Here is a 54751-nt window from a genome sequence, read left to right on the forward strand (position 1 = left end):
CAGACGGTTTCCATCTTCATCATTGCCCTGGTGATCGTCTCCCCGTTGCTGCTTCTGGTCGTGGCGAGCCTCAAGGACGACCGGTTCCAGATCCTTGCCGACATGGGCAGCTTCCGGGCCTTCTGGGTTTCGAACCCGACGCTCTCCAACTATGCGGAGGTCGGCCACCTCTCGGGCGAACTCGCCTTCGGCCGTTACCTCGTCAACTCGCTGATCATTCTGGTCACCACGGTCTGCTCCGGCCTGATCGTCAATTCGATGGCCGGCTTCGTCCTGGCCTGGGGGTCGCTCCGGGGCCGGGCGGTCATCCTGTCGGTGGTGATCGCGCTCTATGTGATCCCGCAGGAAAGCATCATCATGCCCCTCGTGATCATGGTTTCCAGGGCGGGAATGTCCGACACCTTCGCGGTGCAAATCGTGCCTTGGGTCGCGAGCCCTCTCTACATCTTCCTGTTCTACCAGTTCTTCACGCAGTTGCCGAAGGAACTGCTGGAAGCCGCCGAGATGGACGGCGCTTCCTTTTTTCGGGCCTACCGCTCCATTTTCCTGCCGCTCAGCCTACCCGCCCTTGCCACCGTATCGATCCTGATGGGCATCGAGACCTGGAACCAGTATCTCTGGCCGATCCTGGTGACGCAGACGGATTATGCCCGGCCGATCGCTGTCGCCATTGCCACTTTCTTCGGACAGGACAGCATCTACTGGGATCGTGCGATGGCCGCCTCCGTTTTGATGATGATCCCGATCCTGGGGCTCTACCTCGTTTTCCAGCGCTGGTTCGTGAGTTCCTTTATCGGCTCTGCCGTGAAAGGTTGAATTGATGACAAGCCAAGCGATGTCTCCGTCCGATGAAGGCGGGCTGGAGACGATCAGCGCCGTCCTGCCGGCAGGGAGCACGATCCATGCCTGGATAAAGGCTTCGCATGGCGCCGCCCCGGGAAGGCTGACCGCACATGTCGACGGCGATCAGGCCGGTGCCGTCGAAACATCAAATCCACATGAATTCGAGTTTCGCCTGCTGACGCTGGAGCGCGGCGGAGAAACCGCCTTCTCCTACGATCCCGCTACGACCGACGTCTCGGTCCTCTATGCCCTCCGTCAGCCCTGCGTTCTCGAAGAGGGCGTCCGGCTGCTGCATGTCAGGCCGTCCAATGCCGCGCCCGAGATTCCCGGCGGCTATCATTTCCGCCCGCCTTTCGGCTGGATGAACGATCCCAACGGGTTTGGAAGATTCGGCGGCAGGGTGCACCTGTTCTACCAGCACTATCCGCATAAGCTTCGGTGGAACAACATGCATTGGGGGCATGCGGTCTCGGACGATTACCTCCGCTGGACGCATCTTCCGATCTTTCTTCCGCCTTCGGATGCCCTCGCCGCGCGGGCCGATGGGCGCGGCGGCGCATTTTCCGGCTCGGCGATCCCCCTCGATGGCGCCGGAATTCGCATCTTTTTCACCGAGCATATGAAGGACCGGCAGCCGGAGGAGCAAATTCAGTTCACCGCCACCAGTGGCGATCTCGTCAACGTCGAACCGCCAAACCTGATCCTGCCCGCGCGTCCTGAGGGGCTCGGCCTGACGACTGACTTCCGCGATCCCTATGTCTTTATTGGCCCCGACGACAAATGGAAGATGCTGCTCGGCACGCGGGACCGCGAGGGCGGCATCATCCTGCTTTACGAAACGGACGATCCGGGCGCGGCGACGGGATGGACCTTCCTCGGCATGCTTCACCGCGAGAACCGCTTCGGGATGACGGCGGCGGAGTGCCCTTGCCTGGTGCCTCTCGATGATCCCGCGAACGATCCGTCGACGCGATGGGCCCTGATCTTCGGTCTTCTCACCAGCCGCGACCCGGCAACGGGCCGGCGCAATATCACTCTTGCCACCATCGGCCGCTTCGATGGTCACAGCTTCTCTGTGGAGTTCGAGCAGGAGCTGGACTTCGGCACCGATGCCTACGCGTTCCAGGCCTTCGTCGACGAGACCGGCCCGGTTGGCATCGCATGGCTCGCGAACTGGACGGATGTTTCAAAGGAAGTCGACATGCCGACGGCGATGACACTGCCGCGGCGGCTGGCATTGCGCGGCGGCGCGCTGACCACGCCACCGATCGCCGATGTCGAAAGTCTGCGGCAGCGCCCATTGGATGCTCAGGGCCTTCTGGACGGCCATCCGGTCGATCTTGCCAACGGCTCTGTCGAGATCCTCCTCACGCTCAAGGAAGCGGGCAATGCCTTCCATCTCGCGTTCGAACATCCCGACGCGACGGTGGCGGTTCAGTTGAATGACGACGGACTGAGCATTCTCTTTTCGGTAGCGGGCGCCAAGACGTCGCCCCGTTACATCGCTGCCGGCGCACGCCCGTCAACTATCCGCATATTCCTCGACGCAGGTTCCATCGAGGTCTTCGGTGATGACGGCCGCTGGACGGGAACCAAGCGGCTGCCGGGATTCAAGGGGATAAACGCCATGAGTCTCGCCGCGCCGGAGGGACATGTGCTCACCGCCGAAATCTGGCAGCTTGGTCTCTGATCACAGGGAGCCCGGGCAAAAGCACGGCCGCCGAGGCGGCGGCCGTTACGAAGGAGCATAGCGCACAGAGCGGCTTAGGCCGCCTTACCCTTGCCCTTGATGTTGGCTGAAGACTCCGCGAGCCGCGTGAGCTTCTTGTCGGTTGCCTCTTCTTCGGCCAGTGTAGCCTGCAGCAGCGGCACGGCATCCTTGAGGCCGAGCTGTTTTGCCCATGCGATCAACGTGCCGTAGCGGGCGATCTCATAATGCTCGACGGATTGGGCGGACGAAATCAGGCCGGCATCCAGGGCAACGGTGCCCTTGAATTCGTCCATGATCTCCTCGGCTTCGGCGATAATGCCCTGGATGGCCTCGCAGGTCTTGCCGCGTGCGGGTTTGCCAATCATTTCGAAAACCTGTTCGAGGCGTTCGACCTGCGCCTGGGTCTCGTCGCGATGCTGCAGAAAACCGGCCTTGCCCTCTTCCGATTGCGCGGCGCGGGCCATCTTCGGCAGAGCCTTCAGGATCTGCTTTTCGGCGTAATAGATGTCCTTGAGAGTATCGAGAAACAGGTCGTTCAGAGTCTTCTCGGTTGCCATTTAGTCCTCCTATGGCGTGTCGTGACGACAATCAACTCTCGCATCGGTCGGATGTTCCGATCGGAAATATGACGCCCCCTCGGCTGGCGGCGCCACCTCTATCCAGCCAAGGAAGAGACCGCTCGACAGCATCGAGACGGCGATCACCGAACGATTGCGAGACGCCGTTGTTCCCACTCTCCAGCCGACGAGCAACTGCCATTTAAGCTGAGACTTTTGTCCGGTATCGTACGGCAACGAATAGGGAGCCAGCGACTTTCCTTCTCATCCCAGGAGAGAAAAATGGCTTCCCCGTCTTCAGTACGTCCCGCGTCGCATTGTAAAGAAAAGTCCGCACTCGAGCGCGAGATCGTCGAACTGACGCCGGCATTGCGCGCCTTTGCCCGAAGGTTCCTGCGCAGCGATGATGACATCGATGACCTCGTTCAGGAAACCTTGCTGAAGGCGCTGAATTCGCTTCATCTCTACCAACCCGGCACCTCGCTCAAATCCTGGCTTTTCACCATCCTGCGAAATACGTTTTGCACCAATTACCGCCGGCAGAAACGCGAGCCGGCCGGAATGGACGCGGCGATGGAACAGGTGGCGATCGCTCCGACCCAGGAGTGGGTGCTGCGCGAGCACGAATTGCAGCGGGCATTGACGCGTCTTTCCGACGACAGGCGCCGGGCTCTGACATTGGTGGCTGCCGGAACGAGCTATGAGGACGCCGCCAAAATGTGCGGGTGCCGGATCGGCACCTTGAAAAGCCGTGTGAGCCGCGCCCGCGAGTGCCTGATTGCGATGCTCGGAAACCATCTCGTCGATTGAGCGCCCTGCGCCGGTCCGCTTCGCCTCGAGCGGAACAAACGGTCGTGGTCCTGGTTCCAAACCCATATCGATAGGATCGGCCGATCGAACCGATATGGGCCAACCGCCGGGCCCAGGCTGAAGAGTCATGAACGCGCGAAGCCACGCCATCTTTCCCAGAGTTAACCGCGCCGGATGGTTCGATACGCTTCGCGTGTTGACGGCGGTCGTGGCCCCGACGGTTGCCAAGGGCATCATCATTCGCCGCCCGACAATGGAGCGTCTGGCGGAGCGGCAGCGCTTCGACACAAACGCCGTGAAACAGATGCAGCGGCTGAAACACAAGTACGGGCCGGCGCCTCTTCTGCTGCCGATCCCATTGCGACCACAGCTGCTGATCCTCGATCCGGCCGATGTCGCCACGGTGCTTCAATCTTCGCCCGAACCGTTTGCCGCGGCGACGGCGGAAAAGCATGCGGCCCTTGTTCACTTCGAGCCGGAGAACGTGCTTATCTCATCGGGCTCTCGGCGGGCCGAGCTTCGGCCGGCCCATGAGCACGCCTTGGCAACCGCAGACCGGCTGCATCCATTTACGGTGCATTTCAAGAATATCGTCGACGCCGAATTCCTGCAGCTCCTGAACATACCCCGTGAGCTCGATTGGCCGGCCTTTTCGCAGGCCTGGTTCCGGATCGTCCGGCGAGTCGTCCTCGGCGAACGAGCGCGCAACGACGTCACATTGACCGAGACCTTGAACGAACTTCGAGGGAGGGCCAACTGGGCATTTGCCGCCCCGGTCGATCAGCACAAGCTTGCCCAGTTTCATGAGCAGGTCGGCCGCTATCTGAGGGACCCGGAAAAGCACAGTCTTGTCAACCGGTTTCCGAGAGGCGATGAGCTTGCTCCGGAAAACCAGGTGGCCCAGTGGCTGTTCGCCTTCGATGCAGCCGGAATTGCCGTTATGAGGACGCTCGCCTTGCTGGCCTGCCATGTGAGCTACTGGGGCAAAGCCGTGGAAGAGGCCATGGGCGGGAATCTCGATCGGCCCTTCACACGCAGTTGTCTGCTGGAGGTCTTGCGTCTCTGGCCGACGACGCCCGCCATCCTCAGGCAGCTGACCAAGGATATCCAGTCAGGCGACAGGGTCATTGCCCGCGGCACAGGCGTCATCATCTTCGTCCCCTTCTTCCATCGAGACCCTGCGCTCCTCTATGCCAATCGGATGGAGCCGAGCATCTGGGGACAGAACGACGCGTTGCCGGCCGCCGGGCTCGTGCCCTTCAGCGCCGGTCCCGTCATTTGCCCGGCACATAATCTCGTGCCGGCGATTGCAAGCCTTGCCGTGGGCTCGTTCTTGTCGGCCGCCGATATTGTGCTGCTGCACCCGTCTTTAACCGTCGCCAACCTGCCTGGCACCCTCAATCACTTCGACATTCGGCTAAAACTGACGGCGCGGCGCAGGGAGAAATAGCTGATGCCACAACGGTGGCCACAGGGGCAGAACGCCCAGTTCGCGTCGGCTCACAGCCTTTGCATCACGCCGTAGACGAGGATCGAGACGTAAAGCAGAAAGGCGACAGCGACCGTCGTCGCGATCACGGCAATGACCAGCCACAGGGTTTTCAGGCCGTTCGGCTGCCGTTCGGCGCTCCGCCGGTGCAACCGGATCGGGTCGACTTTCGGCCATTTCATGAAGGATTGGCTTCCCTTGAAAATTGGGTGGACTGATCGCTTCTGCTGGTCGAGTTCCATGAGAGCGTAGCGCCGAATACGATCACGAGCCCGACCAGCAGGATGGCTCCTAAATAGATCATAAAAGCGCGACGATCCGATTCGTGGTTCATCTTCCTCTCCTTCGACCCTCGAACCAGGCGAAAGCCGGAATGTTCCGGATCAACGAATCGAGAGGGGGCTACCAGCGCAGCAGGCGAGGTCCGGTCACGGCGCCGACAGCACCGATGAGCAGGATGCCGAGCGTATACCAGATCAACACGAAAGGCATGCCGTTTTCGGTGCAGAACCAGGAATAAACCCAGGCGCCGGCTCCTCCCGCGGCAATGCCGGCGACGAAGCCGGTCAGCCGCAGATCCACCGGCGCCGCGCGGCGCAGTGCCCAGACCGTGCCGGCATAGACCGGGATCGCAAAGCCTGCGATGAGCGGCGGGCAATGCAGCGCCGAGGAGCCGAGGATCAGCAATCGATAGCTCTCGCTCGGCGCCGTCAGGAGTTGGATGGCCGCGACGGCCGCCATGGCGGCGAAGATCAAGGCAAGCAAACCGAAAAAGCGTCCCTCGGACCCGTCGGGTCGGGAAAGCCGAAAAACCGTGGCAAAGGCGGCCGCCGCAATCAGGGCGTTATAGGCCGATTTGATCCAGAAGACCGGCAGCGTCAGCACGTCTGAGATATCGACCCGGGGACCAAGAATGATCAGCATCAGCAGCAGAGAGAGTCCGAGAGCCGGCAGTATGCCGAGCGCAAAGCGGCGCCATAGCGCGTTGCGCGGCACCGGTTTCAGGTCGCTTGCCAATCGTTCGATGATATCGTCCGTCTTTGTCACGATGTGCCTCGCAATCTCTCTCCGAGCGCCTTGAGCGCCCGATGGATGCTGACTTTCACCGCCGATTCGGACTGGCCGGTGCGGGTTGCGGTGTCGGCGACCGAGCTGCCCTCGAGCTTCACCTGCCGGATCAGTTCCTGCTGTCTCGGCGGCAAGCCGTCGAGCAACCGCTCGACATCCATGCGGGCAGTCAGCCTATCCTCGCTGAAGTCGCTTTCGATCTCGTCATCAAGCTCGGTCTCAGCCAGCCTGCGTCCGCCACGGCCGCGGTGATGGTCTATCAGCTTGTAGCGGGCGATCGAGAAAAACCATGCGGTAAAAGGTCTGTTCCGGTCGTAGGTGGATCGCCGGGAATGCAGCGCCAGCAACGTCTCCTGGACCAGATCTTCCATGTCCGCTCTCGTCGCCGCAGCCATCCTGCGGCTGTAATAGCCGACAAGCAGCACGCGCAAAGCCGTCAGCAAACGCCGATAGGCAGCCTCGTCCCCGTCAAGGGACAGAAGCATCAATGCTTTCAGGGCTTCTTCCGAATGGGCGGTGGTCATGCTGTCAAAGAGCTCATTCGCAAAAGCAGCCAATCGGTTACAGCGAAAACCAAAGATTTTTGCACGACAGCTCTATCACATGCACGTGAAACTGTAACGCATTGCGACGTGCCGCTGAAAGCGAGGCAGTCGAGCACGCAGATCACCCGACACGCTTGCGTCCAAGGCTGGAGTGCCACCGGCAAGTGGACGGGCTGCGATGGTGATTTTAACGCGTGGATTTTCTGAGAGGTCCGATCAGCCGCTCATATTCCTCCTCCGCCTTGCCGTAGGCATCGGAGGCGAAATCCTCCAGGCCGGCGCGATCCCTGACGATCACCAGGCCGCGGACAGAGCGGATGAACCGGTTTCCCTCGAGGACATGCAGCGCCGTGGTGACGCTCGGCCGCCGCACCGCCAGCATCAAGGCGATGAAATCATGCGTCAGGGCGAGCTCATTTCCGTCGATCCTGTCGTGGCACATCAAAATCCAGCGTGCCAGCCGTTCATCGATCGCATGAACGGCGTTGGAGAGTGCGGTGAATCCGGCCTGGATCGCGAGAACATGCAGACTTTTGTGGAGCAGGTTGGCAAACATCGGCTGCGTCTGCATCAGATCGAGCAGCCTGCTTTGTGGCAGGCGGTAGGCAGAGCCCGGCACCTGGACTGCAACTTCCAGGATACTGACAGGCGCTTCTATCGCCGCCGCCGTTGGTGCAAATCCATCCCGACCGAACAAACCTGCTTCGACCCGATTGCCTTCCGGGGAGATATTGATCACCGATCCTATCCCCGAACAGGGAAAATAGGCATGCTCGATCGTCGCACCGGCCTCGACGATGATGAAACCGCGGGGGATGTCGCAGGGCTCGAGATGTGCGACAACGGCCGAATACTCGTTCTCCGGCAGGAGCGCGAGCAGACGATTCTCCTTGGGTCGCATGTGCGTTTCTGCCAATTCTCGCTCTCCCGCATGCGCGGGGGCCAGGCCCCGCGTATCAGACCGCGCTTGCCTCCTTATTTACGCAAGCCCTAACCGGAATGCTTCGTCGCGGTTCCCTCGAGCGTGCGAGAGTGCCGGAGGCCCCGCAGGGCAAAGGGCTGATCCGGTCCACGCGGCGCCAGATCGTCATCCTCAACCGGCGGGGATTGATCGAAGAGGCGCATGGATCCAACGGCGCTGCCGAGGAGGAATATCGGCGGCTGATCGGCAAGGAACTCGCACGCTGACGAGATCGCCGTGCGTCCTTTCGGACGCACAAAGGACGCTCTAACACTCTGAATCTATCCATCGTGGATGAGATTCTAGGCCCAGAGTGTTTTCCAGCCAAGTCGGCGGTGGATCAGCCTGATCCCGGCGTGATGCTCTGCTCGTCCTTCTCGGACAGCGAGCCGGCGCCGGGCGTTTTGCTTTCGTCTATGAGATGATCCTTGGCGTGAGGACCGGCGGGCGGGTTTTTCCTCGCATCGGCGGTTTCCTTTTCGGTTCCTTCGACGTCGGCCCGCGCTTTTTCACCGTCATTCATGAACTGCTCCTCGTCAGATTGAGATGACCGACCGGCCGTTTCGATCTCCGCCCCGCCGTGATCGCAGCAGTTCGGGAGAGCCCCTTTTTCGCCGACGCCAAACGCCCGACCGACAGCAGCTTGTCCTCGTCGGTCAAGCCGTGCCGATAAAGGCGAATGAGCAGCGCGGCGACCTCCTGCATATCAGGCGAGCGCAAGGGCATTTCGGCCCCGCGGCAGATCACGTTCAAAATGGTCTGCAGACGCTGAAGATCGGCTGAATCGAGCGCTTTCAGATGGATGGACTGAGAATCGAGCATGACCCTGGTCCCGAAGCTTTTCACCGTGCGCTTTGAATAATGGGACTCAATCGGGGCCGAAACAACTCTTCGTCCCCAATTGTACGGAACTGAACAATCCACCGTATCGCGCTACATCGGCCCGAAAATCGAAATCGATTTTCGGCAAGTCCGATGCGTAGATTTAAAGAGTGAGAGCGTCCTTTGTGCATCCGAACGGACGCACGGCGCTCTAGAGCTTTTCCGGGTTAGATTGAAGCATTCTGTTGACTCAAACGGAGTCGGATGGTCGACCGGCCGGCGCGCGTCGTAGCCCAGCTCTACGGCCAAGCCGGCCGGTCGATCAGCCGGCCCGTTTCAGCCAACCCGAAGGGCCGGGCATGTTTCCGCCAGGATCAGAGGCGATCGGCTCGGACGTACCTGGAGGTATGCCCATCGCCAATCGCCTCTGCCCTGACGAAACCCTGCTCCGGCAGAATGCTTCAAGCTAACCCGGAAAAGCTCTAGTGATAATAAGACGGGTCTCCCCCGAACAGAGCGGCGATCATCGCGTCGATATCGGAAGGACGCCCGCTGACGACAAAGCCGCCGGGCGGAGTTTCGGACCGCTCGTCATGGGCAAAGATGAAAGGAATTCGGCGCGTCTCCAGCCATTCGTTCATCCACAGCATGGCTTCGTCGGAAATCGTCACGTCGATGATCACGGCATCGAACACGAGGCCCTCGCTCAAACACTCCATCGCGCTGGAAATGACGACAGGACCGGCAAGCACCGCCTTTAGCGCGACAAATGCCTTTCGCGCATCGTCCGAAAGGAAGCCGGCCTCACCGATGATAAGGATCGTCTTGCCGGCAATCGGGCTGAGCGATTTCATGGCGAACTGCCTAATGTAATCCTGGCTTTAGGGTGATCATGCTGTTCAACAGCGGTTCGAAGCATCAGGCGGTCCGCGCCTGCACCGTGCCTACCAGATTCGAGCCTATCAGGCGACGTTCATTCGTCGTGATCGCCGAACCGCGGCCGGGTCGCCTTGTTCCCCCTGGCGGACCGGATCAAGCCCCGATCGTCCTGTCCGTACGCTTCCGCACCGGCGGTTGAAATCGAAGATCCGAAGTTTAGGATCGTCGCATATAATGGGGAGGAAGCCGATGATCCAGCACTCGGGAATCACGAAGCCGGCGCTACAGCCTGATGACGTGGCAATGCTGACCACGGTCCTTGAGGGATGGTGTCAGGAGAAATCATGCGTGATCGCCAGCCCGGCCGCCGAACATGTTGCCAGGGAACTCGTATCCTGGTTCGAATGCGGCATCCGGGACAAGCACAAGCTCGCCGGCCTAATGCGGCATGTGCATCTGGATCCGGAGGACCTGCTGATCACACCGGATGCGCCGCTCGGCGCAACGGCATATGAGGACGCCGGACAGGCGGAATGTCACCATGAATAGAAGCCGGCAAAGCGCTCCTATCACGGCGGATCCCTCTGATCTCGGTTTTGTCGACCGGCAGATCGCCTTGCGACAAATCGTCGACGATCTCCGAAAACTGCGCGGCGGCGCGCCGGACGACTTCGGTCGATCTCCGGCTCTCGATCGCCTGCTTTGCGTGATCAGCGCTTCGGTCATACCGATTGCCAAAGCGGATGACGTGGATTGGGAAATTATTCTAATGGAGCTCCTCGAGCTTCGCGCGACGATGACGCGTCTTGCTACCGGCGTCGCCGAAACCTCCCATTGATTTCGATAGCCCGATTTAAGACAAGGATAATGTTGCTGTTTTGAATGACAGCCCGGTTCTTTTCCGCGGAACCTTACCCCACGTTCTGGCATTGATTCTGCAACGATGGGGCGGCCGATGCCAAGATTTTATTTTAACGTCGTTTCAGACACCGGCATGATCGTCGATCCCGAAGGTTCGGAACTGGCGACCGTCGAAGACGCCAGGCGCGAAGCCGTTCAGGATGCGAGAGCCCTCATGAGCCAAGCGGTTCTTTCGGGGAAAGACATCTCAGCGAGAAAGATCTACATCTGCGACGAACAAGGGACCCTGCTTCTGATCGTACGTTTCGCCGATACGATCAGGACTGCCGATTAGCGGGGCGCCGGATCGGCAAGCCGGTCAAACGTTCATATTCCCGTTCCGGAACGCCGTAGCTACCGGCCGCGATCTCTTCCAGCCGCTCCCTGTCGAAGATCCTGACATTGGCGCGGGTCGATTTGATGACCCGCAGCCCTTCGATGACATGCAGCTCATTCGTCACTCCCGAGCGGCGCACGCCGAAGCATGAGCGCCAGAAATTCACGGGTCAGTCAGCGGCAGATCGCTACCCTCGCGTCCTCTTCTCCCCAGCGGGGGAGGTGCCGGCAGGCGGATGAGGGCCGCACGGCACATTCTTCAAGGACAGAAGCCTTTCACCCTTCCCTCGGCAAGCGGATCACGAACCCCGTACCGGGCGCCCGGTCCTCGATATGCATCTCCGCCTTCAGCTGCTGCACGAGTGCGCGCACGATCTTCATTCCCAGGCTTTTCCCATCGTTCTCGAAGGACAGCACTTCCGGGGGCAGACCTCGTCCGTCGTCGGCGATCTCGAGGCAGATCTCATCGGCAATGCTGCGGGCGCTGACCGTGACAGCGCCGGAGACGTCGGGATAGGCGTGTTTGAAGGCATTGGTCACCAGCTCGTTGACGAGGAGGGCGATCTGGATCGCCCGGTCGGCATCGACCATGCACGGATCAGCGTTGACGGATACCGCGTGGCGGGAGGCCGATTGCTGCAGGCGCTGGCAGAGGCTCGACAGGAAATCCGCCAGATCTACCGTTTCGATATCCGGTTGACGCCATAATTGATCGTGCACCTGGGCGATGGTTCCGACACGCGCTTCCGCATCGCGAAGCGCCTGTCCGACCTCCTCCTGTTTGGTCGAACGGGCCTGCATGGCAAGCATGGCCGCGACGAGGGCCAGGCTGTTCTTGACGCGATGGCTCATCTCCCGCAGCATGATCTGCTGGTGTTCTTCGGCAAAATGACGCTCCGTATCGTCCCGGAGCACCTTGAGGTAGCCGGCACGCTGGGCACGAAGCGGCATGGTCAAGCCGCTGCCCCAGAATGTCGAGCCGTCTTTGCGTAAGTGAAACCGCTCGTTCTCGGCGCGGCCGCGCTCGGCGGCCGTCTTCATCTCGCGTTCCAGGGCGCCGTCGTTGCGGTCCTCGGGAACGAAGAGAATGCGGGCGTCGCGACCGAGGATCTCGTCTTCCTCATAACCGAAGATACGGCAGGCGCCGGTGTTCCAGCTGATGATCCGCCCAGCCCGATCAAAAGCGAAGATTGCATAGTCGATCGCGCTTTTGAGAATAAGCTGGAGACGCTCTTCGCTGGCGCGCCGAGTTTCGTCCTCATGAAGCATCTGCGTTTGGTCGCGGACGATTTTTAGAAGGCCGTAGGTCTCGCCGGCATCGTTGCGAAGCGGCATCATCAGTCCCGAAGCCCAGAACGAACTGCCGTCCTTTCTCACATGCCAGCGATTGTCGTCGGCGCTTCCGGTCGTCAACGCCAGCCTGATCTCCTTGAGCATCGCCCCTGCAAGCTGATCCTCGAACGTAAAGATGGCGGCACCGCTCTGTCCGATGATTTCGGGCGGCGAATAGCCGAAGAGTCTTTCCGCGCCGGCACTCCACGTCACGACGGTGCCGTCGCGATTCATCGCAAAAATTGCATAATCCCGGGCGCTCTCGACGATGTGCCGATAAATTTCAGTCTCGTCACTCGGGAGGGGATATTGATCCATGCCAGCTGCCCCGCAATTGCCCGCCCACTACATTAGCACTTGCTACAGCAATTTCTCGCCGCGTGCGGTTGCGTACAAAACTCCACCAAGGAACCTTCTGCCGATCATGCGAGTTAAGGCTCAGCGCCTTGCAATCGGCCATTCCGGAGTTCATAATTTTAAGTGCGGCTGAGCTGATCTTGTGGTGCTGACGGCCGGGAGACGGTGTCCTCTTGCCAAACAAAGGGCAGAGCGATGCGAGTATTCGAAAGCGAAAATCTCATTCTGTCGCAGTTGGCGGATCCGGAGCTTCTGGCTCTGGAGCGCATACTGGAACCACTTGTTCTTCCACGCGATTTCGAGCTTGTCCATTTGGGCATGCCGGTCAGCCATTATTATTTCCTGGAAACCGGCATTGCTTCCATGGTGGCGACGAGTCCCGAGGGCAGGAAAGCCGAGATCGGCGTGCTCGGTAGGGACGGGATGTCGCCGCCGGCTCTGACGGCGGACGCGGAGCGGTTTTCATTCGACGTCATGATGCAGGTTGGCGGTCATGGGCGCCGTGTGGAAGCCAGCGCTCTGGCATGCTTCCTCGCCGACCGGCCCGCCGTCCGCCGGCTGCTCTCGCGTTTTCTCCATAGCTTTTTCGCGCAGGTCGCCAACACCGCGCTGTCCAACGCCGTTCACAAGATCGACGTTCGGCTGGCGAAATGGCTTCTGATGTGCCATGACCGCCTCGATGGCGAAGGGATTGAAATCACGCATGAATATATGGCCACGATGCTGGGAGTCCGCCGCTCCAGCGTCACTGATGCCTTACACATCCTGGAGGGCGAGCATCTCATTTATTCCACCCGCGGCCTGGTAATCATCCGCAACCGCGCATCCCTCGAAGCCTTCGCAGCAGACGCCTACGACCTCCCTGGCATCACAGGACGCGGCTGGCCGGTGATCGACCGCCCGTCTCTGGCACTGAGCCGCTAAGCACGCCGCGCACCGGGATCGACGATCTCTCAAGCGTCGCTTTCCCAGCAGGTCTTTTTCGGTCATCGCAGCCGGGAATGATGCTCGCTAGAATTTCGCGCATTGACGCACAACCGACGCAGTGGTATGCACAAAATTGGTCAGGCCAGTTGACCAGCTGCGTGTTTGAGGAGAAGCCGCCGGGGAGGCCAGAATGTTTTCGCCCGTTGAATCGCGCCGCCTCTACAGGCAGGTCGCGGATCAGATTCGTTCGATGATTGCCGGCGGCGAGCTTGTCGTCGGCCAGAAGCTGCCGGCCGAGCGCGATCTGGCGGAGCAACTGTCGGTCTCACGCCCGACCGTGCGCGAGGCGCTGATCGTTCTCGAGGTAGAAGGTCTCGTCAACATCCGCATGGGCTCCGGCATCTATGTGGTGCGTCGGCAGGGCATCAGCATGGCGACAAGCGAAAGCGAGCCGGTGGAGGGACCTTTCGAATTGCTGCAGGCGCGCGCCATCATCGAATGCGCCATCGCCGAGGAAGCGGCAACCCGCGCGAAGCCGGAAGATATCGCCGTGCTCGACGAGGCGCTGATGCGCATGAGCGGCGGCCTCAACGATGCGGCGACGGTGCTCGCCGCCGACCGCGCCTTCCATACCGGCATTGCCGCCATTATCGGCAATGCCACCCTGATCCGTGTGACGGGCGAGATGTTCGACATGCGCATGACCCCCTATTTCGCCAAGCTCGCCAGCCATTTCGAGGGGCCGACGACATGGCGCAGCGCCGTCGACGAGCACCGGGCGATCCGCGATGCAATCGCCGCCGGCGATACGGCCGGCGCGAAGGCTGCGATGCGCAGCCATCTCACCCTATCGCAGAAGAGATTTTCCGAGAGCTTCGGGGAGGAGTTCTCGGGAGAAGAGGAGCGCGGCCGCAACAAGGCGCGCGCGAAAGGAACCACCAAGACTTAAACCCGAGCTCGGGAGGAGAGAGCAATGAAAATGAGACTGGCAACGATACTGTGCACTGCAGCCGCGATCATGGCGACGACGGCGGTCGCGCAGGCTCAGACCGTCCTGAAATGGGCGCATGTCTATGAAACCTCGGAGCCGTTCCACACGGATTCCGTCTGGGCTGCGGAAGAGATCGCCAAACGCACCGACGGACGCTACAAGATCGAGGTCTATCCGGCCTCGCAGCTCGGCAAGGAAGCCGACATCAACCAGGGCCTCAAGCTCGGCACGGTCGACATCATCATTTCCGGATCGAGCTTTGCCGCGCGCGACTACAAGCCGATCGGCGTCACCTACTTTCCCTATATCTTCCGCAATCCCGATCATCTGATCGCCTATACCCAGAGCGATGTCTTCAAGCGTCTCGCCAAGGGTTATGAGGACAAGACCGGCAACCACATCGCCGCCGTCAGCTATTACGGCACGCGCCACACGACCTCGAACAAGCCGATCGCCAAATGCGCCGACATGCAGGGCCTGAAGATCCGCGTCCCGGACGTCCCGGCCTATCTGGCGATGCCGCGCGCCTGCGGCGCCAACACGACGCCGATCGCCTTCGCCGAGGTCTATCTCGCTTTGCAGAACGGCACCGTCGAGGCGCAGGAAAACCCGCTGACGACGATCGAAGCAAAGAAGTTCTTCGAAGTCCAGAAGAACATCATTCTCACCGGCCACATCGTCGACCACCTGAACACGGTAATCTCCAAGCAGCTGTGGGCGAAGCTCTCCGACGAGGACAAGAAGATCTTCGGCGAAGTGATGCAGCAGGCCGCCGAGCGCACGACCAAGACGATCGCCGGCAAGGAAAATAGCCTCGTCGCCACCTTCAAGGAAAAGGGCATCAACGTCACCGAGGTCGACAAGGCCGACTTCGAGAAGAACGTGATGGAAAAGGTGAAGTTTGAGGACTTCGGCTATGAGAAGGCCGATTGGGAAGCGATCCGGGCGATCCAGTAAGCGCCTTGGCGCGACGTCCGCCAACTCTTCCTTCGTCATGCTCGGGCTTGTCCCGAGCATCTGCCTCAGATCGATGGGGCAGCAGATCCTCGGCACAAGGCCGAGGATGACGTCGAGCGAGGAACGAGCCCAGCAGCCTCAAGCCGGGTGCCATCTGCGTCGTGCGCTCTCCTTCTCCAACCGAAACAAGGCCGATCATGTCGAAAGAAATTCACACGCCAATTACGGCCGAGGAAATCGGCCACGAATTCGAAGGCCATGCGCCGACCGCGAACGTCTCGGACTACGCCATCGAAGACTGGATCACGTTGATCGTTTTCTGGCTGATGGCCGGCTGCGTCTTCCTGCAGTTCTTCACGCGGTATGTGCTGAACGACAGCTATGCCTGGACCGAGGAGATCGCCATCAACTGCCTGATCGGCGTCGTCTTTCTCGGCGCCGTCATGTGCGTGCGCACCTCGCGACATATCCAGGTGGACGTGTTCTATCATTATATGCCGGCGGGCCTGGCGCGCGTGCTCGCGACCTTCGTTGATATCGTCCGCATCGGCTTCTTCGCCTATGGCTGCACTCTGATGTGGCGTTACGTCGACATCGTCGCCGACGAGCAGATGGTCACCATCGACCTGCCGCGCAACATCGTCTTCTACTCGGTGCTTGTCGCTTTCGTGCTGATGCTGATCCGCGCGGTCATCGTCTTCATCGCCAATATGCGCCGCGGCTACTCCGTCCTGGAGCGCCCGGAAGAATTCCAATCCGTCGAAGGATGACCCGATGCTGCTGCTTCTTGGCTCGTTTCTGCTGCTGATGCTGGTCGGCGTGCCCGTTGCCATCTCGATGGCCGTCGCCTCCGTGCTTTACATCGTCCTTTACGGCGTGGCGCCCGACATCATCGTCGCCCAGCGCATGATCGCCGGCGTCGAGAGTTTTCCGCTGCTCGCCGTGCCCTTCTTCATCCTGGCCGGCAATCTGATGAATTCCGCCGGCGTCACCGGCCGTATCTACTCCTTCGCGGTCGCGCTGGTCGGCTGGATGAAGGGCGGGCTGGCGCAGGTCAACATCATCGGCTCCGTCATTTTCTCGGGCATGTCGGGCACCGCGCTCGCCGATGCGGCCGGCATCGGCACGATCGAAATCAAGGCGATGAAGGACCATGGCTATCCGGTCGAAGCGGCGGTCGGTGTGACGGCCGCCTCCGCCACGCTCGGGCCGATCTTCCCGCCGTCGCTGCCCTTCGTCATCTACGGCATGATGGCGAACGTCTCGATCGGCGCTCTCTTCATGGCCGGCATCCTGCCCGGCGTCGTCATGACGCTGCTGATGATGATCACCGTCGCCGCCTTCGCCTATCGCAAACGCTGGGGTTCCGACGCGCCGTTCAATGTGCGCGAGCTCCTGTCGGCCGGCATGGAAATCCTCGTCGTCCTGATGGTGCCTGTGGCGATCTATCTGATGATGCGCGCCGGCCTCTCGATGAACGCCGCGGCGGGTATTGCCCTCCTCGTGCTCCTGGCGCTCGACTGGTATTTCGGCTTCTCCGCCGTCATGGCCCTGATGACTCCCGTCATCCTGATCGGCGGCATGACGATGGGCTGGTTCACGCCGACGGAGGCAGCGGTCGCGGCTGTGCTCTGGTCGCTCTTCCTCGGCCTCGTGCGCTACCGCACGATGACGCTCTCGACGCTCGCCAAGGCGAGCTTCGATACGATCGAAACGACGGCGTCGGTGCTCTTCATCGTCACCGCCGCATCGGTCTTCGCGTGGCTCTTGACGGTCAGCCAGGCCGCGCAGCTACTCTCGGATGCGATCCTGTCGATCACCGACAATAAATGGGTGTTCCTGATCCTGGTGAACCTGCTGATGCTCTTCGTCGGCTGCTTCCTGGATACGATCGCCGCGATCACCATCCTCGTGCCGATCCTTCTGCCGATTGTCGCCAAGTTCGGCATCGATCCCGTTCAGTTCGGCCTGATCATGACCTTGAACCTGATGATCGGCTTGCTTCACCCGCCACTCGGCATGGTGTTGTTCGTGCTCTCACGGGTGGCGAAGCTTTCGGTCGAACGCACGACAATGGCGATCGTACCATGGCTGGTGCCGCTGTTCCTGGCGCTGATCCTGATCACCTTCATTCCCGCCGTATCGCTCTGGCTGCCGCAGCAGCTCGGACTGTTGAGATAGGAGGGTAGGATGCAGACGCGTCTGGCGCGGCTTTACCAAAAAGGCGATCTCAGGGTCGAAATGGACACAGTCCCGGCTCCCGGTCCAGGCGAGGTGCTTCTCAAGATGGCGGCCGCCGGCATCTGCGGCTCCGACCTGCATTATTATCAGGACGGCGGCTTCGGGCCTGTCAGGGTGCGCGAGCCGATCATCCCCGGCCACGAGGCCTCGGGGAGGGTGAGTCAAGCGGGCGAGGGGGTCGAGCTCAAAGCCGGCACGCTGGTCGCAGTCAATCCAAGTCAGCCCTGCGGCCATTGCGAATATTGCGTGAAGGGACTGCCGATCCATTGCCTCGATATGCGCTTCATGGGCAGCGCGATGCGCCTGCCGCACGAGCAGGGCATGTTCCGGGAGTGGCTGGTAGTACCGGCCGGGCAATGCTTCGAAATGGGAGCCGAGACGACCGCCGCGGAAGCGGCCTGCAGCGAGCCGCTCGCCGTCTGCCTGCATGCCGCATCGCGCGCCGGCGAGATATCGGGCAAACGCGTCCTCGTCACCGGCGCCGGCCCGATCGGCTGCCTGATGGTTGCCGCCGCCCGGCATCACGGCGCGGCCGAGATCGTGGTGACCGATCTTGCCGATGCGGCGCTCGCAAGGGCCAAAGCGATCGGCGCCAGCCGCGCGATCAATGTTTCCGAAGGGGCTGCGGCACTTGCCGAATTCGAGGCGGGAAAGGGCTATTTCGATCTTGTCTTCGAATGCTCGGCCGCCGCACCCGCGATCCGCAGCGCAATCGCCGCCGTCCGGCCGCGCGGCACGATTGTGCAGGTCGGCGTCACGGGCGAGATCCCGGTCCCGCTCAACGCCATCGTCGGCAAGGAGCTGCATATCCACGGAACGCAGCGGTTCCACGAGGAATTCGCCACTGCCGCCAAGCTGATCGCAAGCCGCAAGATCGATGTGCGGCCGATCATCAGCCACAGCTTACCCTTGGAAGAAGCCGCCGCCGCCTTCACCCTTGCCGGCGATCGTACGGCCGCCTGTAAGGTACAGCTTACATTTTAGCGGCTTACTCGCCGCAGAGATTCCTTATGGGGCGCCGACCGGTCGCGCCCGGCGTGTGAACTGCCTTACCAGCCATAGCTGAAGGTAGCACCACTGCCGTTATCCCCATCCTGCACGACGTCCGTTTCAGTATTTCGCCCATACTGGAAAATGCCATAGGCATTGTTGTTGCCGTTCTGCCGCAAGGTCGCGGAATGACCATTGCCCCGTTGCCTGACGAAGCCGAGATTGCCGCGGCCGGCCTGAGCGATACCAGCCGCGTTACCCCGACCCAGCTGCCGGATGTCAGCATCTTTCAGACCGCGGTAGAGGGAATAGACGCGCAGCCCGGTTGAAAAAAGTCCGGCATCCTGGGCATTGTCCGGTGCGAGGTTGAACGAGATCCGACCGCCGGCATAGGCTGGCGCAGACAAGGCTACTTGGCCCAGGCTCCCGGCAAGAAGGGTGACGGCAAGGATCTTAAACACGTTGCGGGTCATTCTGATCTCCATTTCCGGCTGCCTCAGCCGATGATCAGCTTTCGCATCTTGCAGCTGAACCCAGCCGGAATTGCCCGTTCAGTTGTCGTTCAGTCGTTTCGGCCTGATTGAATGCAAAAGGACGCCGGAAACGGCGCCCTTTTGGAAAACTGTAGAATGTGGAGGCCGATCAGTTGCCGCCGATCTGCTTCACGCAGCTGAAACTCTCATCCCCGACGACGACGTCCAGGGTGGCTTTGTATTTGGCTCCTTTCGAGTCGAGCGAGACCGAACCAAGCATTGCCGCATGTCCCTCGACTGCATCAAAATCGCCACTCTGGTTGATCGTGGAGCGTCCGCCGTTTCCCACCTTTTCGACATGGAAGGTGTAAGTCCCGCCGACATGCTTGTCGGCGTGGACGAGCGCGTCCAGTCTCACCATACCTGCCCCAGGGGTTGCTTTGATTTCGCAAAGCTGCACCCGGTCAGATTGGTTGGCTGTCGTCATGGCGGAAACCGCGCCGACGGGAAGCAGGACCAGCGCGAGAATCGTCATCGCGCGGCGCGGATGTTTGATGCTATTTGGCATGGTCGATTCCCCTGGTGGTCTGCTGTTGCGATCCTGACCTGTTTCACGGCATCCTGCAGCCGCTTACGGGCAGGCTTGGACGAAAGCGGCGACATTGCCGTTGCCGCCCTGGCTGACATTGGCGCTGCAGCCATGGCCGACCTGGACGCCGGCCGCGATGTTGCCATTACCATCCTGGGTAAGGATGGTCGTATGGCTGGAGCCGAATTGGCCAATGCCCGCTACGTTGCGGTTGCCGTGCTGATAGGTGGCGCCATAGTTGTCGTTGCCTTCCTGACCGACAGCTGAAAGATTATGATGACCATATTGACGGCCGAGAATTCGGTTGTAGCCACCGTTCTGGTAGGTTCTGATCCGGTTTCCGTATCCTTCCTGTGCCCCACCGGCAGAGTTCGACCAGCCATATTGTTCGATACGAACATCATTGGCCATGGCGGGGGCTGCGGCGGTAATGCCGACGAGAGCGACGAGTGCGGTTGCAATGACAGACGTGCGGATCATGAATATGTCTCCTCAGGCGGAAAAGACCGCGGTTGAACGTCTTTCTTCTAGACGCTCCCTTCGGAACGGAAGCTGAAGGCGCCATTCAGTCGGGGTTCATTCGCGGAGATCGGCGCGGTGTCAGCCATGGGTGATGAACGGCCGCAGCGTCTTTCAGAGAGATTGTGCGCCGCATCCCGCTCGAGAGTTGAGGCGAGGGATAGGAGAGCCCACTCACGCGACACCAGCCAAATGCTGCCGCTTAGAAGATTGCTGTACTCGCTCCCTCATAAGGTCGCTCAGCATCTGTCGGGCTACGGCTGGCACAACATGATGTGGAAGGTGGCCGACGCCCTCGATCACCCTGATCATCGGCCTCGGATGTTTCTGCCGAAGGCCATCGATATGCCAGGCCGGCTGAACTATGCGATCCTCCGAACCGAACAGGACGTGCAGTGGCAGATTGCCGGGCAGCTTCGGCAGCAGTTCCATGTCTTTGTTGAAGGCCCGCAGCTCGTTAGCCATCGTTTCAATTGCGCCCGGATTGACCATATGAGCGGCCGGCAACACCGACAGCTGGGGAGGCAACGTGTTTGGAAAGGATGACGATCGCAGACCACGGTCGAGAAAAAACGCTGCCCATCGGCTGATTACATGCTGGCGGATCAAGGATCCCACCACCGGGGCGACGGACGCCCGGAGGATGGGCAGCGGTTTCGGTGGGACGGGCCTGCAGCACGGCGAAATCAGAAGCAACCCGTTCACCAGCTCCGGCCGGCGCGCTGCCAGATGAAGTGCCGGCGCGCTGCCGATGGAGTGGGCTACGATCGAGACGCAATGCAGGTCCATTGCATCGATTAGGCGCTCGAGCCAAAAGGATTGGCCTATCGGTCCTCGTTCAGCGAGAGGAAGAGGGCTGCTGAAACCGTAGCCCGGGCGATCGGGGGCCACCATGCGGAACGTGCTCTGAGCAAACGGAAGCAGAACCTCTTCAGCCAGGCTCCCACAGCCATGGAGGACAAGGATCGGTCTTGCGTTCAAGTCGCCGCTCTCCAGAACATGCACCTGCTGCTTGTCGAACTGGTAAATCGTGCCGATCCGGGGGCAAAATGCCTGCTGCTTCAACATGAACCAACAAACGCCCGCAGTTGGTTCTCGGTTCCGTGATGCTTTTGGCTTAGTTCAACCAACTTGTTCTACCCGGAGCGTGCCTGCGGAAGCCGCCGTAACAAGTTCCACTGACACGTGCCATCCGGATTAACCTGCTTCGCCCGTCGGCAATGTTGTTCTAGTGTCGTCTCGCTGCCCGGCAATATTTCTATTCTAATATTGATAACAGGGCTGGTGCTCCAAAGATCCTCTGATGTGCTCGTTCTCAGAAGCTTGAAAACATGCTAAGTTTCGTCGGCAACAGAGGGGGAAAACCAATGCCACGCATCGCAAATCTTTACTTCAAGACCGCCATCATTTTTCTGATCGCCGGCATCTCGGTCGGCCTTCACATGTCGATCTCAGGTAATCACGCACCGACCGGGGCCCATGCCCACGCCAACCTGCTCGGCTGGGTCACCATGGCGCTCTTCGGCGTTTACCACGCGCTCAATCCACACAAGGCCGAGAAGCGCCTGGCGATGATCCAGTACGTCGTCTACACCTTCGGTGTCGCGGTGCTGATCCCGTCCCTTTATCTGCTGCTTTCCGGAAACACGGCGATGGAACCGATTGTCGCCATTTCCTCGCTCATCGCCTTCGCCGGCGTGCTGATGTTCGCCGTCATCATCTTCTCGGGCAGCGAGGCTTCGAGTCCGGCCGGCGTCTCCCGGGCGCGCTGATCCAATCGGGAAATAGACTATCTCGATTGCCACGTCGCATGTTCGAATTCTCTTCGTGCATCTCGTGCTTTTGCATTTGAGAATGACGAGGAGTTTTCGGCCGGCCAACGCGGATCGCGCCAAGGTGCGAGGTCTTGGATTCAGCCGATCGCCGTCACATCGGCTCCGCGAGAGCGGAGAACTCCTAGAATGCTCTGAGGCCCGTTCAGAAATCCGATCGGCAGGACGATGAACGCGTTCGTGCCTGCCGGCAGGCTTGCGATCCGTTCGATCGGATGTGCGCGCAGTTTGTTCATATCGATAAGCCCGGTTGGTGAGACGATGCCTTTGGCGGTGATTTCCTCGCCAAGCTTGGCTATCTCTGTGCTTTTTCGAACCTTGTGGAGCTCATCGAAGTAGGCGCCGATCGGTCCGACGCGGCGGGAGAAGATAGGTTATTGCAGCGGCGTCGACAGAATTGACCATCTCCAGATCACCGGTTCTTGCATGGCCTGCACGTCGCCGTCGGCGGCGGGCTCCTTCACGTTCTCGCTAATCAGCCACGGCGACGCTTTTGGCACCGGGCTCATCTCGTATGCCGTCCGTCGCCTGCTTGAGCACAAACGCAATCTGCGCTTCAGAAAAACTTCGATGCTCTCACGGAGTTCTCCTCCTCGTCCCCACAGGGTCATAAGTGGGAAATTCCAGTTCCAGATAGCCTAACTTGACTGGAGCACATCAGGCCCGGGCCAAGGCCCCATTATTTCATGGGAGGCAATAAATTCGAAACTATTCTCGCAATTGTGGATGTGAGGGTCCGACGGCAATATCACCCTTGTCAGACGAACACTGTGTCGCCTGAACTTTTCAATAACGAAATCGCAGGACGGAGATGACCCAGCCTCGCTATTCCATAACGCGCCGAGACGCGCTGTTGTCCATAGGCGCCGCAGCAGCGGCCATGGCCATTTCGCCCTCTCTCAGCTTCGCAGCCAATGCTGCTCCCACCATTAACCCAATCGAAGGAACCAAGACGATGGCCTATGTAAGCACCGAAGACGGCGTTGAAATCTTCTACAAGGACTGGGGCCCTAAGGATGCCCAGCCGATCATGTTCCACCACGGATGGCCGCTGTCGTCCGACGACTGGGACGCGCAGATGCTGTTTTTCCTGTCGAAAGGTTTTCGCGTCGTCGCCCATGACCGCCGCGGCCATGGCCGATCCGCCCAGGTGGCCGACGGTCACGATATGGACCATTACGCAGCCGATGCCTTTGCCGTCGTCGAGGCGCTCGGCCTGAAGAATGTCGTGCATGTCGGCCATTCCACCGGTGGCGGTGAGGTCGCCCGTTATGTGGCCAAACATGGCGAGCCTGCCGGCCGCGTCGCCAAGGCCGTCCTCGTTTCGGCCGTGCCGCCGCTGATGCTCAAGACCGAGGCCAATCCCGAAGGCCTGCCGATGGAAGTGTTCGACGGTTTCCGTTCCGCACTTGCCGCTAACCGCGCGCAGTTCTTCCGCGACGTTCCGGCCGGTCCGTTCTACGGTTTCAATCGAGATGGCGCCAAGGTTCAGGAAGGCGTGATCCAGAACTGGTGGCGTCAGGGCATGATGGGCGGCGCCAAGGCCCATTACGACGGTATCAAGGCCTTCTCCGAAACCGACCAGACGGAGGACCTGAAGGCGATCAGCGTTCCCACTCTCGTCTTGCATGGTGAAGACGACCAGATCGTTCCGATTGCGGACTCTGCGCTGAAGTCGGTGAAGCTTCTGAAGAACGGTTCGCTCAAGACCTACCCCGGCTTCTCGCATGGCATGCTGACCGTCAATGCCGATGTGCTGAACGCCGACCTTCTCGCCTTCGTGAAGGCTTGAGCGGTCCTGGCGACGAGTGCGGCCTCCCACGCACCCGTCGCCTCACGAAGCACCAGATTCACAAGCGCTCGGCGCGGTGGTCTCCCGGCTGCTATCTCGTTGAAACGGTTTCCCACATGCGAAAAACACCCATCGCCAAGACACGGGTACCGGTTGCCATGCACCTGACCCCCGACCTCGTAGCCAAAACCTTCAAGCTAGTCGAGGACGAGGGCCCAGAGCCTAACTGGACGCCGATCTCGGGTCAGCAACTCGATCAACTCGTCAGCAGAGTCGAGCAGGAGGCTGGCGACGAGCAGATATGGGTGTTCGCTTATGGATCCTTGATGTGGAACCCGGGCTTTGAAGCGGCAGCAAGCGAAGAGGCCGTTGCGTACGGATGGCATCGTGCGTTCTCGTTGAGGATAGAACGGCTGAGGGCCACCTCCGATGCGCCAGGTCTGATGCTGGCGCTTCGGCCGGGAGGAAGTTGCTCTGGCCTCGTCCTGAAGCTCCCCTGCGTGACGAAATGGCAGGATCTGCGTACGCTTCTGGCGCGCGAAATCCGATATGCCGAGGTGTGCGACATGGTGCGATGGGTTTCGGTCAAGACACCGACGGGTACACGCCGCGCGCTCACATTCTGGGCGAGTGCGAAGCGATCAGGGCTCACGGAGAAGATACCGCTCGATGACGCCGCAGTGTTGATCGCTCAGGCATGCGGACCGGCGGGATCCTGCGCGGAATACCTGCATCGGACGGTCTTGGATCTGGCGGAGCGAAATATCTTCGATCGAAACCTGTGGCAGCTGCAGCAAATGGTCGCCGCAAGACTACGGGCACTTTCACAGGACGGTTTGATGTGAGAGAAGGTGCACGTCTCCTGAAGATCAGTGATGATGTGCGCGGCGTATGTCAATCCAGCATGACCATCTGCGCCGCGACTTGCTCTTCGAAGAATTTCGAGAATGAGGCGATGCGTGGTGGAAGCGCTTGGTACGGCGGATAGAACAGCGTCAGCCACAGGTCAGGCGGTGCCCATCCCTTGAAGACGTGGACGAGACGACCGCTCCTGATGTGATCGGCGATGTTGAATCCTGGGAGCAGTGCGACACCTGCACCGTCGGCGGCCATGTCCGCCAGTACCTCGCCACTGTTGGCGCTGAAGGCTCGACCTGCCGAGATTGTGATGCTTGAGCCGCCGTCGGACAAAACCCAGTTCTCGCGCCGGCTCTCGCCGCTATAGGCGAGGCAGTCGTCTGGCTTTAGCTCGTTGGGGTGTTGCATATCGGCGAAACGGCTCCCTGGGGCCGCGACCAGGATGCGTGGCACCACCCGGATTTTTCTCCAGATCGTGTACTTGTCTGAAGGCTGTGATGAGATGCGGATCGCCAGATCGTAGTCGTCATCGACGATATTCACCAAACCGTCGGACAAGGAGACCTCGAAGCTCATCTTCGGATAACGTTCCTTGAAACCTGACAGGATCGGCGGCAGCACGGTCTTGCCGAACCACATGGGCGCGCTGATCCGGAGGCGCCCTTCGTCCGCCTTGTGCGCGTTCATCACATCCCGTCGCGCTTCTTCCAACGTCTTCATCGCTGGCTGGATCTGCGCGGCGAAGATTGCGCCGTCAGTCGTCAGCGAGACCTGCCTCGTCGTGCGCACGAAAAGCTGCACGCCGAGTTCCGCCTCGAGTGCTGCGATCGCGCGTGTAACAGCCGCCGGCGTCATGTCCAACTCGCGGGCGACCTGCGCGAAATTTCGCTTCTCGGCTGCGAGCAGGAAGGTTCTGAGGGCCTTGTAATCGTTCATGTCATTGTTTCAGGATTTGCAATTCAATCGAGAGGAATATTGCAACACCGGGTGGCGATCAACGGCCGTAGTTTTGAGACGATCGCTGCCTTTATTGGGGGACCAGTCATGGACCCGCAGCGCTATCGAGTGACTAAGCCACCACTCATTCGGCCCCCGCACGCCATTCGCGATAGGCGAGATGGATCTTCGCGCCGATCGTCGTCAGCGGCTGCGGCGGCAGTGATACCGGCGCCGCCAGACGACTGTAGACGCGGCCGAGTTCGGAGTCGTGCCCCAGCAGGCGTTCGGCCGCGGCGATGCCGGCGGCGGTGGAGTTGGATGCGCCGAGGCCGTTGCAGCCGCAGGCGGCGAAAACGCCGCGCTCGATTTCTCCGAAAGCCGGCACATGATTGTGCGTCAGCGCCATCGCGCCGCCCCAGCGGTACTGCATGCCGAGACCGGCAAGATCGGGAAAGCGGTGGGCGAATTTGTCGTCATGCATGCGGCCGGCGCTGCGGATGGCGGCATCGCTGATTGCAATGCGGGGATTGTAGCTGTAGCGCGACCGCACCAGGATGCGGTCGCCGCCGGCAGTGTTGATGCGCCGCACCGTCGTCCCCATCGGCAGGGCAGGGGTCGCCGCCCATTTCCTTTCGCCGCCGAGCCTTGCCGGATCGAATTCCTGCGTCATGGACGCGTAGGTGAAGACATGGAGGAGGCGTCCGCGGAAGAAGCCGAAGCTTTCGGCGTGGCCGTTATTGGCCATGATGATCTTCGCAGCCCGCACCGATCCCTTCGGCGTCTTCACCAGCCATCCGTCGCCGGAGCGCTCGAAGGAGAGAGCAGGCGTCTGCTCGAAGAGCCGCACCGGCTCCTTCAGGCAGTCGGCCACGCCGCTTATATAGGCGGCCGGCTGGATGATGATCGTCCCCGGCGAGAACAGGCCGGAGGTAAAGGATTTCGATCCGGTCACAGCCTCGATTTCTTCGCGTTTGAGCAGTCGATGCGCTTCGCCCATCTTCGAAAGCTGCCGCGAGTAAGCGGCCAGATGTTTGTCGCCTTTCGCGCTCATCGCAATACTGTAGCGGCCGCACGGATCGAACAGATCCTTTCCCCAGCCGTTTTCGGCAGCCACTTCGGTGGCAAGAGCAATCGCCGAACGCTGCAGGAGCACGGAATCGCGGAACCTGCCTTCCGACTCGCCGCTGAAATCGTCCGAGGAGACCTCATGCGGCAGGTCGATGATGAAGCCGGAATTGGCGCCGGCTGGACCTTCGCCGACGATGCCGGCTTCGAGAATGGCGACCCGGACTGTCGGATCGAGCCGCGAGAGGCGGTGGCCCGCCGAAAGACCGGCAAAACCGCCGCCGATGATCGCGACATCGACGCTGATCGCTTCGCTCAAGACCGGCCGCGGCGTGCGCGGGGCAAGTGTGGCCACCCATCCCGACACGCCCGCACGTTTGGGAAGCCTGGATGCGACGAAGACGTTCTTAGCGGTCCCGCTCACGGTCAAATCGCCTCCCGCTTTATGAGCGCTTCGAGGGAGCGGCGCAGCGCGGGAACCTTCTCGGGAGCCAGCGCGCGCAACGGCTTGCGCGGAACGCCGGCACCGTAACCGGTGAGATCGGCGGCAGCGTAGACGGACTGCACGTAATCGCCTTCCCAGATCAGCCCCATTGCCGGCTCCAGGATCTTCCAGAGCGCGCGCACCTCATCCCACTTGCGCTCGGCCGCCGCCGCGACGAGAGCGACGCAGGTTTTCGGAGCGAAATTCGCGCCACCCCAGATCAGGCCGTCGCATCCGGCATAGAGCGCGTAGGGAACGAGCGGATCGGCGCCGTTCATCACGAAGCGGCCGGTGCGAATGAGCGCCGCCTGCTTGCTCAGGTCCCCGCCGCTGTCCTTGACGGCGCAGAAGCCGGGAATCTCGTTCAGCCTGTCGAGGAGCTCCGGCGTGATGGCGACGCCCACCGCCTGGGGCACGTTGTAGCCGATGACGGGAAGGCCTGATCCGGCGACCTCGGCGTAGAAATCGAGAATGCCCTGATCGTCGGTCGGGCCTTCGAAGAAGGGCGGAAGCACCATGACGCCTTCGGCGCCGGCATCGCGGGCTCGTGCCGTCCGCTCTACGACATCTTCGACGAGGAGCGCCGAGGTCTGGGCGATCACCTTGGCTCGGCCGTTGACGATTCTGGCGCCGCGGCGGATCAGTTCCTCGGATTCCGCCTTGGAGAGATAGACATGCATGCCGGTGCCGGAGCTGAACAGGAAGCTTCTGACCCCGGCGGCGAGATAGCGCTCGACATTGTCTTCAAGCCGTCCGTAGTCGATGCGGCCGGCATCGTCGAACGGCGTGGTGATTGCGAGGTTCAGTCCCGGAAACGGAAATGCGGTCATTGGATGGATCCCTTGCACTGGAGCGAGCCGGATTGGCTTGAGCTGCGTATCTTGTTCCTGGCCGGCCTAGAGGGTCGGCGCTTCCATTCCCTCGGGGGCCGCGTACATGGCCATGTTGCGTCGGGAAAGTTCGAGATGGAGCCGCGCCAGCTCACCGGAGGCTTCGGCATCGCGCCGCTCGATCGCCTCGATCATCTGGTCATGCTGCCGCGCCGCCAGTTCGAGCTCTTCCTGCATGCGCGGTGTGTTCGGATGTTTGTAGAAGATCTTCCCGATACGGGCATGATCGATCTGCAGGCGGCGAAGGCTCGGGACCACATAGACGTTGTGAGCCATCTCGCCCACCTGCCGGTGGAACTGGTCGTTCTGGAATACCCGGCCCTCGACGTCGCAATCGTCCACCGCTCTGCGGAAGGCGCGCTGGATTTCCTTCAGAGCTTTGAGCTCCGCTTTCGTTCCATTCTCGGCTGCGAGCTTGTTTGCGGTGATGTAGATCATCGGCGCAAGCAGGAAGAAGTCGCGCAGCGACTGGTAGCTCATGGAGCTGACGCGGGCGGCGCGGTTTGTCTCGAGCTCGATATAACCCTCGCCAGCCATCTGTCGCATCAGTTCGCGCACCGGCGGGCGGGAAAGCCCGAACTCTTCGCTCAAGGCCACTTCATCAAGCACGGCTCCCGGAGGCAGCTCCATCGTCAGAATGCGTCTGCGCAAAGCGAGCTCAAGGCTGCCCTTGCGATCCGGACCTGCGGTCTGTGTGTTCATGTCGACTGCCTTCATTATTCTTAAAGTAGACACTAAGTAGACAGATCGAAAACGTCAAGGGACGGCGATCAGAAGGGATGTCCTGAAGCTGCGCGATGAGGTTCGCAAAGTGAAAGCGCGATGCCGCGCGGAAACAAAACGGCGGCTGTGTTGTTACTGATAGACACACGCAGGAGCGTTTCGCTTGCGAGGAAAGTAGCCGTAACCCGGAGCAGGATGATGGACACAGCAACACATTGGGCGCTTCTCCTCGGCATATTGACCTTGGCGAGCTGGTTAGCCGGAGGCTTCGCGGCGGTGCTTGGAAACGTGGAGCTTGGCCATCACGGGCAAAAGGCAGCCGAATATCTGACATTCGGTCTGAGCGTCACCGGCTTCATCTCCGCCGTCGCGATGGTATTAATCCTGGTGATCCGATGACCTCGATCACCCGAGTGGCCATAGACCCGACCTTCCCGCGATCGTCGATTATGTTGGGTGGAGCTGGATGATCGTTCGAGAGAAGGAACTCTGATCGATCTGCCTATCCGCTACCCCTGGCGTCGCGCGGCGGTCTGCCCCGCGGCAGCAGGCGGACGACGAAAGATCGAGACCTGGTTGCGTCCGGCTTCCTTGGCGCGATAAAGCGCCATGTCGGCTTCGTGCTGGAGATTGGCCAACGAAACATCCGTGTCGACAGCCGACTTGCACGCCACGCCGACGCTCAGCGTCACCGAGGGCCCGACGCTGGAGGCCGGGTTCGGCAGGGCGGCCGCTTCCACGCTCTCGCGTATTCGCCTGGCGACTGCGACGGCCTCTTCTTCATCGACATCCGGAAGCACGATGAGAAACTCCTCGCCGCCATGGCGCGAGACGAGATCGCGATCGGCGCGCACGCAGCTCTGGATGATGCCGGCAACCTTGACGAGGCAGCGATCGCCTTCGCTATGTCCGAGCTTGTCGTTTAGCCCTTTGAAGTGGTCAATGTCGCACATCAGCATGGCGACGATGCCGGTCTCACGGCCGTGGCGCCAGAGGCTCTCGAGCGTTTCCATCATCCAACGGCGGTTGGCGATCCCGGTCAGCGGGTCGGTTCTGGCCAGCCGCTCCAATCGGGCGTTCGCGTCGGCAAGCTCCGCGACGCGGCGCTGATCCCTGCAGTCCAGAAGAAATGTCTTTTGCGCCAGGATGTTCATCGTTCGCCTGGCGACCACCGTCGCGATGATCCCACAGGAAAAGAACAGGGTCGCGGCGACGACACTGCCCGCTTCCAAAAGCGGGTTGTGCCATTGAAGGATGAAGTAGAGACATAGGGCATAACAGGCGATTGCGGTCGTCCAGGCCAGCGGCACGCTGAAGATCGTGATTGCGCTCGTCGCGACGAACAACATGATGCTTAGATGCCGCTCGTAAAATTCGCCGCCGGCAAAAACGCCGACCAGCCCGACCGAGAGGAGAATAAGGAACATTCCCACAAGCAGCGACGCCCGCTGAACGGCCGCCGGGCGCGGCTTGTTCCAAACCACCGCGGTCAAAATTGCCGCCGGCGGCAAAAGGCAGGCGGGAGCAATCATCGACAGAACGATCTGCCGGGGAAGCAGGACGGCGTTCAGCGCCAGCGTCAGAACATCGACAAACGCGACCCAAATCATCCAGGAGCGGATGACCTTCGCCGTCTGCCGCCACAACCTTTCATCAAAACGACGGCGCAGCTCGCCCGTCAGGCGGATATCGCGGGTTCGGCCCGATAAAAGACGTTCGACCTCATCCGCCATTGCGCCAGTCAACGGCCGTGGCGGCACAGACCCGGCTGGAGAGGTTTCAGAGGAAGTGCTTTTGGCATCACTCATCTTTGATTTAACTAGCCGCGATGCAAAACTCGGCAAGGCTTACCCACCCGCATCGGGATTCGTATGTTGATATTTTGTAAACAAGATTGCGCGCGCGGTCTGGGCCGGATCGTCTCGATCATGCTACCAACCCTTTTCCGAGAGGGGACAGTATGAGACTCAAACTGGTTGCAGTTGCGGTCGCGGCGCTGGCGCCGGTGGTTGCGATGCTCTTCTACAACGAGATCGCGCTCCGCCATCAGCGCAACGAGGAAGTGCGCACCTCCGCTGCGCAGGCGGCGAGGCAAGCCTCGTCGGAAGTCGAACGGATTATTGAGGGCCTGCACGCCCTTCTCGTCTCCGTGTCATCAATGCCTTCCGTCCGACACCTCGACGTCCCGGCTTGCAACGACGCCCTGAAATCGGTTGCCGAAAACATTCCCAACATCCGCACCATCTTCGTCGCCGGGCTCGATGGGCGGCCGATCTGCGGAAGCATGGCTTTCCCGAAAGGCGTGGTCTTTTCCGACCGCGATTATTTCCAGCAGACTTTGGAGACCAAGGACTTTTCCGTCGGCACCTATACGCAGAGTCGCCTTTCCGACCGCCCGGTGCTGCCGCTCGCGATCCCCCTGATGGAAGGCGATATCATCAAGGCCATCATCGTCAGCGGGATCCGGCTGGACTGGCTGCAGAACCGCATCACCGAGCGCGGCGTTGCTCCCGGCAATGCGGTGACCATCGCCGACGGCAAGGGAACCATTGTCGCGCACGTTCCCTCTCCCGATCAGTTCGTCGGTACGATCTTGCCCGAGGAATACCAGCAGCTGATCCACGCTGAACAGCCTGATGTCATTGAGACCACCAGTCAGGACGGAACAGCGCGCATCCTCGGTTATCGCCCGATAGCCTTGCCTTCCAACCCCCTCTATGTCAGCGCCGGCTTCTCGAAAACGGAGGTCTTCGCGCCGATCGAACGGGCGACGCTGATGAATACGCTCGCCATCATCGGCGGTGCGCTTTTCGCCTTCGTCGCCGCGATCTTTATCGGTAACCGCTTCATCCTGATACCGATCTCCAGGATCGCGGATGTGATGGAAAGTTGGCGCAGCGGTCAGACGACGGCGCGGACCGGCATGAAGGGACCGGGCGAGCTGGGGCTCGTCGGCGCAACCTTCGATCGGCTGCTCGACGAACTCGAAGACCGCAGGCGCCAAAATCAGCAGGCGGAGGAGGAACGGAGCCTGCTCGTCCGCGAGCTTGCGCATCGCGTCAAGAATGGCTTCACGCTCGTGCAGGCGATTGCCAGACAAACCTTCTCGCGGTCCGATCCGGAGAGATACAATTCCTTCGCCGAGAGGCTCGCAGCCCTCGCCGGTACCTATGACCTCATCCTGTCGCGGGAGGGGTCGGCTTCGCCCATTCGGGATATCCTGTCCGCAGCCCTGCGGGCGCATGTCGCCTCGCAAGCCGAGCGCATTCGTCTCGACGGACCGGACGTGGTTCTTCCGGCGGACACCGCCCTGCCGCTCTCGCTGGTGATTCATGAGCTGGCGACCAACGCAACCAAGTATGGAAGCCTCGGCAGCGAAAATGGAACAGTCGCCATCGAATGGAAGCACGAGGATGGACGTGTCCTCCTTCTGTGGACGGAAGCCGGCGGGCCGCCGGTCTCGACGCCGACGAAAAAGGGCTTCGGCTCGGTGCTCATTGAACGTGCCTTCCCGTCGAAGGCGCAGGCGCGATCCCGCGTGGACTATCAGGCCGAAGGCCTCATCTTCGAAGTAATATTTTCGATTGGGGAACCGGTTGCCAGAGGCGAAGTTGACCCTCTGAGCCGGGACGTAAAGCATACGAGCTAGAGATGAAAACCAAGGTGGTCGTGGTCGAGGACGAGGCTCTGCTGCTGATGATGGCGGTCGCCATCGTCGAGGAGGCAGGCTTTGAAGCGCTCGAGGCACGCAATGCCGACGAGGCGCTCATGCTCTTCGAAAGAGTGCCCGGCATCCGGATCCTGTTTACCGATATCGACATGCCGGGCAGCATGGATGGCTTGATGCTCGCAAGGGCCGTCCGCGACCGCTGGCCGCCCGTGGAAATCATCATCGTCTCCGGCATGAAGCAGCCGGACGCGGGCGCCTTGCCCGAGCGCGGCGTCTTCTTCTCCAAGCCCTACGATATCCGGCAGCTTACCAATGCGCTCGTCAGCATGGCCGCGTAGGGCTTCGGCCGCGGCACGGGCTGCGCCACGGGAAATGACGCGGGATGATGCATCCTTCTGGAATCTCGTGCGTTTTCCCTGCTTCAACAGCAGGAGACCACCATGTCCAAACGCGAACTCATCGATACAGGCACTGACAAGCGCTACGTCCGCCGCGACGACCAGGGTCGTTTCACCGAGTCAGCGGACGTCAGCCGCTCGCTCTCGGCAGACAAGCGGCGCCGGGCAAAAAATGATGCAAAGCCCGGAGAAGGCGATCGCGGCGACCGTCACGCCAAAAGGCACTGAAATCGAGTCGTCGCTCCTGTGAGCGCGGCTGCTCGAGCGGCTATCTTTCTGCCATGGAAGGCCGCTGCAAATCGATGCGGCTGGTTACGACCGGCTGGCCGGAAGCGGGGTCTTTGTCGACGGTCTGCAGTCGAAGCCTGTTCTGCCCGACCTTCTCAATCGTTAAAATTGCATCTCGGTCGCCGTTGACCAGCCGCGCCCACGTCACACGCAGGTTGAGGGCGGTGCCTTTCCTGCTCCCGGCAAGCTTCGACGGCAGCCCCGATGGTCCCACGTACTTGCCGGTATAACGCTCTCCGGCGGCATTTACGGTCGCCGAGAAGCTCCTGGTGAAAACGGCAAGGCCGCGACACGTCCCATTCATCGAGATGGCAGATGCACCCGCATCAGATCGCAGGGTGCAGGAGACCTTCAGATTCGCGCCGCCTATCTTGGTGAGGACCATCCCGGTTCCGCTCCAGTCACCGTCCAAAGACTGGAGAAATCCTGCCTCCGACGCCGTTGCCTCGGCCGGCAAGCAGGAGAGCGAAAGCAAAGTCGCGATCAGAGCAGCACGCATGAAATCCCCCAGGGTTGCATGGCCTAACTCACGAGAGGAGCAGATTGTTCCCCGTCGCGGCACTCGTGCAACCATTGCCCTCGCCTCATCCACTCCGTCGCTGCGATGCGGCGTCGATCCTGCGGAGCTCGAAGAAATAACGACAGGCATCGCCGTCGACGCACATCATACCAGCGACCTGGTCGTCTCCCGTCCTGCGGAAATAGTCGGCGATCGGCTGCCTGTCGTAGACCATAGCAGCTGTGGTGAAGTTATCGAAGGTCTGAAGCCTCAGCGACGCGGTCGTACCCCGCGCCCGCAGCGCCTTCTGCAGGTAGGAGAAGCAGCTCCGGGCGATCCGAGTGCGGCCGAACGGCGCCGCCTTGATGGCCAGGCGGATCGGAAAAATGCCGGGGTCGATCGCCACCAGCCGATCCCACCGCCACTGAAAGAGGAGGGCGTCGGCGCGCATGTCGGCGTGAAACCGCTTGCCGAACCAGCCCAGGTTCTCGAGAACGCCGTCGAGCGGGTGGCCCGATGGGATGCCCGCACCTCGCCACAGGCCGAGCATCTCGGCCGGCCGGACCGGCGCCAGCGAAGAGAACCAGGCGGTCATTTCGTTCTGTCGCTTAGCACTTTTCAGCGGCATCATGACCCCGGCTTCGTCGACAATAGGGCTTGCAGCGACACCGGCCTGAGGCCCTGCGCATCGACGCCGACATCGTACTGGCGGGGCAGGGGCTTGAGGCGGCCGTGGGAATGTCCGTGCAGATTGATCGACTTCTTGCCCATCTTGTTCCAGGTGCGGAACGGGTAATGGCACAGGATCAGCAGATGATCGTCCAGCGTCATTTCGCTGTAGTGCTGAACGCTTGCCCATCCCGTCGCCTCGGTCGTCGTCGGGGGATCATTATTCCCGATGATGAGGTGCTTCCGCCCGTTCAGCATCGAAAGGAGCTGGTCGCAATCGCCGCCGCGGAAGGACATGAAGTCGCCGAGATGCCAGATATCGTCCTGCGCATCAACGATCTCGTTCCAGTTGCGGATCAGCGTTACGTCGTGGGACGCCATGTCGGGAAAGGGGCGTCGGTCGATGCGAAGGACGCGGGGATCTGCAAAGTGGGTATCGCCGATAAAGTAAATCATCTGACAGAGATGGCGCAGTCCGCCCGCTTGGGAAGCCGACGTGTTTGCTAATGGCCAGGTGTAGGAATCGAATGTTTCACGTCGTCAAGGGACGGGCTGTGCACGACGCGATAACGCGCTTCGACGAGGTTATAGATCCCGAAGGCCGCCAGGCCGATCGCGATGGCGATGTAGAGGATCGCGCCGAAAGGAAGCCGTCTCACCCATTCGAGCGCGTCCGCCATGCTGCCTGCCTGCTCAGGGTCAACACGAAAACCTGCATAGACGAAGAATATTCCGGTGATCACAAAGACGACGCCGCGGGCGACGAGGCCGTAGACGCAGACCGAGGTCACCACGCCGCTTGTGTCGGCGAGCCTGAGATAGCGTTCGAATTTCCTGGTAATGCCCTTGGCTGCCGTCACGGCCCCGCCGATGATGAAGCCGAGACCGACGGCCATGGCCAGATAGGCGCCGAACGGCTGCGACATGATCCATTCTGCCAATCCCTTCTCACCCGATCCCTGACTTCCGCCGCCGCTGAAGAGTGCGTGCCCCAGCGCGTATCCGGCAAGCCCGAGATAGACGACGGCGCTGCCGAAGAAAACCGTGCGGATGGCGATGGCCTTGGCGTCGCGGCCGTGGCCGTCGCTGTCGGCGAGCGACTGCGCTAGCCGCCAGGCGACGAAACCCAGAAGTCCGATGCCGATGAGACCAACCCAGACGCGGCCGAAGGGCTGTCCGAGAAGCGTCGAAAGTGCCGATTTCGTTTCCGACTTTCCGCCGGCGACGCCGGAGAAGAGGGCCAGCCCCGCCACGAGGAGGAACACGATACCGCGGGCCACATAGCCGCTCTTGGCAAGCAGGTCGAAACGAAATCCTTTGGGCATGATATTCTCCGCGCGTCCGTGTGGCTGTTAGCTCTAACGCGCTACCGCGCGGAAAGTTGTCATCGAGGAAAGACCATGAGCATTGAGGGCGTTGCCGATGCCGGTCCGTAGCGCCGGGCTTCTCATCTACCGCCTTTGCGAGACGAGGCCGGAGGTCCTGCTCGTCCATCCCGGCGGTCCCTTCTGGGCGAAGAAGGACGAGGGCGCTTGGTCGATCCCGAAAGGATTGATCGAAGCCGGCGAAGACGAATTGTCGGCAGCGATCCGGGAGGCGCAGGAGGAGCTCGGCGTCGAAATTCAAGGAAGCTTCGCCCGGCTCGGAGAATATCGCCAGCGCGGCGGAAAAGTGGTGGTCGTCTGGTCGGTGGAGGCGGACGCCGCGCTTGACGTCGAGACAGTGCGGAGTTCGGAGTTTCAGATCGAATGGCCACCGCGATCGGGCCGCATCCAGAATTTCCCCGAGGTCGACCGCGCCGGGTGGTTTCCCATCGCAGAAGCTGAAATCAAGATTCTCAAAGGCCAGGTTGCCATGCTTGCCGATCTCGCAAAACAGCTCGGCCAGGACCAGTAAACGCTCATCATTCTGTTTCGACAAGAATGAAGGAGCGGTCGGCGGCCTCGAGCAAAGTATCAGCGATCGGTCCATATGACAGCATCTCGCCGGCCCGTCGGCTGACGCCGAGCACGATCAGATTGAACCTGCCTCGGCGCGCCTGACGCAGGATCGACAGATCGGGTGCGCCGCCCGACTGGGTGATCTTTTCGACCGAAATGTCGTTGTAGCTCGCGATTTCGTCAATCTTCCTGAATGCGGCCAGATGCGCGTTGGCGATATCGCTCACACGCGGCGCCAATGACGCCTGTTGCGGCTCACGGATGTAAATCGCAGCTACGTGCGCGCTGCTGGCCTTGGCCACGACCAACGCGAATTCCGCCGCCCGCATGGACCGTTCTGTCCCGCTGATCGGCACCAAGATGCGCAGCCTTCCGTCATCGTCGGGCAAGGCGCCACGTTGCGAACAGATGGCAGTCGTTCCTTTGAACGACTTGCTCATCCTCGAAATTTTCTGGTCAAGACCTCCCTCGGGCGCTGCGGTGGGTTCGACCCCGACAAAGAGCATGTCATGACCCTTTTCGGCACTCTCGGCCAGCAGTGCTTCGAGGTCCCCGCTCGTCCCACTCGTTGTAACGTGAAGGTCGCCATCGATGGCGGCCTCCTGACTGCCGACGCGGCCGACGGTTCGCTGCGCGCTCTCCCTCACTTGTTCGGCAATCGCCATGGCGGTGTTATCGATTGTCCGTCCCGCTTCGTCCTTGTTGCCGCCGGATTGGGCTTCTGGGCCTTGGGGTTTTCCATCGATGTTCAACACGGTGATCGGCATCTTTCGCAAGGCAGTAAAATGGGCGGCAATGCGGGTCGCAAGGCCGCTGCTGGCGGAATTGTCGACGGCAAGAAGGATGCGTTCAAATTTCGAAAGGAAGCTTTGCTCTTCGAATCCTTGACGGGCCAAACGATCACGCTCGTCCTCCCGCATCGGCAGCCTTGCAAGCGCCCAACGCAGCGATGGCGGCATGGCCATGGTCGTGACCACCGCCATCGCCACAATGACGGAAAACAGCCGCTGATCGAGAACCCCGATGGAAAGACCGATCGAAGCGACGATGACCTCGGTGGAGCCGCGGGCGTTCATTCCGCAGCCAAGCGCGACGGCTTCCGGATTGGTAAAGCCGCTGAATTTGGCGCCGGCAAAGGCGCCTCCGAACTTTCCCAAGCTCGCAATCAGGATAAGGCCGAGCGCCAGGAGCAGGATGGCGGGATCGCTGAGAACGCCGAGATCCGTCTCCAACCCGGTCAGGCCGAAAAAGACCGGCATGAACAGCGCCGTTGTCAGCGCCCGAAGCTGGCTGTCGATCTGGCGGGTCAAAATCGGCGATTGACCGACCAGAATGCCGGCGACGAACGCGCCGAGAACCGTGTGCACACCGATCAGATCAGTGATGATCGCCATGGCGCCCATGATGGCGATGATGGCGCTAAGGACCGGCAGATCGCTTTTGAACTTATCGTTCGTCAGTCGGATGATTTCGAAGACGATGCGGCGCCCGATCGTGAAGCTGAACGCCATGAAAGCAAGCGTGCCGGCTACGCTCCTCACCAATATCCACAGATCGACGGCGCCATGTTCGGCAAGGCTGAAAGTCACGGCGATGATCACCCAGCCGACAGTATCGTCGATGATTGCCGACGCGACGATCAATTGGCCGATATTGCGTCGCATGAAATCCATTTCCCGGACGACGGATGCCACGATCTTGACGGAGGAGATGGAGAGAGCCGTTCCAAGAAAGAGCGCCGTCACCAGCCGCGCCTGCGGATTCGGCAACAGCGAGGCAGGGAGGAGCTCTCCCAGAGTAAAACCCGCGGCGAAGGGGATGAGAATACCGCTTAACGAAACGCCGAAGGCGGCGCGGCGCAGCCGGACCGCCAGGCCGAGATCCGTTTCCATACCGGCGAGAAGCAAGAGGAACAGGATGCCGAGCTGGGCAATGGCGTCGGTCATGCTTTTTTGTGCTTCGCCCGCCGGGAATAGCTGATGCTGAAGGTCAGGCCATAGAGACCCGAATACAGATGGCCCGAGGAGGACACCGCCGATGATCTGACCCATGATGGAGGGCTGGCCGATGCGCACCATGAACTCGCCGAGCAATCGCCCGATGGCGACGAGCACGATGATCTGGACGAGAAACAGCGTTTCCGATGGCGCGTCCCGATCGGCGACGCCTGCTGCCGAGGCCGAGGCTGCAACGAGGAGAAGCAGGATTGCCAGTGCAACTTGCCAATGCCAGGCGCCTTTCAGGCTCATCTGCACCGACTCCCTGGAACTCCGATCACCGTCAGCCTCGAAGCGACATATTCGAGCGTGGCATCATTTCAATGTTCGACACCGAACAACGTTCCGAGGACTGGCAGGGCCACGGGTCTTTGCATGCGCGCAACGGCGGCTGCAATTCTGCAAACCGACGCATCGAGCCAACTCTTCTGGAGGCGAGCACGAGGCATTCAGATTTCAATCCACGCCGGTGATCTCCGGAGTGAAGGCAATGATTTTTTCGGATATCTGGCTGCCGTCTCCGCTGCTCGCAGCGAGCAGAAGCGCGGCGGCGACTTCGCCCATCTGACGCCGTGGCGAAATCGAGGTTGCGATCCTGACCGGGAGGGCGCTGGCGACATCCAACCCGTTGAATCCGGCGATCAGGATTTCCGCAGGGCTGGAAATGCCGAGTTCCAGGCAGGCAAAGGCGCCGCCCGTCGCCATGTCGTCGTTGGAATAATAGATGCAGTCGAGATCCCTGGTCGCCGCGAGCATCGACATGGACAGCCGCTTGCCGTGCGCCACCGAGGAATAGGCGGCGTTGAACCGCTCGTCCACGAAAGCAAGGCCGCTCTCACGCAGCACTTTCTCGAAGCCGGCCTTCCGCTTGCCGGCGCGCAGATCTCTGTCGATCGCGCTGCCGATATAGCCGAATCGCCGCCGACCGGCGGCCAACAGCGCTTTTGCCATCTCTTCCCCGGCCTTGCCATGCGAAAGACCGACGTTGAAATCGATGGGCGTGCCGTCGAGATCCATCAGCTGAATGACGGGGATCGCGGCATTCTGCAACATTCTCACCGTTTCTGCCGGCTGATCGAGACCCGTCACAATGATGGCGGCAGGGCGCCAGGAGAGCATGTCGCGGATGATCTCGCGTTCCTTCGCCATATCGTAATCAGAGATGCCGAACACCGCCTGCATGCCTGATCCCCGCAGCCCGGCGGAAATGCCCGCTAGCATCTCGGGAAAGACGATGTTGGACATGCTGGGAACGACGACGGCGACGAGGTTGGTGCGCTGCGACGACAGTGAGAGCGCCAGCCGGTTACCGACGTAGTTTAGCCGCTCGGCCTGCTGAAGCACTTTTTCGCGAGTCTCCTTGGAAACGTCGGCGGCGCCGCGAAGGGCGCGCGATGCCGTCATCTTGCTGACGCCTGCCGCAGCGGCAACCTCTTCCAGTGTGGATTTACGCATCGCACCGACCCCATCGTCGAACTGCCTCGCCAGCGGGCAACGTCAGACTCATAGGCTCTTTTCCAAAAAAGGAAAACACTCGCTACTTGACATGCACGGTAAAAATAGGCGTTGTTACCGATACCGGTATCGATACCAGCCATGGGAAACGGGAGAGAAGCCGGGCGGGAGACAGGTAAAGCCATGGTCATAGAATCGGAGTCGATGGGCGCACAGGCAGCGCTTCGGAGGATCCGACATCTGATTAACGTTCGATAGCGATGATCTGCGGATCAGGAAAGGTGACTTGACCCGCAGGTTGCAAACCTATCTGAATTCGATCGGGCATATGCCGATCGGGCTGGTTCCAGATCGCGTCGCGAGCCGGCCCGGGAGTGACCACAAGGACAATAAGACGAGTAGCGCGATCTTGACCGAAGAGACCGGCCGACGGGAGGAAGAGCCGATATGCATGTGATGATCTTGGGAGCAGCCGGCATGGTCGGCCGCAAGCTGGTCGAGAAGATTGCGCGCGAGCCGCTCGCTTTCGGCCGATCCATCACCCGTCTGACGCTGGCAGATGCTTTTCAGCCGCCGGTGCCGGAGACGCTCCAGTCCGTCTCCACGACGCAGATAGTCGACCTTGCCGCCGCCGGCGTAGCTGACAGGCTGATCGAAAGCCGGCCGGATCTGATCTTTCACCTGGCCGCCATCGTGTCGGGTGAGGCCGAGGCAGATTTCGACAAGGGTTACGCCGTCAACCTCGATGGCACGCGCGCTCTCTTCGATGCGATCCGCCAGCTCAGCCTCAAGAGCGCCTATGTGCCGCGCGTCGTCTTTGCATCCTCGATCGCCGTCTTCGGCACGCCGTTCCCGGAGGTCATTCCGGATGAATTCTTTGCCACGCCGCTGACGAGTTACGGCACCCAGAAGGCAATTGCCGAACTGCTGCTTGCCGATTATTCCCGCCGCGGCATCTTCGATGGCATCGGCATCCGGTTGCCGACCATCTGCGTGCGCCCCGGTGCGCCCAACAAGGCGGCCTCCGGTTTCTTCTCCAATATCCTGCGCGAGCCGCTGGTCGGTAAGGAAGCCATATTGCCGGTCAGCGACAGCGTCCGGCACTGGTTTGCCAGTCCGCGCGCGGCCGTCGGCTTCTTCGTCCATGCCGCGACGATCGATACGGCGAGGATCGGCGCGCGGCGCAACCTGACCATGCCGGGCCTTTCCGCGCTGGTCTCCGAAGAGATCGACGCTCTGCGCCGGGTGGCCGGCGACAAGGCGGTCGCCCTCATCAAACGCGTGCCCGATCCTGTGATCGAACGCATCGTCGCCGGCTGGCCGACCCAGTTCGATGCGACGAGAGCCTCTTCGCTCGGTTTCAAGGCGGAAACGAGCTTCGACGAAATTCTGCAAGTGCATATCGAGGATGAACTCGGCGGGAGGATTGCGTGAGCGTATCGGCGAGCGGAGAAGCAAGGATCGCGCTTGTCACCGGCGGTGGCACCGGCGTCGGGCGTGCCATATCGAGGGGACTCGGCGCGGCCGGCTACAGAGTGGTGATTTCAGGACGACGGGCCGATGTGCTTGAAAAGGCGGCGAGCGAGCTTGGCAGCGAAACGGGGGCCGAGTTTTTCGCGGTTCCCGCCGATGTCGGCGATCCCGCTTCGGTGCGGGCTCTCTTCGATGCGATCGCGGAGAGATACGGACGGCTCGACCTCCTGGTCAACAATGCCGGCGTCACCGTACCGGGCGTACCGCTCGAGGAGGTTTCCTTCGAGCAATGGAACGCCATCGTCGCCGCCAATCTCACCGGCGCCTTTCTCTGCACGCAGCAGGCCTTCCGGCTGATGAAGAGCCAGAGCCCGCACGGCGGCCGCATCATCAACAACGGCTCCGTCTCGGCCACGACGCCGCGCCCGAATTCGGCGCCTTACACCGCGACGAAGCATGCCATTACGGGCCTGACCAAATCCACCGCGCTCGACGGGCGCGAATTCGACATCGCCTGCGGCCAGATCGATATCGGCAACGCCGCCAGCGACATGACGACGAGGATCGCGGCCGGTGTGCTGCAGGCCAACGGCAGCATTGCCGCGGAGGCGACGATCGACCCGGCCCATATTGCCGACGCCGTCGTCTACATGGCCGGCCTGCCGCTCAGCGCCAATGTGCTGACCATGACCGTGATGGCGACGAAAATGCCCTTTGTCGGGCGGGGGTAAGGCCTGCTGTCGCGGCCGAAGCGACATAATATGCAGTTATGCAGTGCTCATGATCTGGGAGGAGGGAGTATGGCAAACGTTCAGTTCGCGGATGTCCGGAAATCGTTCGGCGCGCATCCCGTCATCAAAGGGGTGGACATCGATATCGCCGACGGCGAATTCGTCATCCTCGTCGGGCCCTCGGGCTGCGGCAAGTCCACACTTCTCCGGATGCTGGCGGGGCTCGAGAATATTTCCGGTGGCGAGATCAAGATCGGCGGGCGCGTCGTCAACACGCTGCCGCCGAAGGACCGCGACATTGCCATGGTGTTCCAGAATTATGCGCTTTATCCGCATATGACGGTGGAGCAGAACATGGGCTTCTCGCTCATGCTCAACAAATCGCCGAAGGCAGAAGCCGAAAAGCGGGTAAAATATGCCGCCGGCATCCTCGGTCTCGACAAGCTGCTCGACCGTTATCCGCGCCAGCTTTCCGGCGGTCAGCGCCAGCGCGTCGCCATGGGCCGGGCCATCGTACGCAATCCGGAGGTCTTCCTGTTCGACGAGCCGCTGTCCAACCTTGATGCGAAACTGCGCGTCGCCATGCGCGCCGAGATCAAGGAACTGCACCAGCGCCTGAAGACGACGACCGTCTACGTCACCCATGACCAGATCGAGGCGATGACGATGGCCGACAAGATCGTCGTCATGCATGACGGCATCGTCGAGCAGATCGGCACGCCGCTCGAGCTTTACGACCGCCCCGCCAATCTCTTCGTCGGCGGTTTCATCGGTTCGCCGGCGATGAACATGATCCACGGCAGGCTCGATCCTGAGAATCCCAGCCAGTTCGTCGCCGCCAACGGTACGCGGCTGCCCGTCGCCAATGCGCCGACGAGCGCTGTCGGCCGCGATCTCGTCTACGGGCTGCGCCCCGAATATATCTCGCTCGATCCGAACGGCGTGCCGGCCGAGATCGTGGTGATCGAACCGACCGGCTATGAGACGCATCTGACCGTCCGCCTCGGCGGCAGCGATGTCAGCTGCGTCTTCCGCGAGCGTGTCGATGCCCGCCCGGGCGAAGCCATCCGGGTGGCGATCGATGCCAAGCATGTCCATCTCTTCGACGCCGAAGGCGGCATGCGATTGACCGACTGACGCCATCCGGCGGGATAAGGGGAGAGGAGGAGTCTCCCGTTCCGCCGGAGCGCGAGCATTCGAGGGGTGAGCCCCACGGGAGCGCAAACCTCCCTGGGGAGCTTGTGCCCCCGGGATGCCAGGCCGCCGTTCACCAAGCGGGAGGTGAATGCCGGAGAATTGCTCCCGCTGTTTCAATGAGGAGGAATCTCATGACGATCAAGAGACGTGAATTTCTTGCTGCATCGGCAGCCGTTGCCGGTGTCGCCGGCCTCGGCATCAAGCCGTCCTTTGCGCAGGCCGAACCGACCTACACGCCGGAAAGCGGCGCGAGCCTGCGTCTGTTGCGCTGGACGCCTTTCGTGAAGGGTGATGAGGAGGCCTGGCTTGCCAATACCAAGAAGTTCACTGAAGCCACCGGCGTGGAAGTGCGCATCGACAAGGAGAGCTGGGAGGACATCCGTCCGAAAGCCGCCGTTGCGGCCAATGTCGGCTCCGGTCCGGATCTCATCATGTGCTGGTTCGACGACGCGCACCAATATCCCGACAAGCTGGTCGATCTCACGGAACTCGGCAACTATCTCGGCAACAAGTACGAGGGCTGGTACGACGGCCTGAAGGGTTATGCCACCCGTGACGACAAGTTCATCGCCATGCCGCTGACGACGATCGGCAATGCCGTGGTCTATCGCGACAGCCATGTGAAGGCTGCCGGCTTCAACGAATTCCCGAACGATACCGCAGGCTTCCTCGAGCTTTGCAAGGCGATGAAGGCAAAGGGCACGCCCGCCGGCTTCCCGCACGGCAAGGCGGTCGGCGACGGTAACAACTACGCCCATTGGCTGCTCTGGAGCCATGGCGGCAAAATGGTCGACGAAAGCGGCACGGTGACGATCAACAGCCCGGAAACGCTCGCCTCGATCAACTATGCCAAGGAACTCTACGCGACCTTCATTCCGGGCACGGAAAGCTGGCTGGATGTCAACAACAACCGCGCCTTCCTCGCCGGCCAGGTATCGCTGATCGCCAACGGCGTCTCGGTCTATTACACGGCCAAGAACGATCCGAAGCTCGCCGAGATCGCAAAGGACATTCGCACGACGAACTTCCCGATCGGACCGGTCGGCAAGAGCGTCGAGCTTTTCCAGACGAGCTCTCTGCTGCTCTTCAAGCACAGCAAATATCCGGAAGCGGCCAAGGCCTACATCAAGTTCATGATGGAAGCTGATCAGATGAATGCCTGGATCCAGGGCTCCAGCGCCTATTGCTGCCAGCCACTCAAGGCCTTCGCCAAGAACCCGGTCTGGACCGCCGATCCGGTTCACGCGCCCTATGCGCGCGCCTCGGAAAAGCTGCGCCCGAACGGCTATGCCGGTCCGCTCGGCTACGCCTCGGCGGCAACCATGGCCGACTACGTGCTGGTCGACATGTATGCCGCCGCCGTCACCGGCCAGAAGTCGCCCGAGGACGCGATGAAGGAAGCCGAACGCCGGGCAAACCGCTACTACCGCGTCTGATCCGGAGCCGGGACGTGCAGCATGCCCGATATCCGGCATGCCGCAGGCCTCTAAAGCGCGTCACATCAGATTTGATCCATGCGCCGCGCTTTAGTTCCTTGTTTTTATGCATGTCGTAGTCCCGGAACCGCTGCACACTTCCGGGCGACATGCGTCAGGACTGAATTCAATCTGGAGACAAGCAATGTCGACCTTGAAATCCGGGGATACGCGCGGCCCCTCGCTGATGCAGAACAACAATGTGCTCGGCTTCCTGTTCATGCTGCCGGCCGCCGTGTTCCTTGTCTGCTTCCTCACCTATCCCCTGGGGCTCGGCGTCTGGCTTGGCTTTACCGACACGCGGATCGGCCGGGATGGCATCTTCATCGGCCTGGAGAACTATGAGTTCCTGGCCGATGACGCCGTTTTCTGGCTGTCGGTCTTCAACACCATCCTTTACACGGTCATCGCCTCGGCTCTGAAATTCGCGCTCGGCCTCTGGCTGGCACTGCTCCTGAACCAGCACCTTCCATTCAAATCCTTCTTTCGGGCGATCGTGCTGTTGCCCTGGGTGGTGCCGACGGTGCTTTCGGCGCTGGCCTTCTGGTGGATTTACGATTCCCAGTTCTCGATCATCTCCTGGTCGCTGATGAAGCTCGGGCTGATCAGCGCGCCAATCAACTTCCTCGGTGATCCCACAAATGCGCGGATATCGGTCATCGTCGCCAATGTCTGGCGCGGCATCCCCTTCGTGGCGATCTCGCTGCTTGCCGGCCTGCAGACCATTCCGGCTTCGCTGCAGGAGGCGGCCTCGCTCGACGGCGCGACGAGCTGGCAGCGCTTCCGCTATGTGACGCTGCCGATGCTGACGCCGATCATCGCGGTCGTCATGACCTTCTCGGTGCTCTTCACCTTCACGGATTTCCAGCTGATCTACGTGCTGACCAAGGGCGGACCGGTCAACGCCACGCATCTGATGGCCACACTCTCCTTCCAGCGCGGCATTCCGGGCGGCCAGCTCGGTGAGGGGGCGGCCATCGCGGTCGCCATGATACCCTTCCTGCTCGGTGCCATCATGTTCAGCTTCTTCGGCCTGCAACGCCGCAAATGGCAGCAGGGCGGCCAGGACTAGTGTATTTCCACGGAAATACTCTATCTCTTTGTTTTTACGCATTCCGGACGCAAAACCGCTACGCACTTTTGCTGGAATTGCTCTAAGGGGGAAAAAATGTCGACCAATCTCAAAACGGCCGATGAGGTCCTGACCGACAATGCCGAGGGCATGAGCTATCTGAACCGCCTGCCGCGGCGCGTAGTGATGCTCTACCTGCCGATGGCGGTCTTCGTCTTCGTTCTGCTTTTTCCCTTTTACTGGATGGCGATCACCGCCGTGAAGCCGAACGAACAGTTGACCGACTACAACAATTACAGCCCCTTCTGGGTGGTCGGGCCGACGCTCGACCACATCAAATACCTGTTCCTCGAGACGTCCTATCCCGGCTGGCTGTGGAACACGATGCTGGTGGCCGTTGGGTCGACGGCGCTGTCGCTGGCGGCCTCGGTGTTCGGCGCTTATGCGATCGAGCGCATCCGCTTCACCGGCTCGCGGCAGATCGGCCTCGTCATCTTCCTCGCCTATCTCATTCCGCCGTCGATCCTCTTCATCCCGCTCGCCTTCATCGTCTTCAAGCTCGGGATCTACGACTCGCGCCTGGCGCTGATCTTCACCTATCCCACGTTCCTCATCCCGTTTTGCACCTGGCTGCTGATGGGCTATTTCCGCTCGATCCCGTTCGAGCTCGAGGAAAGCGCGCTGGTGGACGGCGCCAACCGCTGGCAGATCCTGGTCAAGATCATCCTGCCGCTTGCGGTGCCGGGCCTGATCTCCGCCGGCATCTTCGCCTTCACGCTCTCATGGAACGAATTCATCTATGCGCTGACCTTCATCCAGTCCTCGGAGAACAAGACCATTCCGGTCGGCGTCCTCACGGAACTGGTCCGCGGCGACGTCTTCGAATGGGGATCGCTGATGGCGGGCGCGCTGTTCGGCTCGCTGCCTGTCGTGATCCTGTATTCCTTCTTCGTCGACTACTACGTCTCCTCGATGACGGGCGCGGTGAAGGAGTAGTCTCGTAAATCGGGCCGGCCGCGGAACGTTTGGAAACCTCGGTCGTCGAGAAGAATCTGCTAAAAGACGCGACCGAACGTCACCCCTTTACAACTAACATGTCAGCCTGCTACATCTGACCCGTTAGCTGGGAGGAATGAAGTTGACATCAAGATTCGGGCTTTCCGTCGCTCTCGCCACGCCGTTCGACGGCGATGGCAATATTGCGATCGAGGCGATGATCGCGCAGGCGCGGCGCAGTCTTGCGGCCGGATGCTCCAGCGTGACGCTGTTCGGGACGACGGGCGAGGGTTCCTCCATCGGGAATGGCGAACGGGAACGCGTGCTGGCCGCGTTTCTCGATGCCGGTATTGCGCCTGGCAACATTATCGTCGGCGTGCTGGTCGATGCCGCAGAGGATGCGGCGATGCAGGCCGGTCAGGCTCTGTCCAGGGGCGCCCGCAACATCCTTCTTGCCCCGCCGTCCTATTTCAAAAACGTCAGTGACGACGGCGTCTTTCAGTGGTTTTCCGCCGTATTCGCCCTGTTAGGGGACAAAGCACGCGACATTATCGTCTATAATCTTCCGTCGGTCACCATGGTGCCGCTGAGCGTGTCGCTGATCGGCCGGCTGCGGACCGCCTTTCCGCATATCGTCACAGGCGTCAAGGATTCCTCCGGCGACTGGCCCTACACCGAAGCGCTTCTCGAAGCGCATAGTGATCTCATCATCCTGGTCGGCGACGAGCGGCACCTCGCAAGGGCCGTGCGGCTCGGCGGTCAGGGCGCGATCTCGGGCATGGCGAATTTCGTGCCCCGCGAACTCAGGCCGATGGCCGAGGAGGGCAGGGACGATAACCGCGTTGCCGATTTCGTTCTCGAATTGCTGAAACATCCTGTCGTTCCGGCCGTGAAGGCGATGGTCGCGCGCACGACGTCGGAGGAGACATGGATCGCGGTCCGTCCGCCGCTTACTTCGGTATCCGGCGAAGCGCGGGCGCAGCTCGCTCTGGCATTCGATAATCTTTTCCGCTCGAAAGCCGCATAGGTCGGGCATGTTTCTGGAGAAGGCGATGGACGGAACGGAGGAGCAGCCGACACTGCGGGAAAAGGCGTATGCGAGCTTCACGCGCCACCTCCTTGCACGTGACGTGCGTCCCGGCCAGTTCGTGTCTCAGCGCCGCCTCGTGGAGCTGACGGGACTGCCGCTCGGTGCCATCCGCGAACTCATCCCCAGGCTTGAAGCCGAAGGGCTGATCAAGACCGTGCCGCAGCGGGGGTTGCAGATCGCTCATATCGATCTCAACCTCATCCGCGAGGCCTTCCAGCTGCGCGTGTTCCTGGAGAAGGAAGCCGTGGCCCTCTTCACCCGGTCCGCGTCGGACGAAACGATCGCAAAGCTCGTGAAACAGCACCGGGATATCGCCGACGCCATCCGCAGCGGCGACGGATCGCACGAGTTGGAGCTGCGCGCGCAGGCTGTCGACTGGGGCATGCATGATGCCTTTATCGACGCCCTTGGCAATACTATCATTTCGAACGCCTACCGCGTGAACTCGATCAAGATGCGCCTGATCAGCCAGGACCGCTTTCGCATCGACGGTCACGTCGGGCCTGTGATGGGCGAGCACCTGAAGGTGCTCGAGGCGATTGAACGCCGTTCGGCGGAGGACGCCGTCAACAGCCTTGTCGCACACATCAACGGTGCAAGGGATCGTGCGCTGAGGATATGATCGAGAATGAACAACCGGAGATGAGGAGATCACCGGCAAAAGGAGGAGGATTACATGTCATCATTCTTCAACCCGACGAGGCGCGGCTTTCTGGCCGGCACGGCTGCTCTTGGGGCCAGCAGCATGCTCGGCATGCGGCCGGCCGCCGCCGCGGTCGACTGGAAGCGCTTTGCCGGCACCACGCTTGAGGTCAATCTGGTCAAGAGCCCGCGCAGCGAAATCCTGACCAAGTACCTGTCCGAGTTCGAGGAACTCACCGGCATCAAGGTCAATGCCGAGGCAACACCCGAACAGCAGCAGCGCCAGAAGACGACGATCGAGCTGAGCTCCGGAAAACCGAGCTTCGACGTCGTGCACCTGAGCTACCACGTCCAGAAGCGGCAGTTCGAGAAAGGCGGCTGGCTTGCCGATATCAGCGGCTTCCTCAAGGACGCTTCGCTGACCGATCCCTCCTTGGTGGAAAGCGATTTCGCCGAAGCAGGCCTCGCTTTCGCCAAGGATGCCGACGGCGTTCTCCGTTCGCTGCCTTTCTCGGTCGATTACTGGATCATCTACTGGAACAAGGCGCTATTCGAGAAGAAGGGGCTTGCCTACCCCACCAGCTTCGAAGAACTCGCAAGTGCTGCAGAGGCGCTGACCGATCCCTCGACCAATACCTACGGTTTCGTCGCCCGCGGCCTGAAGAACGCCAACACGCCGGTCTGGACGACGTTGCTGCTTGGCTACGGCTCGAGCCCGCTCGGCCCGGACGGCAAGCTGCGCACGACATCGCAGGAAGCGATCGACGCGGCCAAACTTTATCAGAGGCTGATGACCAAGACCGCTCCTCCCGGCGTTTCCGGCTTCAACTGGGCCGAGGCGCAGTCGGCCTTCCTGCAGGGCAAGATCGGCATGTGGCTGGATGGCGTCGGCTTCGCCCCGCCGATCGAAAATCCGGAAAAGTCGCGCGTCGTCGGCCAGGTCGGTTACGGCGTCATGCCGAAAGGACCGAAGGCGCAGGCCGCGGGCACCTTCGGCGACGGCCTCGGCGTCGTCGCGGCAAGCCAGAAGAAGGAAGCCGCCTACCTGTTTTGCCAATGGGCGATTTCGCACGACATGGGCGCACGCCTGCTGCAGGCCGGCGCCGGCGTTCCGTTCCGCCAGTCCGTCCTTGAGGACGCCAAGGTCCGCGAAGGCGTCAAGATGCCAGGCACATGGCTGGATGCAGTTGCCGGCTCCGGCAAGATCTCGCAACTCGCCCTGCCGGTCATCATTCCGGTCACCGAGTTCCGCGACATCTATGGCGTCGGTCTCACCAACATGATCGGCGGCGCCGATCCTGAAACCGAACTGAAGACGGCGACGGCACAGTTCGAACCCGTCCTGGCGAAAAGCGAGGGATAATGGCCTCGGCAGGCATCGAAACGGCCGCTATGGCCAAGGCGTCGAAAGGAAGGAGCAAACCGGATCGGTTTGCTCCCAACTACTGGCCCTTCGTCATCCCGGCGCTCATTGTCATCTCAGCCGTCATCGTCTTTCCATGGGTGTTTACGGTGTGGATGAGCGTCAACAGCTGGACGCTCGGCCAGTCGCAGGTCTTTGCCGGGCTCGACAATTATATCAGACTCGCCACCGACATGCGCTTCTGGGAGTCGCTGTGGCATACGGTGCTCTATACCGCGCTCTCCGTGCTGGTTCCCCTTTTTCTGGGGACGCTCGCCGCGCTGATCTTCGATGCCCGATTCCCGCTGCGCGGCCTCATACGAGGCATATTCGTGATGCCGATGATGGCGACCCCCGTCGCCATCGCGCTCGTCTGGACGATGATGTATCATCCGCAGCTCGGTGTGCTCAACTATCTCCTCTCCTTCGTCGGCATCGGCCCGCAGGAGTGGATCTACAATCAGCGCAGCGTCATTCCCTCGCTGGTCCTGGTCGAAAGCTGGCAGTGGACGCCGCTCGTCATGCTGATCGTGCTCGGCGGCCTGGCGGCGGTTCCGCGCGAACCTTATGAAAGCGCTGAGATCGACGGCGCCAATGTCTGGCAGAAATTCCGCTATCTGACGCTGCCGATGATCGCGCCCTTCCTGATGATCGCCGTGATCATCCGCAGCATCGATGCGGTGAAGAGCTTCGACATCATCTATGCCATGACCCAGGGCGGCCCCGGCACGGCATCGGAAACGATCAACATCTATCTCTACAACACCGCCTTCGCCTATTACGATATCGGCTATGGCTCAGCCATGGCGGTCGTCTTCTTCATCCTCATCGTGCTGCTCTCCTTCGTCCTGATGATGATCCGGCAGCGCGTCAACTGGTCCGACGGGGAGGCACGCTGATGAAGCGCAAGACGCTCGATCGCATCGGACTGCTGTTCGTCGCGCTGGTGATGATCTCGCCGGTCGTGCTGTTTTTCCTCTGGATGATCTCGCTGTCGCTGAAATATGAAATCGACAACGGCGCCTATCCGCCGATCTTCATCCCGGAGCGTTTCGCCTGGTCAAACTATGTGAAGGTCTTCGAGGAGAACAATTTCTTCCTTTATCTCTGGAATTCGCTGCTGGTGACCGGCAGCGCCACGATTCTGGCGCTTTTGATCGGCGTGCCGGCCGGATACGGAATCGCGCGTCTGAAGGCGGAGAAATCTGCGATGGTCATCATGATCGCGCGCATGACGCCCGGCCTGTCGTTCCTGATCCCGCTCTTCCTGTTGTTCCAGTGGCTGAATCTGCTCGGCACGCTCATGCCGCAGATCATCATCCATCTCGTCGTCACCGTGCCGATCGTCGTGTGGATCATGATCGGCTATTTCGAGACGACGCCGATGGAACTGGAAGAGGCTGCGAGCATCGACGGCGCCACGCCCTGGCAGGTTTTCCGCCTGGTCGCCCTGCCGATCGCGAGGCCCGGCATCGTCGTCGCCTTCATCCTGTCGGTGATCTTCTCCTGGAACAACTTCGTCTTCGGCATCGTGCTCGCCAGCCGCGAGACGCGCACGCTGCCGGTCGCCGTCTACAATATGCTGTCCTTCGAACAGGTGAGTTGGGGGCCGCTCGCGGCAGCCGCGCTGATCGTCACCTTGCCGGTGCTGATCTTGACCGTCTTTGCGCAACGACAGATCGTCGCCGGGCTGACGGCCGGGGCCGTCAAGTGAGCAGGTGAGGCGACCGCTAATGAGTTCCTCTGCCTTCGGCCCGCCGCCGGGTCCGCCACGCCGCGTGCTTTGCATCGGCGCGGCGGTGCTCGACACCCTGTTCCGGGTGCGCTCATTGCCATCGGGCCAGGGCAAGATCTTGCCCTATGAGATGCTGCAGGTCGCCGAAGGCATGGCGTCAAGCGCGGCATTCGCCGTCGCCCGGCTTGGCGGCCATGCCAGCCTCTGGGGCGCGGTCGGCGACGACGCCACCGGCGAACGGATCATTTCCGACCTCGGCGACAGCGGCATAGACACGAGCGGCATGACGGTTGTGCAGGGCGCCCGCTCGGCCGTCTCGACGATCCTCATCGATGATGAGGGCGAACGCCTGATTGTGCCTTTCTACGACGAGAGGCTCCACGATACGGTCAGGTTGGTCACCGAGCAGGAGATGTCTGCTTTCGATGCGGTGCTTGTCGATGTCCGATGGCCGAAGCTTGCACTGCGGGTGTTGATCGCAGCTGGCAAGGCCGGCAAACCGGCCATACTCGACGGCGACGTTGCCGGCGAGGGGGTCATCGAGATGCTGGCGCCGGCCGCCAGCCACATCGTGTTTTCGCAGCCCGCGGCCGAGCGGCTTGCCGGGACGGCGGATCTCGTCGAGACCGTCGGCCTGCTGAAACGGAAATTCGAACATGCCTTCATCAGCGTCACTGCTGGCGAACATGGCTCCCTGTGGTTCGATGATCCAAGCGGCGACATCCGTCACCTTGCCGCGCCGAAGGTGAGAGCGATCGACACACTTGCAGCCGGCGACATCTTCCACGGCGCCTTCGCGCTGGCAATCGCGGAAGGCATGCCGATCGAAGAGACGATGCGACTGTCATCCATGGCGGCGGCTCTCAAATGCCAGGTGTTCGGCGGACGCATCGGCGCACCCACGCGGGCCGAGGCGTGCGATGCTCTACGGCATTGGAACGTCCGCGTTTCCCGGAAGATGAGCGATATCGAGTTCAATAGATGAGGCCGGACGTGGATTGCCGGCGCCCCGGAAGAAGCGCGCCTGGCGGCCTAGGCAAGCGGCGCGGCGGCCCGTGTCTTCCGTGACTTGCTGTGGTCGACGAAGGACAGCTGGTCACGCCGCCGGCGGGTCGTGGCCAAGGCCGAATGGACGACGGCGAAGGCCAATCCGCGCTTCATCGTCACCTCGCTTGCCGCAGAATGGTTCGTCGTATCATGCACGTCAGCCCGCAAGAAATGAGGGACTCTTTTGTAAAGGCCGGGAACTGCGGGGCAATGAGGCGTTTCAGTGGACGCCAGGTGCCTGATCGGCGGATCCCGTAGCGATTGCTCCCGTGTCGATTGGGAGCGAGCATCCTCATTGTCAGGAACAAGCGCTTCCCTTCGGCGTTAATGGTTGCGCTGCTTGGCGGCGCGCGTTCAATCGATTTCACCGGAAATCACAATGAATCTGGGGCTGGCAAACAAGCGCGTTCTCGTGACAGGAGGCAACTCTGGTCTCGGTGCTGCGATGTCGAAGGCATTCGCCGCGGAGGGCGCACGGGTCGCGATCAACTATCTGACCAACCCTGAGCAATCCGATAAGCTCGTTGACGAGGTCACCGCCGCCGGTGGTCAAGCTTCCCAGTGATGGCCGACATCAGGGATGCTGCAGCAGTCGAGGCGACGTTCCGTGCTATCGACGCCGCGTGGGGCGGCATCGATATTCTCGTTAACAACGCAGGAATCGACGGTAGCTATTCGCTTGGCTGGGAAGGTGATGTCGAAGCCTGGTGTAAGGTCATTGATGTGAACCTCAAGGGAACCTACCTGTGTACGCGCGAAGCGCTTAAGCGCATGGTCGCGCAGAGGTCCGGCGTCGTGCTCAACACCACCAGTGTCCATGAGGTCATCGGCTGGACCGGCTACAGCGCTTATACGGCCAGCAAGGCGGGCGTTTCGATGATGTCCAAATCGCTGGCACAGGAAGCGGCGCCGCATGGTGTGCGCGTGCTTTGCATCGCTCCGGGAGCGATCCGCACCCCGATCAATCAGGCAGTCTGGCAGGATGCCGAGGGCCACAAGGATTTGCTGACGAAAATCCCACTGCGGCGCATAGGCGAGCCGGAGGATGTCGCAAGTATGGCCATCATGCTTTCGTCGGAGGCCGCCCGCTACGTTACCGGGACGACGGTTTTCGTCGATGGCGGTATGACCGATTATCCTTCCTTTGCGCACGGTGGTTGAATAAGGACATGGTCAGGCGCATCGAAGATTACGGTCTGATCGGCAATATGCTGTCTGCAGCACTTGTGGGCAAGGACGGATCAATCGATTGGCTATGTCTCCCCCGCTTTGACTCGCCTGCCTGCTTCGCAGCGGTTCTCGGGACCCCTGACAACGGCCGTTGGCGGATCGCACCCGTCGGAAAGGGAGTAAAAACGAGCCGGCGCTACCTTCCCGACACCGCAATTCTTGAAACCCGGTTCGAGACGCCTACCGGTGCCGCTACCCTTACGGATTTCATGCCGATCAGCGAAACGGATCGGACACTCGACGTGATCCGCATCGTGACGGGTGTCTCCGGCACGGTCGAAATGGATATGGAACTTGTTCTGAGGTTCGAAAATGGCCAGGCAGTACCTTGGGTGCGGCGTAAGGATTATGGCTTGAGCGCGGTCGCGGGTCCTCACGCGATTGAACTGCACACTGCTTTGCCGATTGAAGGCCGCAACATGAAGACCTGCGCACGTTTCCGCGTGACTGAAGGTGAAAGCGTACCGCTGACATTGTCCTACCACGCTTCGAACGAGAAGCCGCACTTCGTCGCTGACCGCCGCGAGGTGCTGGGACGCACAGCAATCTGGTGGCGCGAATGGGTCAAGAGGGGGAGTTTTGAGGACATGCCGGACATTTGGCGCGAGCCGGTGGTCCGCTCGCTCATCACGCTCAAGATGCTGATCTACGCGCCGACGGGCGCCATCGTCGCCGCACCCACGACCTCGCTTCCCGAGAAGATCGGAGGCACGCGCAATTGGGACTATCGTTATTGCTGGCTGCGTGATTCCGCCTTGACGCTCTACGCGCTATTGAATTCAGGATATCGCAAGGAAGCGGAAGACTGGCGGCAATGGCTGCTTCGCGCAGTCGCCGGTTCTCCGGATCAACTCCAGATCATGTA

At 61.1% G+C, this 54751-nt stretch carries 59 protein-coding genes and 5 pseudogenes (2 of these 64 only partly in view); 38 read left to right on the top strand and 26 right to left on the bottom strand.

The window, feature by feature from the left end:
- Both AMK02_RS25510 and AMK02_RS25515 read left to right on the top strand, forming a co-directional pair.
- On the top strand, positions 1-816 hold the 3' portion of the coding sequence (locus tag AMK02_RS25510) for a carbohydrate ABC transporter permease (protein WP_064807307.1). The gene continues 78 nt to the left of window position 1, outside the view; only the last 816 of its 894 coding nucleotides appear in the window; its start codon lies beyond the left edge, outside the window; it ends in the stop codon at positions 814-816.
- A gap of 4 nt (positions 817-820) precedes the next feature.
- The gene (locus AMK02_RS25515; RefSeq protein ID WP_064807940.1) at positions 821-2533 is read left to right on the top strand and encodes a GH32 C-terminal domain-containing protein; all 1713 of its coding nucleotides are present in this window, start codon (positions 821-823) and stop codon (positions 2531-2533) included.
- A 74-nt stretch (positions 2534-2607) separates the two neighbouring features.
- Here the strand turns inward: AMK02_RS25515 and AMK02_RS25520 are convergent, their stop codons facing one another.
- Positions 2608-3111, bottom strand: coding sequence for a YciE/YciF ferroxidase family protein (locus AMK02_RS25520; protein WP_064807309.1), 504 nt, complete (start codon positions 3109-3111; stop codon positions 2608-2610).
- A gap of 282 nt (positions 3112-3393) precedes the next feature.
- Between AMK02_RS25520 and AMK02_RS25525 the strand changes: the two genes are divergently transcribed.
- Both AMK02_RS25525 and AMK02_RS25530 read left to right on the top strand, forming a co-directional pair.
- Complete coding sequence (locus tag AMK02_RS25525) at positions 3394-3921, top strand: sigma-70 family RNA polymerase sigma factor (RefSeq protein WP_064807311.1); 528 nt, start codon at positions 3394-3396, stop codon at positions 3919-3921.
- A gap of 127 nt (positions 3922-4048) precedes the next feature.
- Positions 4049-5371, top strand: coding sequence for a cytochrome P450 (locus AMK02_RS25530; RefSeq protein WP_064807313.1), 1323 nt, complete (start codon positions 4049-4051; stop codon positions 5369-5371).
- A 50-nt stretch (positions 5372-5421) separates the two neighbouring features.
- Here AMK02_RS25530 and AMK02_RS31955 read toward each other — a convergent pair whose 3' ends face one another.
- From AMK02_RS31955 to AMK02_RS25540, 4 genes are all read right to left on the bottom strand, one after another.
- Positions 5422-5592, bottom strand: coding sequence for a hypothetical protein (locus tag AMK02_RS31955; RefSeq protein ID WP_189637039.1), 171 nt, complete (start codon positions 5590-5592; stop codon positions 5422-5424).
- On the bottom strand, positions 5589-5744 hold the full coding sequence (locus tag AMK02_RS31960) for a hypothetical protein (RefSeq protein ID WP_167377221.1): 156 nt from the start codon (positions 5742-5744) through the stop codon (positions 5589-5591). The genes AMK02_RS31955 and AMK02_RS31960 overlap by 4 nt, the downstream gene beginning before the upstream one ends.
- Before the next feature lie 68 nt (positions 5745-5812).
- Positions 5813-6457: an NrsF family protein gene (locus tag AMK02_RS25535; protein WP_064807315.1), complete on the bottom strand. Its 645-nt coding sequence runs from the start codon at positions 6455-6457 to the stop codon at positions 5813-5815.
- Entirely contained in the window at positions 6454-7002 is a 549-nt protein-coding gene (locus AMK02_RS25540; protein WP_064807942.1) for a sigma-70 family RNA polymerase sigma factor, read from the bottom strand. The genes AMK02_RS25535 and AMK02_RS25540 overlap by 4 nt, the downstream gene beginning before the upstream one ends.
- Positions 7003-7116: 114 nt before the next feature.
- Here AMK02_RS25540 and AMK02_RS31505 point away from each other — a divergent pair.
- Positions 7117-7197: pseudogene (locus AMK02_RS31505) on the top strand (molybdopterin-binding protein); the annotation flags it as partial.
- 13 nt (positions 7198-7210) lie between these two features.
- On the opposite strand, the gene AMK02_RS25545 reads toward AMK02_RS31505, so the two are convergent.
- The gene (locus AMK02_RS25545; RefSeq protein ID WP_064807317.1) at positions 7211-7924 is read right to left on the bottom strand and encodes a Crp/Fnr family transcriptional regulator; all 714 of its coding nucleotides are present in this window, start codon (positions 7922-7924) and stop codon (positions 7211-7213) included.
- A 149-nt stretch (positions 7925-8073) separates the two neighbouring features.
- On the opposite strand from AMK02_RS25545, the pseudogene AMK02_RS25550 reads away from it, so the two are divergent.
- Positions 8074-8211 (top strand): annotated as a pseudogene (locus AMK02_RS25550) (Crp/Fnr family transcriptional regulator); the annotation flags it as partial.
- Between the two features lie 113 nt (positions 8212-8324).
- Here AMK02_RS25550 and AMK02_RS25555 read toward each other — a convergent pair.
- The 3 genes from AMK02_RS25555 to AMK02_RS25565 form a co-directional block, all read right to left on the bottom strand.
- Complete coding sequence (locus tag AMK02_RS25555; protein ID WP_064807321.1) at positions 8325-8507, bottom strand: hypothetical protein; 183 nt, start codon at positions 8505-8507, stop codon at positions 8325-8327.
- Positions 8504-8806, bottom strand: a complete 303-nt coding sequence (locus AMK02_RS25560; protein WP_064807323.1) for a hypothetical protein — start codon at positions 8804-8806, stop codon at positions 8504-8506. Before AMK02_RS25560 ends, AMK02_RS25555 begins: the two co-directional genes overlap by 4 nt.
- A gap of 482 nt (positions 8807-9288) precedes the next feature.
- Complete coding sequence (locus AMK02_RS25565) at positions 9289-9660, bottom strand: hypothetical protein (RefSeq protein WP_064807325.1); 372 nt, start codon at positions 9658-9660, stop codon at positions 9289-9291.
- Between the two features lie 274 nt (positions 9661-9934).
- Here AMK02_RS25565 and AMK02_RS25575 point away from each other — a divergent pair, with 274 nt between their 5' ends.
- The 3 genes from AMK02_RS25575 (at position 9935) to AMK02_RS25585 (ending at position 10880) form a co-directional block, all read left to right on the top strand.
- Complete coding sequence (locus AMK02_RS25575) at positions 9935-10234, top strand: hypothetical protein (protein ID WP_064807329.1); 300 nt, start codon at positions 9935-9937, stop codon at positions 10232-10234.
- Positions 10227-10523, top strand: coding sequence for a hypothetical protein (locus AMK02_RS25580; protein WP_064807331.1), 297 nt, complete (start codon positions 10227-10229; stop codon positions 10521-10523). Before AMK02_RS25575 ends, AMK02_RS25580 begins: the two co-directional genes overlap by 8 nt.
- A 117-nt stretch (positions 10524-10640) precedes the next feature.
- Entirely contained in the window at positions 10641-10880 is a 240-nt protein-coding gene (locus tag AMK02_RS25585; RefSeq protein WP_064807944.1) for a DUF6894 family protein, read from the top strand.
- Here the strand turns inward: AMK02_RS25585 and AMK02_RS25590 are convergent.
- Together AMK02_RS25590 and AMK02_RS25595 are read right to left on the bottom strand one after the other, a co-directional pair.
- Positions 10864-11095 (bottom strand): annotated as a pseudogene (locus tag AMK02_RS25590) (helix-turn-helix domain-containing protein); the annotation flags it as partial. The gene AMK02_RS25585 and the pseudogene AMK02_RS25590 overlap by 17 nt on opposite strands.
- 102 nt (positions 11096-11197) lie before the next feature.
- Positions 11198-12571 (bottom strand): sensor histidine kinase, encoded by a 1374-nt coding sequence (locus AMK02_RS25595; protein ID WP_064807335.1) that lies wholly within the window; start codon positions 12569-12571, stop codon positions 11198-11200.
- A gap of 357 nt (positions 12572-12928) precedes the next feature.
- On the opposite strand from AMK02_RS25595, the gene AMK02_RS25600 reads away from it, so the two are divergent.
- From AMK02_RS25600 to AMK02_RS25625, 6 genes are all read left to right on the top strand, one after another.
- Complete coding sequence (locus tag AMK02_RS25600) at positions 12929-13534, top strand: Crp/Fnr family transcriptional regulator (RefSeq protein ID WP_237358384.1); 606 nt, start codon at positions 12929-12931, stop codon at positions 13532-13534.
- Positions 13535-13727: 193 nt separating this feature from the next.
- Positions 13728-14486, top strand: a complete 759-nt coding sequence (locus AMK02_RS25605) for a FadR/GntR family transcriptional regulator (protein WP_064807339.1) — start codon at positions 13728-13730, stop codon at positions 14484-14486.
- 24 nt (positions 14487-14510) lie between these two features.
- Complete coding sequence (locus tag AMK02_RS25610; protein WP_064807341.1) at positions 14511-15485, top strand: sialic acid TRAP transporter substrate-binding protein SiaP; 975 nt, start codon at positions 14511-14513, stop codon at positions 15483-15485.
- Between the two features lie 197 nt (positions 15486-15682).
- The gene (locus AMK02_RS25615) at positions 15683-16255 is read left to right on the top strand and encodes a TRAP transporter small permease (RefSeq protein WP_064807343.1); all 573 of its coding nucleotides are present in this window, start codon (positions 15683-15685) and stop codon (positions 16253-16255) included.
- 4 nt (positions 16256-16259) lie between these two features.
- Positions 16260-17666: a TRAP transporter large permease gene (locus tag AMK02_RS25620; protein WP_064807345.1), complete on the top strand. Its 1407-nt coding sequence runs from the start codon at positions 16260-16262 to the stop codon at positions 17664-17666.
- A 9-nt stretch (positions 17667-17675) separates the two neighbouring features.
- A complete protein-coding gene (locus AMK02_RS25625; RefSeq protein ID WP_064807347.1) occupies positions 17676-18710 on the top strand; it encodes an L-idonate 5-dehydrogenase in 1035 nt (344 codons plus the stop codon).
- Between the two features lie 65 nt (positions 18711-18775).
- On the opposite strand, the gene AMK02_RS25630 is transcribed toward AMK02_RS25625, so the two are convergent.
- The 4 genes from AMK02_RS25630 to AMK02_RS25645 form a co-directional block, all read right to left on the bottom strand.
- Positions 18776-19189 carry a curlin gene (locus tag AMK02_RS25630; protein ID WP_064807349.1) on the bottom strand — a complete coding sequence of 138 codons (414 nt, stop codon included), beginning with the start codon at positions 19187-19189 and terminating at the stop codon, positions 18776-18778.
- A 169-nt stretch (positions 19190-19358) separates the two neighbouring features.
- Positions 19359-19757: a curli-like amyloid fiber formation chaperone CsgH gene (gene csgH, locus AMK02_RS25635; RefSeq protein ID WP_064807351.1), complete on the bottom strand. Its 399-nt coding sequence runs from the start codon at positions 19755-19757 to the stop codon at positions 19359-19361.
- Between the two features lie 63 nt (positions 19758-19820).
- Positions 19821-20258, bottom strand: coding sequence for a curlin (locus AMK02_RS25640; protein ID WP_064807353.1), 438 nt, complete (start codon positions 20256-20258; stop codon positions 19821-19823).
- Positions 20259-20471: 213 nt separating this feature from the next.
- Positions 20472-21365 carry an alpha/beta fold hydrolase gene (locus AMK02_RS25645; RefSeq protein ID WP_064807355.1) on the bottom strand — a complete coding sequence of 298 codons (894 nt, stop codon included), beginning with the start codon at positions 21363-21365 and terminating at the stop codon, positions 20472-20474.
- 299 nt (positions 21366-21664) lie between these two features.
- Here AMK02_RS25645 and AMK02_RS25650 point away from each other — a divergent pair, with 299 nt between their 5' ends.
- The 3 genes from AMK02_RS25650 (at position 21665) to AMK02_RS25665 (ending at position 24766) form a co-directional block, all read left to right on the top strand.
- Positions 21665-22069: a hypothetical protein gene (locus AMK02_RS25650; protein ID WP_064807357.1), complete on the top strand. Its 405-nt coding sequence runs from the start codon at positions 21665-21667 to the stop codon at positions 22067-22069.
- Between the two features lie 871 nt (positions 22070-22940).
- On the top strand, positions 22941-23921 hold the full coding sequence (locus tag AMK02_RS25660) for an alpha/beta fold hydrolase (protein ID WP_064807359.1): 981 nt from the start codon (positions 22941-22943) through the stop codon (positions 23919-23921).
- 116 nt (positions 23922-24037) lie between these two features.
- Complete coding sequence (locus AMK02_RS25665; RefSeq protein WP_064807361.1) at positions 24038-24766, top strand: gamma-glutamylcyclotransferase; 729 nt, start codon at positions 24038-24040, stop codon at positions 24764-24766.
- Between the two features lie 49 nt (positions 24767-24815).
- On the opposite strand, the gene AMK02_RS25670 is transcribed toward AMK02_RS25665, so the two are convergent.
- From AMK02_RS25670 to AMK02_RS25685, 4 genes are all read right to left on the bottom strand, one after another.
- On the bottom strand, positions 24816-25715 hold the full coding sequence (locus AMK02_RS25670; RefSeq protein WP_064807363.1) for a LysR family transcriptional regulator: 900 nt from the start codon (positions 25713-25715) through the stop codon (positions 24816-24818).
- 145 nt (positions 25716-25860) lie between these two features.
- Positions 25861-27207 carry an NAD(P)/FAD-dependent oxidoreductase gene (locus AMK02_RS25675; protein ID WP_064807946.1) on the bottom strand — a complete coding sequence of 449 codons (1347 nt, stop codon included), beginning with the start codon at positions 27205-27207 and terminating at the stop codon, positions 25861-25863.
- A gap of 2 nt (positions 27208-27209) precedes the next feature.
- Positions 27210-28097, bottom strand: coding sequence for a dihydrodipicolinate synthase family protein (locus AMK02_RS25680; protein WP_064807365.1), 888 nt, complete (start codon positions 28095-28097; stop codon positions 27210-27212).
- Between the two features lie 66 nt (positions 28098-28163).
- Complete coding sequence (locus AMK02_RS25685) at positions 28164-28859, bottom strand: GntR family transcriptional regulator (protein ID WP_064807947.1); 696 nt, start codon at positions 28857-28859, stop codon at positions 28164-28166.
- 216 nt (positions 28860-29075) lie between these two features.
- Here AMK02_RS25685 and AMK02_RS25690 point away from each other — a divergent pair, with 216 nt between their 5' ends.
- The gene (locus AMK02_RS25690; protein WP_335720580.1) at positions 29076-29279 is read left to right on the top strand and encodes a hypothetical protein; all 204 of its coding nucleotides are present in this window, start codon (positions 29076-29078) and stop codon (positions 29277-29279) included.
- A gap of 110 nt (positions 29280-29389) precedes the next feature.
- Here the strand turns inward: AMK02_RS25690 and AMK02_RS25695 are convergent, their stop codons facing one another.
- Positions 29390-30688, bottom strand: a complete 1299-nt coding sequence (locus AMK02_RS25695) for a GGDEF domain-containing protein (protein ID WP_064807367.1) — start codon at positions 30686-30688, stop codon at positions 29390-29392.
- Between the two features lie 152 nt (positions 30689-30840).
- Between AMK02_RS25695 and AMK02_RS25700 the strand changes: the two genes are divergently transcribed.
- The 3 genes from AMK02_RS25700 (at position 30841) to AMK02_RS25710 (ending at position 33176) form a co-directional block, all read left to right on the top strand.
- Positions 30841-32529 carry a sensor histidine kinase gene (locus AMK02_RS25700; RefSeq protein ID WP_064807369.1) on the top strand — a complete coding sequence of 563 codons (1689 nt, stop codon included), beginning with the start codon at positions 30841-30843 and terminating at the stop codon, positions 32527-32529.
- Between the two features lie 2 nt (positions 32530-32531).
- Complete coding sequence (locus AMK02_RS25705) at positions 32532-32888, top strand: response regulator (RefSeq protein WP_064807371.1); 357 nt, start codon at positions 32532-32534, stop codon at positions 32886-32888.
- 102 nt (positions 32889-32990) lie between these two features.
- Positions 32991-33176 (top strand): hypothetical protein, encoded by a 186-nt coding sequence (locus AMK02_RS25710; RefSeq protein WP_020919137.1) that lies wholly within the window; start codon positions 32991-32993, stop codon positions 33174-33176.
- Positions 33177-33216: 40 nt separating this feature from the next.
- Here the strand turns inward: AMK02_RS25710 and AMK02_RS25715 are convergent, their stop codons facing one another.
- The 4 genes from AMK02_RS25715 to AMK02_RS25730 all read right to left on the bottom strand — a co-directional run bounded on the left by AMK02_RS25715 (position 33217) and on the right by AMK02_RS25730 (position 35729).
- On the bottom strand, positions 33217-33735 hold the full coding sequence (locus tag AMK02_RS25715; RefSeq protein ID WP_064807373.1) for a hypothetical protein: 519 nt from the start codon (positions 33733-33735) through the stop codon (positions 33217-33219).
- Positions 33736-33820: 85 nt separating this feature from the next.
- Positions 33821-34363 (bottom strand): GXWXG domain-containing protein, encoded by a 543-nt coding sequence (locus tag AMK02_RS25720; RefSeq protein ID WP_064807951.1) that lies wholly within the window; start codon positions 34361-34363, stop codon positions 33821-33823.
- The gene (locus tag AMK02_RS25725) at positions 34363-34860 is read right to left on the bottom strand and encodes a metallophosphoesterase family protein (RefSeq protein ID WP_064807374.1); all 498 of its coding nucleotides are present in this window, start codon (positions 34858-34860) and stop codon (positions 34363-34365) included. The genes AMK02_RS25720 and AMK02_RS25725 overlap by 1 nt, the downstream gene beginning before the upstream one ends.
- A 47-nt stretch (positions 34861-34907) precedes the next feature.
- Positions 34908-35729, bottom strand: coding sequence for a DUF1206 domain-containing protein (locus tag AMK02_RS25730; protein WP_064807376.1), 822 nt, complete (start codon positions 35727-35729; stop codon positions 34908-34910).
- A 97-nt stretch (positions 35730-35826) separates the two neighbouring features.
- Here AMK02_RS25730 and AMK02_RS25735 point away from each other — a divergent pair, with 97 nt between their 5' ends.
- Positions 35827-36300 (top strand): NUDIX domain-containing protein, encoded by a 474-nt coding sequence (locus tag AMK02_RS25735; RefSeq protein ID WP_064807377.1) that lies wholly within the window; start codon positions 35827-35829, stop codon positions 36298-36300.
- Between the two features lie 7 nt (positions 36301-36307).
- On the opposite strand, the gene AMK02_RS25740 is transcribed toward AMK02_RS25735, so the two are convergent.
- Complete coding sequence (locus tag AMK02_RS25740) at positions 36308-38593, bottom strand: cation:proton antiporter domain-containing protein (protein ID WP_064807379.1); 2286 nt, start codon at positions 38591-38593, stop codon at positions 36308-36310.
- Positions 38594-38797: 204 nt separating this feature from the next.
- A complete protein-coding gene (locus tag AMK02_RS25745) occupies positions 38798-39796 on the bottom strand; it encodes a LacI family DNA-binding transcriptional regulator (protein ID WP_082240389.1) in 999 nt (332 codons plus the stop codon).
- Between the two features lie 447 nt (positions 39797-40243).
- On the opposite strand from AMK02_RS25745, the gene denD reads away from it, so the two are divergent.
- The 15 genes and pseudogenes from denD to AMK02_RS25820 all read left to right on the top strand — a co-directional run.
- A complete protein-coding gene (denD, locus tag AMK02_RS25755; RefSeq protein ID WP_064807383.1) occupies positions 40244-41230 on the top strand; it encodes a D-erythronate dehydrogenase in 987 nt (328 codons plus the stop codon).
- On the top strand, positions 41227-42000 hold the full coding sequence (locus tag AMK02_RS25760) for an SDR family oxidoreductase (RefSeq protein WP_064807385.1): 774 nt from the start codon (positions 41227-41229) through the stop codon (positions 41998-42000). Before denD ends, AMK02_RS25760 begins: the two co-directional genes overlap by 4 nt.
- A gap of 69 nt (positions 42001-42069) precedes the next feature.
- On the top strand, positions 42070-43137 hold the full coding sequence (locus tag AMK02_RS25765; protein WP_064807387.1) for an ABC transporter ATP-binding protein: 1068 nt from the start codon (positions 42070-42072) through the stop codon (positions 43135-43137).
- Positions 43138-43328: 191 nt separating this feature from the next.
- Entirely contained in the window at positions 43329-44633 is a 1305-nt protein-coding gene (locus AMK02_RS25770) for an ABC transporter substrate-binding protein (RefSeq protein ID WP_064807389.1), read from the top strand.
- Between the two features lie 184 nt (positions 44634-44817).
- A complete protein-coding gene (locus AMK02_RS25775) occupies positions 44818-45744 on the top strand; it encodes a carbohydrate ABC transporter permease (RefSeq protein ID WP_064807391.1) in 927 nt (308 codons plus the stop codon).
- A 96-nt stretch (positions 45745-45840) separates the two neighbouring features.
- The gene (locus AMK02_RS25780) at positions 45841-46740 is read left to right on the top strand and encodes a carbohydrate ABC transporter permease (RefSeq protein WP_064807393.1); all 900 of its coding nucleotides are present in this window, start codon (positions 45841-45843) and stop codon (positions 46738-46740) included.
- Between the two features lie 142 nt (positions 46741-46882).
- Complete coding sequence (locus AMK02_RS25785; protein ID WP_064807955.1) at positions 46883-47767, top strand: dihydrodipicolinate synthase family protein; 885 nt, start codon at positions 46883-46885, stop codon at positions 47765-47767.
- 7 nt (positions 47768-47774) lie between these two features.
- Positions 47775-48452: a GntR family transcriptional regulator gene (locus tag AMK02_RS25790; protein ID WP_189637040.1), complete on the top strand. Its 678-nt coding sequence runs from the start codon at positions 47775-47777 to the stop codon at positions 48450-48452.
- 54 nt (positions 48453-48506) lie between these two features.
- Positions 48507-49835, top strand: a complete 1329-nt coding sequence (locus AMK02_RS25795) for an ABC transporter substrate-binding protein (protein WP_064807397.1) — start codon at positions 48507-48509, stop codon at positions 49833-49835.
- Positions 49835-50773, top strand: a complete 939-nt coding sequence (locus AMK02_RS25800; RefSeq protein ID WP_064807399.1) for a carbohydrate ABC transporter permease — start codon at positions 49835-49837, stop codon at positions 50771-50773. The genes AMK02_RS25795 and AMK02_RS25800 overlap by 1 nt, the downstream gene beginning before the upstream one ends.
- Positions 50773-51588: a carbohydrate ABC transporter permease gene (locus tag AMK02_RS25805; RefSeq protein ID WP_064807400.1), complete on the top strand. Its 816-nt coding sequence runs from the start codon at positions 50773-50775 to the stop codon at positions 51586-51588. The genes AMK02_RS25800 and AMK02_RS25805 overlap by 1 nt, the downstream gene beginning before the upstream one ends.
- A gap of 19 nt (positions 51589-51607) precedes the next feature.
- Complete coding sequence (locus AMK02_RS25810) at positions 51608-52594, top strand: sugar kinase (protein ID WP_064807402.1); 987 nt, start codon at positions 51608-51610, stop codon at positions 52592-52594.
- 12 nt (positions 52595-52606) lie between these two features.
- Positions 52607-52792 (top strand): annotated as a pseudogene (locus tag AMK02_RS30855) (transposase); the annotation flags it as partial.
- Between the two features lie 309 nt (positions 52793-53101).
- Positions 53102-53817: pseudogene (locus AMK02_RS25815) on the top strand (SDR family oxidoreductase).
- A gap of 8 nt (positions 53818-53825) precedes the next feature.
- On the top strand, positions 53826-54751 hold the beginning of the coding sequence (locus tag AMK02_RS25820; RefSeq protein WP_064807404.1) for a glycoside hydrolase family 15 protein. It continues 949 nt past the right edge of the window; the window shows 926 of its 1875 coding nt (coding positions 1-926); the start codon lies at positions 53826-53828; its stop codon lies off the right edge, out of view.

This window comes from Rhizobium sp. N731 (assembly GCF_001664145.1).
GTDB lineage: Bacteria > Pseudomonadota > Alphaproteobacteria > Rhizobiales > Rhizobiaceae > Rhizobium > Rhizobium esperanzae.

Excerpts from the sequence above, each read along its gene's own strand:
- AMK02_RS25680 (WP_064807365.1), bottom strand. The coding sequence starts at position 28,097 with ATGACCGCATTTCCGTTTCCGGGACTGAACCTCGCAATCACCACGCCG.
- AMK02_RS25805 (WP_064807400.1), top strand. The coding sequence starts at position 50,773 with ATGAAGCGCAAGACGCTCGATCGCATCGGACTGCTGTTCGTCGCGCTG.
- AMK02_RS25575 (WP_064807329.1), top strand. The coding sequence starts at position 9,935 with ATGATCCAGCACTCGGGAATCACGAAGCCGGCGCTACAGCCTGATGAC.
- AMK02_RS25800 (WP_064807399.1), top strand. The coding sequence starts at position 49,835 with ATGGCCTCGGCAGGCATCGAAACGGCCGCTATGGCCAAGGCGTCGAAA.
- AMK02_RS25515 (WP_064807940.1), top strand. The coding sequence starts at position 821 with ATGACAAGCCAAGCGATGTCTCCGTCCGATGAAGGCGGGCTGGAGACG.
- AMK02_RS25645 (WP_064807355.1), bottom strand. The coding sequence starts at position 21,365 with ATGTTGAAGCAGCAGGCATTTTGCCCCCGGATCGGCACGATTTACCAG.
- AMK02_RS25710 (WP_020919137.1), top strand. The coding sequence starts at position 32,991 with ATGTCCAAACGCGAACTCATCGATACAGGCACTGACAAGCGCTACGTC.
- AMK02_RS25555 (WP_064807321.1), bottom strand. The coding sequence starts at position 8,507 with ATGAATGACGGTGAAAAAGCGCGGGCCGACGTCGAAGGAACCGAAAAG.
- AMK02_RS25525 (WP_064807311.1), top strand. The coding sequence starts at position 3,394 with ATGGCTTCCCCGTCTTCAGTACGTCCCGCGTCGCATTGTAAAGAAAAG.
- AMK02_RS25625 (WP_064807347.1), top strand. The coding sequence starts at position 17,676 with ATGCAGACGCGTCTGGCGCGGCTTTACCAAAAAGGCGATCTCAGGGTC.
- AMK02_RS25670 (WP_064807363.1), bottom strand. The coding sequence starts at position 25,715 with ATGAACGATTACAAGGCCCTCAGAACCTTCCTGCTCGCAGCCGAGAAG.
- AMK02_RS25545 (WP_064807317.1), bottom strand. The coding sequence starts at position 7,924 with ATGCGACCCAAGGAGAATCGTCTGCTCGCGCTCCTGCCGGAGAACGAG.
- AMK02_RS25705 (WP_064807371.1), top strand. The coding sequence starts at position 32,532 with ATGAAAACCAAGGTGGTCGTGGTCGAGGACGAGGCTCTGCTGCTGATG.
- AMK02_RS25665 (WP_064807361.1), top strand. The coding sequence starts at position 24,038 with ATGCGAAAAACACCCATCGCCAAGACACGGGTACCGGTTGCCATGCAC.
- AMK02_RS25560 (WP_064807323.1), bottom strand. The coding sequence starts at position 8,806 with ATGCTCGATTCTCAGTCCATCCATCTGAAAGCGCTCGATTCAGCCGAT.
- AMK02_RS25740 (WP_064807379.1), bottom strand. The coding sequence starts at position 38,593 with ATGAGCCTGAAAGGCGCCTGGCATTGGCAAGTTGCACTGGCAATCCTG.
- AMK02_RS25610 (WP_064807341.1), top strand. The coding sequence starts at position 14,511 with ATGAAAATGAGACTGGCAACGATACTGTGCACTGCAGCCGCGATCATG.
- AMK02_RS25595 (WP_064807335.1), bottom strand. The coding sequence starts at position 12,571 with ATGGATCAATATCCCCTCCCGAGTGACGAGACTGAAATTTATCGGCAC.
- AMK02_RS25745 (WP_082240389.1), bottom strand. The coding sequence starts at position 39,796 with ATGCGTAAATCCACACTGGAAGAGGTTGCCGCTGCGGCAGGCGTCAGC.
- AMK02_RS25690 (WP_335720580.1), top strand. The coding sequence starts at position 29,076 with ATGATGGACACAGCAACACATTGGGCGCTTCTCCTCGGCATATTGACC.
- AMK02_RS25585 (WP_064807944.1), top strand. The coding sequence starts at position 10,641 with ATGCCAAGATTTTATTTTAACGTCGTTTCAGACACCGGCATGATCGTC.
- AMK02_RS25685 (WP_064807947.1), bottom strand. The coding sequence starts at position 28,859 with ATGAACACACAGACCGCAGGTCCGGATCGCAAGGGCAGCCTTGAGCTC.
- AMK02_RS25730 (WP_064807376.1), bottom strand. The coding sequence starts at position 35,729 with ATGCCCAAAGGATTTCGTTTCGACCTGCTTGCCAAGAGCGGCTATGTG.
- AMK02_RS25600 (WP_237358384.1), top strand. The coding sequence starts at position 12,929 with ATGCCGGTCAGCCATTATTATTTCCTGGAAACCGGCATTGCTTCCATG.
- AMK02_RS25735 (WP_064807377.1), top strand. The coding sequence starts at position 35,827 with ATGCCGGTCCGTAGCGCCGGGCTTCTCATCTACCGCCTTTGCGAGACG.
- csgH (WP_064807351.1), bottom strand. The coding sequence starts at position 19,757 with ATGCCAAATAGCATCAAACATCCGCGCCGCGCGATGACGATTCTCGCG.
- AMK02_RS25780 (WP_064807393.1), top strand. The coding sequence starts at position 45,841 with ATGTCGACCAATCTCAAAACGGCCGATGAGGTCCTGACCGACAATGCC.
- AMK02_RS25615 (WP_064807343.1), top strand. The coding sequence starts at position 15,683 with ATGTCGAAAGAAATTCACACGCCAATTACGGCCGAGGAAATCGGCCAC.
- AMK02_RS25650 (WP_064807357.1), top strand. The coding sequence starts at position 21,665 with ATGCCACGCATCGCAAATCTTTACTTCAAGACCGCCATCATTTTTCTG.
- AMK02_RS25540 (WP_064807942.1), bottom strand. The coding sequence starts at position 7,002 with ATGACCACCGCCCATTCGGAAGAAGCCCTGAAAGCATTGATGCTTCTG.
- AMK02_RS25775 (WP_064807391.1), top strand. The coding sequence starts at position 44,818 with ATGTCGACCTTGAAATCCGGGGATACGCGCGGCCCCTCGCTGATGCAG.
- AMK02_RS25620 (WP_064807345.1), top strand. The coding sequence starts at position 16,260 with ATGCTGCTGCTTCTTGGCTCGTTTCTGCTGCTGATGCTGGTCGGCGTG.
- AMK02_RS25770 (WP_064807389.1), top strand. The coding sequence starts at position 43,329 with ATGACGATCAAGAGACGTGAATTTCTTGCTGCATCGGCAGCCGTTGCC.
- AMK02_RS25660 (WP_064807359.1), top strand. The coding sequence starts at position 22,941 with ATGACCCAGCCTCGCTATTCCATAACGCGCCGAGACGCGCTGTTGTCC.
- AMK02_RS31960 (WP_167377221.1), bottom strand. The coding sequence starts at position 5,744 with ATGAACCACGAATCGGATCGTCGCGCTTTTATGATCTATTTAGGAGCC.
- AMK02_RS25630 (WP_064807349.1), bottom strand. The coding sequence starts at position 19,189 with ATGACCCGCAACGTGTTTAAGATCCTTGCCGTCACCCTTCTTGCCGGG.
- AMK02_RS25695 (WP_064807367.1), bottom strand. The coding sequence starts at position 30,688 with ATGAGTGATGCCAAAAGCACTTCCTCTGAAACCTCTCCAGCCGGGTCT.
- AMK02_RS25700 (WP_064807369.1), top strand. The coding sequence starts at position 30,841 with ATGAGACTCAAACTGGTTGCAGTTGCGGTCGCGGCGCTGGCGCCGGTG.
- AMK02_RS25605 (WP_064807339.1), top strand. The coding sequence starts at position 13,728 with ATGTTTTCGCCCGTTGAATCGCGCCGCCTCTACAGGCAGGTCGCGGAT.
- AMK02_RS25520 (WP_064807309.1), bottom strand. The coding sequence starts at position 3,111 with ATGGCAACCGAGAAGACTCTGAACGACCTGTTTCTCGATACTCTCAAG.
- AMK02_RS25530 (WP_064807313.1), top strand. The coding sequence starts at position 4,049 with ATGAACGCGCGAAGCCACGCCATCTTTCCCAGAGTTAACCGCGCCGGA.
- denD (WP_064807383.1), top strand. The coding sequence starts at position 40,244 with ATGCATGTGATGATCTTGGGAGCAGCCGGCATGGTCGGCCGCAAGCTG.
- AMK02_RS25790 (WP_189637040.1), top strand. The coding sequence starts at position 47,775 with ATGTTTCTGGAGAAGGCGATGGACGGAACGGAGGAGCAGCCGACACTG.
- AMK02_RS25640 (WP_064807353.1), bottom strand. The coding sequence starts at position 20,258 with ATGATCCGCACGTCTGTCATTGCAACCGCACTCGTCGCTCTCGTCGGC.
- AMK02_RS25715 (WP_064807373.1), bottom strand. The coding sequence starts at position 33,735 with ATGCGTGCTGCTCTGATCGCGACTTTGCTTTCGCTCTCCTGCTTGCCG.
- AMK02_RS25795 (WP_064807397.1), top strand. The coding sequence starts at position 48,507 with ATGTCATCATTCTTCAACCCGACGAGGCGCGGCTTTCTGGCCGGCACG.
- AMK02_RS25765 (WP_064807387.1), top strand. The coding sequence starts at position 42,070 with ATGGCAAACGTTCAGTTCGCGGATGTCCGGAAATCGTTCGGCGCGCAT.
- AMK02_RS31955 (WP_189637039.1), bottom strand. The coding sequence starts at position 5,592 with ATGAAATGGCCGAAAGTCGACCCGATCCGGTTGCACCGGCGGAGCGCC.
- AMK02_RS25725 (WP_064807374.1), bottom strand. The coding sequence starts at position 34,860 with ATGATTTACTTTATCGGCGATACCCACTTTGCAGATCCCCGCGTCCTT.
- AMK02_RS25580 (WP_064807331.1), top strand. The coding sequence starts at position 10,227 with ATGAATAGAAGCCGGCAAAGCGCTCCTATCACGGCGGATCCCTCTGAT.
- AMK02_RS25810 (WP_064807402.1), top strand. The coding sequence starts at position 51,608 with ATGAGTTCCTCTGCCTTCGGCCCGCCGCCGGGTCCGCCACGCCGCGTG.
- AMK02_RS25565 (WP_064807325.1), bottom strand. The coding sequence starts at position 9,660 with ATGAAATCGCTCAGCCCGATTGCCGGCAAGACGATCCTTATCATCGGT.
- AMK02_RS25720 (WP_064807951.1), bottom strand. The coding sequence starts at position 34,363 with ATGCCGCTGAAAAGTGCTAAGCGACAGAACGAAATGACCGCCTGGTTC.